General features: G+C 30.6%; 60 protein-coding genes and 1 tRNA gene (1 of these 61 cut by a window edge). 33 read left to right on the top strand and 28 right to left on the bottom strand.

Features of this window, described 5'->3' with window-relative positions:
• Positions 1-60: 60 nt before the first annotated feature.
• From ASC41_RS12055 to ASC41_RS12030, 6 genes are all read right to left on the bottom strand, one after another.
• Positions 61-1,131 (bottom strand): response regulator, encoded by a 1,071-nt coding sequence (locus ASC41_RS12055; RefSeq protein ID WP_055436898.1) that lies wholly within the window; start codon positions 1,129-1,131, stop codon positions 61-63.
• Entirely contained in the window at positions 1,109-4,345 is a 3,237-nt protein-coding gene (locus tag ASC41_RS12050; RefSeq protein ID WP_055436897.1) for a PAS domain S-box protein, read from the bottom strand. Before ASC41_RS12050 ends, ASC41_RS12055 begins: the two co-directional genes overlap by 23 nt.
• A 68-nt stretch (positions 4,346-4,413) precedes the next feature.
• Positions 4,414-5,469: a mechanosensitive ion channel family protein gene (locus ASC41_RS12045; protein WP_055436896.1), complete on the bottom strand. Its 1,056-nt coding sequence runs from the start codon at positions 5,467-5,469 to the stop codon at positions 4,414-4,416.
• A 112-nt stretch (positions 5,470-5,581) separates the two neighbouring features.
• Positions 5,582-6,340 (bottom strand): patatin-like phospholipase family protein, encoded by a 759-nt coding sequence (locus tag ASC41_RS12040; RefSeq protein WP_055436895.1) that lies wholly within the window; start codon positions 6,338-6,340, stop codon positions 5,582-5,584.
• Positions 6,341-6,393: 53 nt separating this feature from the next.
• A complete protein-coding gene (gene cls, locus ASC41_RS12035; RefSeq protein ID WP_055436894.1) occupies positions 6,394-7,824 on the bottom strand; it encodes a cardiolipin synthase in 1,431 nt (476 codons plus the stop codon).
• Positions 7,825-7,830: 6 nt separating this feature from the next.
• Entirely contained in the window at positions 7,831-8,427 is a 597-nt protein-coding gene (locus tag ASC41_RS12030) for a DUF6134 family protein (protein WP_055436893.1), read from the bottom strand.
• Between the two features lie 578 nt (positions 8,428-9,005).
• On the opposite strand from ASC41_RS12030, the gene ASC41_RS17185 reads away from it, so the two are divergent.
• From ASC41_RS17185 to ASC41_RS12015, 4 genes are all read left to right on the top strand, one after another.
• Positions 9,006-9,125 carry a LacI family DNA-binding transcriptional regulator gene (locus ASC41_RS17185; protein ID WP_241489664.1) on the top strand — a complete coding sequence of 40 codons (120 nt, stop codon included), beginning with the start codon at positions 9,006-9,008 and terminating at the stop codon, positions 9,123-9,125.
• 95 nt (positions 9,126-9,220) lie between these two features.
• A complete protein-coding gene (locus tag ASC41_RS12025) occupies positions 9,221-10,021 on the top strand; it encodes a LacI family DNA-binding transcriptional regulator (RefSeq protein WP_241489663.1) in 801 nt (266 codons plus the stop codon).
• 84 nt (positions 10,022-10,105) lie between these two features.
• On the top strand, positions 10,106-10,423 hold the full coding sequence (locus tag ASC41_RS12020) for a hypothetical protein (RefSeq protein ID WP_055436892.1): 318 nt from the start codon (positions 10,106-10,108) through the stop codon (positions 10,421-10,423).
• On the top strand, positions 10,389-10,592 hold the full coding sequence (locus ASC41_RS12015) for a hypothetical protein (protein ID WP_055436891.1): 204 nt from the start codon (positions 10,389-10,391) through the stop codon (positions 10,590-10,592). The genes ASC41_RS12020 and ASC41_RS12015 overlap by 35 nt, the downstream gene beginning before the upstream one ends.
• A 35-nt stretch (positions 10,593-10,627) precedes the next feature.
• On the opposite strand, the gene ASC41_RS12010 is transcribed toward ASC41_RS12015, so the two are convergent.
• The 4 genes from ASC41_RS12010 to nirK are packed head-to-tail and all read right to left on the bottom strand — an operon-like array spanning position 10,628 to position 14,856.
• Positions 10,628-11,896 (bottom strand): alginate export family protein, encoded by a 1,269-nt coding sequence (locus tag ASC41_RS12010; RefSeq protein ID WP_055436890.1) that lies wholly within the window; start codon positions 11,894-11,896, stop codon positions 10,628-10,630.
• A gap of 10 nt (positions 11,897-11,906) precedes the next feature.
• The gene (locus ASC41_RS12005) at positions 11,907-12,623 is read right to left on the bottom strand and encodes an SCO family protein (protein WP_055436889.1); all 717 of its coding nucleotides are present in this window, start codon (positions 12,621-12,623) and stop codon (positions 11,907-11,909) included.
• 4 nt (positions 12,624-12,627) lie between these two features.
• A complete protein-coding gene (locus tag ASC41_RS12000) occupies positions 12,628-13,362 on the bottom strand; it encodes a formylglycine-generating enzyme family protein (RefSeq protein ID WP_055436888.1) in 735 nt (244 codons plus the stop codon).
• Positions 13,363-13,410: 48 nt separating this feature from the next.
• On the bottom strand, positions 13,411-14,856 hold the full coding sequence (nirK, locus tag ASC41_RS11995; RefSeq protein WP_055436887.1) for a copper-containing nitrite reductase: 1,446 nt from the start codon (positions 14,854-14,856) through the stop codon (positions 13,411-13,413).
• Positions 14,857-15,015: 159 nt separating this feature from the next.
• Between nirK and ASC41_RS11990 the strand changes: the two genes are divergently transcribed.
• Positions 15,016-15,849 (top strand): universal stress protein, encoded by an 834-nt coding sequence (locus tag ASC41_RS11990; protein WP_160318807.1) that lies wholly within the window; start codon positions 15,016-15,018, stop codon positions 15,847-15,849.
• 14 nt (positions 15,850-15,863) lie between these two features.
• Here ASC41_RS11990 and ASC41_RS11985 read toward each other — a convergent pair whose 3' ends face one another.
• The 8 genes from ASC41_RS11985 to ASC41_RS11950 form a co-directional block, all read right to left on the bottom strand.
• Positions 15,864-16,502, bottom strand: a complete 639-nt coding sequence (locus ASC41_RS11985; protein WP_055436885.1) for a hypothetical protein — start codon at positions 16,500-16,502, stop codon at positions 15,864-15,866.
• A 7-nt stretch (positions 16,503-16,509) separates the two neighbouring features.
• Positions 16,510-16,953, bottom strand: a complete 444-nt coding sequence (locus ASC41_RS11980) for a hypothetical protein (RefSeq protein WP_055436884.1) — start codon at positions 16,951-16,953, stop codon at positions 16,510-16,512.
• Positions 16,954-17,122: 169 nt separating this feature from the next.
• Positions 17,123-17,959, bottom strand: a complete 837-nt coding sequence (locus tag ASC41_RS11975; protein ID WP_055436883.1) for a restriction endonuclease — start codon at positions 17,957-17,959, stop codon at positions 17,123-17,125.
• A gap of 9 nt (positions 17,960-17,968) precedes the next feature.
• Entirely contained in the window at positions 17,969-18,826 is an 858-nt protein-coding gene (locus ASC41_RS11970) for a universal stress protein (RefSeq protein ID WP_055436882.1), read from the bottom strand.
• A gap of 18 nt (positions 18,827-18,844) precedes the next feature.
• Positions 18,845-19,693, bottom strand: coding sequence for a universal stress protein (locus tag ASC41_RS11965; RefSeq protein ID WP_055436881.1), 849 nt, complete (start codon positions 19,691-19,693; stop codon positions 18,845-18,847).
• Positions 19,694-19,778: 85 nt separating this feature from the next.
• Positions 19,779-20,618 carry a universal stress protein gene (locus ASC41_RS11960; protein ID WP_055436880.1) on the bottom strand — a complete coding sequence of 280 codons (840 nt, stop codon included), beginning with the start codon at positions 20,616-20,618 and terminating at the stop codon, positions 19,779-19,781.
• 97 nt (positions 20,619-20,715) lie between these two features.
• Complete coding sequence (locus tag ASC41_RS11955; RefSeq protein ID WP_055436879.1) at positions 20,716-21,771, bottom strand: response regulator; 1,056 nt, start codon at positions 21,769-21,771, stop codon at positions 20,716-20,718.
• Between the two features lie 5 nt (positions 21,772-21,776).
• Positions 21,777-23,288, bottom strand: a complete 1,512-nt coding sequence (locus ASC41_RS11950; RefSeq protein WP_055436878.1) for a sensor histidine kinase — start codon at positions 23,286-23,288, stop codon at positions 21,777-21,779.
• A gap of 42 nt (positions 23,289-23,330) precedes the next feature.
• Here ASC41_RS11950 and ASC41_RS11945 point away from each other — a divergent pair, with 42 nt between their 5' ends.
• The 4 genes from ASC41_RS11945 to ASC41_RS11930 all read left to right on the top strand — a co-directional run bounded on the left by ASC41_RS11945 (position 23,331) and on the right by ASC41_RS11930 (position 26,103).
• The gene (locus ASC41_RS11945) at positions 23,331-23,828 is read left to right on the top strand and encodes a hypothetical protein (RefSeq protein WP_241489662.1); all 498 of its coding nucleotides are present in this window, start codon (positions 23,331-23,333) and stop codon (positions 23,826-23,828) included.
• Positions 23,829-23,851: 23 nt separating this feature from the next.
• Positions 23,852-24,727: an RsiV family protein gene (locus ASC41_RS11940; protein WP_055436877.1), complete on the top strand. Its 876-nt coding sequence runs from the start codon at positions 23,852-23,854 to the stop codon at positions 24,725-24,727.
• Positions 24,728-24,778: 51 nt separating this feature from the next.
• Complete coding sequence (locus tag ASC41_RS11935; protein ID WP_055436876.1) at positions 24,779-25,246, top strand: DinB family protein; 468 nt, start codon at positions 24,779-24,781, stop codon at positions 25,244-25,246.
• A gap of 89 nt (positions 25,247-25,335) precedes the next feature.
• Positions 25,336-26,103, top strand: a complete 768-nt coding sequence (locus ASC41_RS11930; RefSeq protein WP_055436875.1) for a patatin-like phospholipase family protein — start codon at positions 25,336-25,338, stop codon at positions 26,101-26,103.
• A gap of 16 nt (positions 26,104-26,119) precedes the next feature.
• Here the strand turns inward: ASC41_RS11930 and ASC41_RS11925 are convergent, their stop codons facing one another.
• Positions 26,120-26,320, bottom strand: coding sequence for a hypothetical protein (locus tag ASC41_RS11925; protein WP_055436874.1), 201 nt, complete (start codon positions 26,318-26,320; stop codon positions 26,120-26,122).
• A gap of 123 nt (positions 26,321-26,443) precedes the next feature.
• Here ASC41_RS11925 and ASC41_RS11920 point away from each other — a divergent pair, with 123 nt between their 5' ends.
• A complete protein-coding gene (locus tag ASC41_RS11920) occupies positions 26,444-27,271 on the top strand; it encodes a universal stress protein (RefSeq protein WP_055436873.1) in 828 nt (275 codons plus the stop codon).
• 18 nt (positions 27,272-27,289) lie between these two features.
• Here the strand turns inward: ASC41_RS11920 and ASC41_RS11915 are convergent, their stop codons facing one another.
• Complete coding sequence (locus ASC41_RS11915; RefSeq protein ID WP_055436872.1) at positions 27,290-27,979, bottom strand: Crp/Fnr family transcriptional regulator; 690 nt, start codon at positions 27,977-27,979, stop codon at positions 27,290-27,292.
• Positions 27,980-28,135: 156 nt separating this feature from the next.
• On the opposite strand from ASC41_RS11915, the gene ASC41_RS11910 reads away from it, so the two are divergent.
• From ASC41_RS11910 to ASC41_RS17000, 10 genes are all read left to right on the top strand, one after another.
• Positions 28,136-30,544, top strand: coding sequence for a heavy metal translocating P-type ATPase (locus ASC41_RS11910; protein WP_055436871.1), 2,409 nt, complete (start codon positions 28,136-28,138; stop codon positions 30,542-30,544).
• Positions 30,541-30,783 carry a hypothetical protein gene (locus tag ASC41_RS11905; protein ID WP_055436870.1) on the top strand — a complete coding sequence of 81 codons (243 nt, stop codon included), beginning with the start codon at positions 30,541-30,543 and terminating at the stop codon, positions 30,781-30,783. Before ASC41_RS11910 ends, ASC41_RS11905 begins: the two co-directional genes overlap by 4 nt.
• A 95-nt stretch (positions 30,784-30,878) precedes the next feature.
• Positions 30,879-31,094: a cbb3-type cytochrome oxidase assembly protein CcoS gene (ccoS, locus tag ASC41_RS11900; RefSeq protein ID WP_055436869.1), complete on the top strand. Its 216-nt coding sequence runs from the start codon at positions 30,879-30,881 to the stop codon at positions 31,092-31,094.
• A 2-nt stretch (positions 31,095-31,096) separates the two neighbouring features.
• Complete coding sequence (gene ccoN / locus ASC41_RS11895; protein WP_055436868.1) at positions 31,097-33,298, top strand: cytochrome-c oxidase, cbb3-type subunit I; 2,202 nt, start codon at positions 31,097-31,099, stop codon at positions 33,296-33,298.
• Between the two features lie 4 nt (positions 33,299-33,302).
• Positions 33,303-33,494 carry a CcoQ/FixQ family Cbb3-type cytochrome c oxidase assembly chaperone gene (locus ASC41_RS11890; protein ID WP_055436867.1) on the top strand — a complete coding sequence of 64 codons (192 nt, stop codon included), beginning with the start codon at positions 33,303-33,305 and terminating at the stop codon, positions 33,492-33,494.
• 2 nt (positions 33,495-33,496) lie between these two features.
• Entirely contained in the window at positions 33,497-34,459 is a 963-nt protein-coding gene (locus ASC41_RS11885; RefSeq protein ID WP_055436866.1) for a cbb3-type cytochrome c oxidase N-terminal domain-containing protein, read from the top strand.
• A gap of 40 nt (positions 34,460-34,499) precedes the next feature.
• Entirely contained in the window at positions 34,500-35,921 is a 1,422-nt protein-coding gene (gene ccoG, locus ASC41_RS11880; protein WP_055436865.1) for a cytochrome c oxidase accessory protein CcoG, read from the top strand.
• Between the two features lie 147 nt (positions 35,922-36,068).
• The gene (locus tag ASC41_RS11875) at positions 36,069-36,515 is read left to right on the top strand and encodes a FixH family protein (protein WP_055436864.1); all 447 of its coding nucleotides are present in this window, start codon (positions 36,069-36,071) and stop codon (positions 36,513-36,515) included.
• A complete protein-coding gene (locus ASC41_RS11870) occupies positions 36,515-37,222 on the top strand; it encodes a sulfite exporter TauE/SafE family protein (protein WP_055436863.1) in 708 nt (235 codons plus the stop codon). The genes ASC41_RS11875 and ASC41_RS11870 overlap by 1 nt, the downstream gene beginning before the upstream one ends.
• A 30-nt stretch (positions 37,223-37,252) precedes the next feature.
• A complete protein-coding gene (locus ASC41_RS17000) occupies positions 37,253-37,417 on the top strand; it encodes a hypothetical protein (protein WP_169787560.1) in 165 nt (54 codons plus the stop codon).
• 87 nt (positions 37,418-37,504) lie between these two features.
• On the opposite strand, the gene hemN is transcribed toward ASC41_RS17000, so the two are convergent.
• Positions 37,505-38,869: an oxygen-independent coproporphyrinogen III oxidase gene (hemN, locus tag ASC41_RS11865; protein ID WP_055436862.1), complete on the bottom strand. Its 1,365-nt coding sequence runs from the start codon at positions 38,867-38,869 to the stop codon at positions 37,505-37,507.
• A 165-nt stretch (positions 38,870-39,034) separates the two neighbouring features.
• Here hemN and ASC41_RS11860 point away from each other — a divergent pair, with 165 nt between their 5' ends.
• The 7 genes from ASC41_RS11860 to ASC41_RS11830 all read left to right on the top strand — a co-directional run bounded on the left by ASC41_RS11860 (position 39,035) and on the right by ASC41_RS11830 (position 46,036).
• On the top strand, positions 39,035-39,463 hold the full coding sequence (locus ASC41_RS11860) for a DUF2452 domain-containing protein (RefSeq protein ID WP_055436861.1): 429 nt from the start codon (positions 39,035-39,037) through the stop codon (positions 39,461-39,463).
• 32 nt (positions 39,464-39,495) lie between these two features.
• The gene (locus ASC41_RS11855; RefSeq protein WP_055436860.1) at positions 39,496-40,830 is read left to right on the top strand and encodes an exonuclease domain-containing protein; all 1,335 of its coding nucleotides are present in this window, start codon (positions 39,496-39,498) and stop codon (positions 40,828-40,830) included.
• A gap of 89 nt (positions 40,831-40,919) precedes the next feature.
• Positions 40,920-41,702, top strand: a complete 783-nt coding sequence (locus tag ASC41_RS11850) for a DUF3108 domain-containing protein (RefSeq protein WP_055436859.1) — start codon at positions 40,920-40,922, stop codon at positions 41,700-41,702.
• 5 nt (positions 41,703-41,707) lie between these two features.
• On the top strand, positions 41,708-42,037 hold the full coding sequence (locus ASC41_RS11845; RefSeq protein WP_055436858.1) for a hypothetical protein: 330 nt from the start codon (positions 41,708-41,710) through the stop codon (positions 42,035-42,037).
• A 56-nt stretch (positions 42,038-42,093) separates the two neighbouring features.
• A complete protein-coding gene (locus ASC41_RS11840; protein ID WP_055436857.1) occupies positions 42,094-43,131 on the top strand; it encodes a M28 family peptidase in 1,038 nt (345 codons plus the stop codon).
• Between the two features lie 84 nt (positions 43,132-43,215).
• Complete coding sequence (locus tag ASC41_RS11835; RefSeq protein ID WP_055436856.1) at positions 43,216-44,772, top strand: M28 family peptidase; 1,557 nt, start codon at positions 43,216-43,218, stop codon at positions 44,770-44,772.
• Between the two features lie 175 nt (positions 44,773-44,947).
• The gene (locus ASC41_RS11830; RefSeq protein ID WP_055436855.1) at positions 44,948-46,036 is read left to right on the top strand and encodes a hypothetical protein; all 1,089 of its coding nucleotides are present in this window, start codon (positions 44,948-44,950) and stop codon (positions 46,034-46,036) included.
• A 151-nt stretch (positions 46,037-46,187) separates the two neighbouring features.
• Here ASC41_RS11830 and ASC41_RS11825 read toward each other — a convergent pair.
• From ASC41_RS11825 to ASC41_RS11810, 4 genes are all read right to left on the bottom strand, one after another.
• A tRNA-His gene (locus ASC41_RS11825) sits at positions 46,188-46,263 on the bottom strand.
• A gap of 95 nt (positions 46,264-46,358) precedes the next feature.
• On the bottom strand, positions 46,359-47,075 hold the full coding sequence (gene bshB1 / locus ASC41_RS11820) for a bacillithiol biosynthesis deacetylase BshB1 (protein WP_055437076.1): 717 nt from the start codon (positions 47,073-47,075) through the stop codon (positions 46,359-46,361).
• A 43-nt stretch (positions 47,076-47,118) separates the two neighbouring features.
• Complete coding sequence (rlmF, locus tag ASC41_RS11815; protein WP_055436854.1) at positions 47,119-47,991, bottom strand: 23S rRNA (adenine(1618)-N(6))-methyltransferase RlmF; 873 nt, start codon at positions 47,989-47,991, stop codon at positions 47,119-47,121.
• A gap of 24 nt (positions 47,992-48,015) precedes the next feature.
• A complete protein-coding gene (locus tag ASC41_RS11810; RefSeq protein WP_055436853.1) occupies positions 48,016-49,164 on the bottom strand; it encodes a trans-sulfuration enzyme family protein in 1,149 nt (382 codons plus the stop codon).
• Positions 49,165-49,306: 142 nt separating this feature from the next.
• Between ASC41_RS11810 and ASC41_RS11805 the strand changes: the two genes are divergently transcribed.
• Positions 49,307-49,678, top strand: a complete 372-nt coding sequence (locus ASC41_RS11805) for a hypothetical protein (protein WP_055436852.1) — start codon at positions 49,307-49,309, stop codon at positions 49,676-49,678.
• Between the two features lie 56 nt (positions 49,679-49,734).
• Here the strand turns inward: ASC41_RS11805 and mscL are convergent, their stop codons facing one another.
• From mscL to ASC41_RS11790, 3 genes are all read right to left on the bottom strand, one after another.
• Positions 49,735-50,193 carry a large conductance mechanosensitive channel protein MscL gene (mscL, locus tag ASC41_RS11800; RefSeq protein WP_055436851.1) on the bottom strand — a complete coding sequence of 153 codons (459 nt, stop codon included), beginning with the start codon at positions 50,191-50,193 and terminating at the stop codon, positions 49,735-49,737.
• A 26-nt stretch (positions 50,194-50,219) separates the two neighbouring features.
• Positions 50,220-53,531: a cytochrome c biogenesis protein CcsA gene (locus tag ASC41_RS11795; RefSeq protein WP_055436850.1), complete on the bottom strand. Its 3,312-nt coding sequence runs from the start codon at positions 53,529-53,531 to the stop codon at positions 50,220-50,222.
• A gap of 85 nt (positions 53,532-53,616) precedes the next feature.
• The gene (locus tag ASC41_RS11790) at positions 53,617-54,027 is read right to left on the bottom strand and encodes a group III truncated hemoglobin (RefSeq protein ID WP_055436849.1); all 411 of its coding nucleotides are present in this window, start codon (positions 54,025-54,027) and stop codon (positions 53,617-53,619) included.
• Between the two features lie 60 nt (positions 54,028-54,087).
• On the opposite strand from ASC41_RS11790, the gene ASC41_RS11785 reads away from it, so the two are divergent.
• The 5 genes from ASC41_RS11785 to ASC41_RS11765 all read left to right on the top strand — a co-directional run.
• Complete coding sequence (locus ASC41_RS11785) at positions 54,088-54,849, top strand: Rossmann-like and DUF2520 domain-containing protein (RefSeq protein ID WP_055436848.1); 762 nt, start codon at positions 54,088-54,090, stop codon at positions 54,847-54,849.
• Positions 54,836-55,366, top strand: coding sequence for a KdsC family phosphatase (locus ASC41_RS11780; protein WP_055436847.1), 531 nt, complete (start codon positions 54,836-54,838; stop codon positions 55,364-55,366). Before ASC41_RS11785 ends, ASC41_RS11780 begins: the two co-directional genes overlap by 14 nt.
• Before the next feature lie 125 nt (positions 55,367-55,491).
• Positions 55,492-56,400, top strand: a complete 909-nt coding sequence (locus ASC41_RS11775) for a geranylgeranylglycerol-phosphate geranylgeranyltransferase (RefSeq protein WP_083477198.1) — start codon at positions 55,492-55,494, stop codon at positions 56,398-56,400.
• Positions 56,401-56,402: 2 nt separating this feature from the next.
• The gene (locus ASC41_RS11770; protein WP_055436845.1) at positions 56,403-56,996 is read left to right on the top strand and encodes a Maf family nucleotide pyrophosphatase; all 594 of its coding nucleotides are present in this window, start codon (positions 56,403-56,405) and stop codon (positions 56,994-56,996) included.
• Positions 56,997-57,022: 26 nt separating this feature from the next.
• On the top strand, positions 57,023-57,671 hold the 5' portion of the coding sequence (locus ASC41_RS11765; RefSeq protein ID WP_055436844.1) for a hypothetical protein. The gene runs 266 nt beyond the window's last position; 649 of the gene's 915 nt are visible here — the first part of the coding sequence; the start codon lies at positions 57,023-57,025; the stop codon falls past the right edge of the window.

Here is a 57,671-nt window from a genome sequence, read left to right as displayed (position 1 = left end):
ACCTTATTTACTTTATTAACGGGAATGTAACTTAAAAGTGAATTTTAAATCCAACTTTTATTATCCAAATTCAGTAATATTTTTTAAACCTACTTTGTCTAACAACACCAATTTTCTATTAGGCTTTACTCCTATTAATCCTTCATTTTTAAACTCGGTTAACATTCTAATCGCTGTTTCTGTAGCTGTACCAATAAGTCCTGCAAAATCTTCTCTAGGAATACTAATACCATCATGATCTTCATTTATCATCATGCCTTTATCTTCTAATTCTAAAAGCGCTTTTGCTGTTCTTTGTCTTACAGTCGCAAATGCCATATCTACCAAATGTTCCTGTAAATGGATTAAACTATTAGAAATCATTCCAATAAACTTATTAGAAACATCTTTGTTTTCAAACAAAAGCTTAGTAAAATCTGCTTTAGGAATACTACAAACCTCAGCTTCTTCCAAAACACTAGCGGTTTCTATATAAATACCAGAATCGCCAAGCAAGGATAATTGCCCAATAAAATCTCCTGCACTATACATCCCTGTAACAAATTCTTTTCCGGATTCTGTTGTTCTATACGTTTTTACATTCCCATTTTGTATAAAATACATGTGATGTGCCGCATTGCCTTCGTTATAAATTCGTTCCTTGTTCTTATAGTTTACAAAATTACGTTCTTTTGAAAGTTCTTCTAAATCTAAGTATTCTGAAGCTTCGTTTAGAAATTCATTAATTCCCTGTATGTTTTTCGAGTATTTTTTCTTTAAAAAATTATTTTTTTTTATTCTACACTCTATCGCTTCTAGCAATTCTGTTTCTTCAAAAGGTTTGGTTAAGTAATCATCTGCACCAAGATTCATTCCTTTTCTTAAATCTGCTTTTTCAGATTTTGCTGTTAAAAATATAAATGGAATACTAGCCGTTTTAGGATTAGTGCTTAACTTTTTAAAAACACCGTAACCATCTAACTCTGGCATCATAATATCACATAATATAATATCAGGAATATCGTTTATTGCTTTTTCAACACCAATAATACCATTTGCGGCTGTAGAAACTTCGTAATGTTCTAATTCAAGAATTTCTGCTGTATTTTCTCTAACATCTTTATTGTCTTCAATGAATAGTATTTTTTTCATCTTTTTTTAAATTTAATGGAAACGTAACATAAAAAGTAGAACCTATATGTAATTCACTTTTAATCTTTATGCTGCCTTCCATAAGTTCTGTGTATTCTTTTACAATATTTAATCCTAAACCAGTACCTTGGATATTAGTTGTGTTATTGGCGCGATAAAAACGTTGAAACATATTATCTATTTCTTCTTTTGGAATACCAATACCTTGATCTGTTATTTCTATAAATAATTGCTGTTTAACCGTTTCTATCTTAAAAGTAATGGTTGTGTTCTCATCTGAATATTTAAATGCATTAGATAACAAATTGAAAATAATGTGCTGCATTAATTTTGAATCTAAATACACTTCGATATGAGGTTCTTTACACTTAATATTAATTTTTTGCCCACGCTTTTTAATACCTTCCATATCTTGAATTACAGATTTAGAAAATGCAATAAAATCAAAAAACGAAGGTTGAGCAATCACTTTACCTTCTTGAAGTTTACTTAACGACAGAAAGTCGTTGAGTATAACGACTAAATTTTTAACATTGGATCTAATTTTTGATACATGATTAATTCTTTTCTCTTCTTTGCCTGGTGCATTTAATTTTTCTATTAAAATAGCCGAAGATAAAATAGCACTAAGCGGTGTTCTAAATTCATGAGATGCCATGGATATAAAACGTGATTTTAACTCACTCAGTTCTTTTTCTTTTTTTAAGGAATTTAAAACATTAAGTTCTGCTAATTTTTGTAGCGTGATATTGTTATAAACAAACAAGACATTTTCAATTTTATTAATGCTATTTAGCAAAGGTGTAGTATTAACTAGAAATGTTTTGTTTAAATAATCGACTTCAAAAGAACAATGCTCACCTTTAAACGTTCGTTTTACATAGTCTTCAAAATCAACCAAAAGATCCTTTGGTACCATGGTAAAATCATCTAATGTCGGTTTCTTTTTTGCCAAATCACTAAAACCTAATTCTTCTAATTCTTCACCAGCCATAAACTCTACTCTTATGTTAGAATCTATTACGATTATAAATCCTTTCGGAAAATTTTGAGAGATATTATCTAACAAAAATTTATTGCGCAGCATTTTGGTTTCTGCGATTTTGGTTTCGTGAATTTGGTCTTCGAGACTTAAATTAGACTCCGTTAATTTTTGAACAATATGTTTTAATTCATTAGTACGTAATTCTACTTCATTTTCAAGCTCTTCAGCATAGTCTGCAAGTTTATCTGTACTTTGTTTTAAAGCATTGTTTGTATTGTGTTGCTCTATTGCTAAACTCGCTGTACGTATAATATTATGAATAGTGTCTGTCTCTGTAGTTAAAGGCGCTCTTATAGCTTTAAAAAATATGGCAAATGTGCCCAAGACTTCTTTATTGGAAGAGAATATAGGGAAAGACCAACAGGCTTTTAAATTATTTTCTAATGCTAATTTTTTATTTTTTTCCCACAACGGACTAGTGACTATATCTGAGACAATAATTTCTTCTTTTAAAAAAACTGCAGTGCCACAAGAACCTTCTTTTTCGCCTATTTCAATGCCTTCAATACTTTTACTATAATTTAGAGGTATATGAGGTGCAGACAGTTTATGTAGTGTCGTTTTTTCTTTATTCAGTAGAAAAATAGAACCTATTGAATTGGGAATAGCGTTTTCAATGGTTTCAATTATTTTATCACCAATTTGTTCTAAAGGCTCATGTTGAATAATCATATCCATCACATTTTGTATGGCATTTTTAAAGAATTCTTCTTCCTTACGCGCCGTAACATTTTTATGGACACCTATAAAATGAGTTAATACGCTATATTTATTAAAGATAGGCGTGAGCGATACTTCATTCCAAAATAGCGAACCGTCTTTTCTGTAATTTCGTAACACCACATTACAGCGATCTCCGTTTTTAATTGCAGAAGACATGATTTTAATTTCTTCTTGGTCTAAGTCGTCGCCTTGTAAGAAACGGCAATTCTTACCAATAAAGTCGGCACTTTGGTAGCCTGTAGTTTTCACAAAAGCTTCATTGATATAAATAATAGGATTGTCTTGTTGTTGTGCATCTGTAATTATAATACCACTTGATGCCGCTTCTAAAGCCTTGTTTCTAAGATAGAGCATATCATCCATTGCTCTTCTTTCAGTAATATCACGAACCATCACTAAAAACTTACCATTATCTTTTGCTACAATTCTTGCTTCACAATAATGTAACTTCCCTTTAACTAAGAATGAATATTCTAAAAACTGAGTCTCCTTTGTCTGTTCACCAACATAAAGGGCTTTCATTATTCTTTCACAAAGTTCATTAGGAAGAATATCATGAATAAAAAGACCAACCAAATCTTTTCTATGCTCCGGAAGTGCTAAGTTATCTGGTGCATTTGCACTTAAATATTTACCTTGCCTATTAAGAACGTATAGAAAATCTGGAATAGCTTGCAACATAGCCTTATTTCTATGTTCACTTTCTGTAAACTGACTTTTCGCTAATTTCCTCTCTGTAATATCTCTAACAATAGTTAAAACACCATGTTGGTTTAAGTGCACCATTCGTGCTTCGAAAAATTGCTCTCCTTCTATATTAGTAACATTATATTCTGCTACTTCTACACCTCCACTTGTAATAGCCAAATCATATCCTTTTTTAACACTATTATAAACATGAGAAGGTAAAACATCCTTCATATTTTTGCCTATAAATTTGTCTGGAGACATAAACAATTGCTCTGGTTTTGGTGCAAAACTATCTGTATATACACCATTTAAGTCTTGAATAAATAACATGTCTGGCATTGCTTCCAATAAGGCCTTGTATTTGGCTTTATTTTCTCTTAACTGGTATTCTGTTTCTTTTTGCTTTGTAATATCTTGTATAAAGCCTTCTATAGCAATTAAAGCATCATTTGAGTCATAAATACCTTGACCTTGCTCCCAAAAATATCTAATAGATCCATTTTTATGTTTTAGGCGGTATTCCACATTAAATGTTTCTTTTTTAACCACTGCTTTTTGAACAACATCCCAAACCATACTGCGATCTTCTTCCAAAATAATTTGACCTAAGTGAACATCTTTATTTAGAACTTCTTCACTTTTGTAGCCTGTTAGTTTGTAACAGCCTTCACTAACATATTCTGCAGTCCAATTTTTATCGTTCTTTACACGGTAAAATAAATTTGGCAGATTATTAATTAAAGAATCTAATTTCATGTACTATGTCTTATCATTTTAGTAGTCAGTAAATTACCTTAAATTTACGGTAATTAGGATTAACTATTTTAAGTTTGGCTTAATTCTTTCAACCTAATTGTAGGAAAGCCATTTTCATGATTCTTCTGAATAAAAGCAATCAATTTCTCTCTTACATTGCAACGTAAATCCCATATGTCTGAAGCATTTTTTGCACTAAAAGTAGTTCGTAATTCCATTGTTGTTCTATCTGCTTTAGTAACAACTAAATCGGCAACGTTTTTATCCCACAAATTATCATTTTGTAAAATTTCTAAAAATTTTTGTCTTATCTCATTTACAGGAAACATATAATCGACGTGAAAAAACACCGTGCCAATTAATTCTTGTGAGTTAAACGTTCGATTTATAAATGAGTTATCATTAAAGTAATTAAGCGGTAATACCAGTCGTCTCCAATCCCAAGTTTTAATAACCACATAAGTTAGTGTGATGTCTTCAACCGTACCAACTTCGCCTTGTATTTCTACTTCATCATCAATTTTTATGGGTTGGGAAAATGCAATTTGGAATCCTGTAATGAGATTAGAAATTGATTTTTGAGCCGCAACACCTGCTATAATCCCTATAACACCTGCAGAAGTTAGTATAGTGGTTCCTAATTTTCTAACTGCAGGAATATTCCATAAAATAGTAGCTAAGGCAAGTGTGATGATTATAATTACCGAAAGATTTTTCATAAAACGCAATTGCGTCAATGCTTTTCTTTCCTTTACTAAGTGTGTATTGTTAACGGTAAATTTTTGTTTTACAATTTCTTCTATAGCATTTATTGATGCAATTAACAGCCATGAGAAATTAATAATAATTAAGCTTTCAATAACCTTATGCCATATCGCATTTATATCTGAAAAATGAAGTGCACTAAAAACAAAAAGTATAGGGAATAAAAATACCGCAGGTGCTTTTAAATGCTTGAGCAATTGAGATTTTAAAACTGTTGGCTTTCTTCGATTAGAAATTTTAATCAATGAAAAAAGAATCCATTGTGAAACTACTCCAAGTATAATACAACTTAGAATTACCACACTAAAAGTAAACCAAGAATTTAAACTAAACGGTAGTTTGATGTTGTTGCTATTCATACAGAATGCAAAAGTAGATGAACGTTTTTCTACATAAAATGATTTAAGTCAGTCTTTTAAATTGTATCAAAAATATAGCTATTGATTGCACATTTTGATTTTTAGCACTTATCTACCATATTTTTTTTTCTTCTAAAGCTTTCTTTGTAGCTATATAACCTAAATCAAAAATAGCATCTATATTATTCATTCCAAAAGTGCCATATTTCTCTAGTTCTTGAGGACTTATAACCAAATCACAATCTGAGAATTTAGACATAGATTCAGCTGCAACTTTAATTTTATAAGCACGTTCAATTACGGAATAAGAATGTTTTAAGTCTTTAATACTCACAACTTTTAAAGGATTAACATAAACGCCTATAATTTTATCGCAAGTGGATTTTAAAGGTTCTACAGGAAAATTGTTTAATGTGCCACCATCAACATAGTATTTTCCATTAATTTCAGTAGGTGTAAAAACGCCAGGAAATGAAGCAGAAGCAATAATAGGTTTTATGAGTTGTCCTTTGCTAAAAATTTTTGAATTACCATCAATTATATTGGCTGCTGGAATAAACATTGGTTTTTTTAAGGCTTCAAAATTATCATCAGGAAAATAAGTTTTAAGGTCATCATAAAAGTTTACTGAATTTAAAAACCCAGGTTTGTTTCTCGCGTATCTACTTGTATGAAAAAGTGGAATGGTTTTAAAGAAATTCAACATTTCAGTCCAATTTATACCTGCCGCATATAATGCACCAACAATAGCACCTGCACTAGCGCCTGCAATATGTGTTGGAAAAATATTGTGCTCTTCTAATGCCTTAATAACACCAATGTGGGCTGCGCCACGTGCGCCTCCTCCAGAAAGTACTAATCCTATGTTCATTTTTGTGATTTAAATTGGTTAATGATAAATGGCTAATGATTTATGTAAGTTAATTATAAAACAGGGCTAAACACTTTTGCAATGCCTTCTTTTAATCGTTCGGTTTTTGGTCTTTTTATAAATTGTTGAAAGTTTAATTGTTTACTTTTTATGCAATCTTTTAAAAAGTCTTGTTTTAATTTGGTAGTTATGTCGCTGTCATAAACTAAGACATTGACTTCGTAATTTACTTCAAAACTTCTAATGTCTAAATTCGCTGTTCCTATAGACGTGAGTTCATCATCTGACACAATTACTTTACTATGTAAAAATCCATCTGGATATAAGTATATTTTGACTCCGGATTCTAGTAAATCTTCAAAGCTTGAACGTACCGTCCATTTTACCAAAAGACTATCGGAATTTGCAGATAATAGCAGTCTAACATCTATACCGCTCATTGCTGCTACTTGCAAAGCCTGCTTCAATGCTTCTCCAGGAATTATATATGGATTGGTAATATAAACATATTTTTTTGCGCTATTAATAATTGAAAAATAGAGTTGTAGTATTGAAGAAAAATCAGAATCTGGACCACCAGAAACCACTTGGGCAATAGATTTTCCGTAAGAGTCGTGTTTTATAAAATATTTAGTATTTAATAAATTGTCTGTGCTAGTTGCAAAACTCCAATCCATTGCAAAAACAGCTTGTAAACTATTTACCACAGCACCTTTTAATTGCAAATGTGTATCGTACCAATTTCCTAAAACAGGATCGCCAGAGACATATTTATCAGATACATTAATGCCTCCAGTAAATCCAATAAGCCCATCAACAATAACAATTTTTCTATGATTTCTATAATTTATAGAAGAAAGTAATCTACCTAAACGCATAGGCAAAAAACCATAAACTTCTATGCCATTCGCTTTTAGATTATTAATGTATTTCTTGCTTAATGTTCTGCTTCCTAATGCATCATAAAGCAAACGAATTTGAACACCTTCTGAGGCTTTCCTAATTAAAATGGATTTAAACTTATCGGCCAAATCTCCTTCTTCAAAAATATAATATTGAATATGAATGAATTTCTCAGCAGTTTCTAAAGCCGTAAAAATGGCGTCAAATGTAGCTGTACCATTTTTAAGAGGTATTAACTCGTTTCCTATGGTTGGTAAAAAATTCGAGCTTTTTGTAATCAGTTTTGCAAGCTTAATATAATTTTGAATGGCAAGAGGAACGTTATTTTCTTTTCCAACGTTTTGATGATATTCTTCAACTTTATCAAGGTATTTTGAAATATCTTCAGTTTTTTTTAGCGTATAGAATTTATTTTTTTTTCTATTCCTGCCAAGTGCAAAATAAAAAAGTATACCGCCTACGGGAATAGTAAAAATTGCCAACAACCAAGCTAAGGTTTTGGTAGGACGTATACCATACAACAATAGTTTGCCCATTAAAACAAATACTAAAATAAAATATAAAGTAATGGCTAACGTCATAATGTGTTATGGTTTTCTAGTAACAATTTCGAATGTTATTAATCCGCCATCAATAGTTGCATTTTTTAAAGCACCTTTTTTATAATAGTAAATATTCTCTCGTCCTTTAGAATTTGTTTTTTTGTACGAATGGTTTCCTAAAGCCTTAATGGTGTTGAAACTTCCATCTTGTTCAGAATAACAGCTATCAACATTTTTGGGTTCTTTAAAATAAAGTTGAACAGTCGCAAAAGAAATAGCGTCTTTAACAATTTCTACTTCATTTTCATTTTTAACGATTTTATAATCTGTTCCTTTCTTTTTAGTATCTGTTTTAGCGTGAGGTTTCTCGTTTACAGTAATATCTACATTTGAGGTTTCTAATAGATTATTCTTAAATGTAACATCATATTTATAATTGACGCGAATTTCTTTTATAATGCGAGTTTCAATGGTTGTAGAACTTTTATAAAAGGTTGTAGAATCTTTGATTGTTTTAGTGGCTTTAAGGCTACCTATTACTTTGTCTTTATGAATAATATCAAAATAGAGGGTTTCTACAGAAGTTTTAGAGTCGCCTCCTAAGCTTACTAAAAATAGTATTATTACTAAGTTTTTTATCATAAAATTAATTTTCAATCAATTGTTGCAAATTACCATTTAAAAAAAGAATGAAAGCTGATTTTAGTCATAACTAGCTGTTCGTATTAGCTTTTAAAACATGTTACATCGAATGTTAGATTTACAGTTAGAATACGTTAAACATTCATTTTTTGTTATGTAAAGTGCGTTCCAACAAGGTAACGTAAATTGGCCCATTACGCAACATTGCTATGAATACCAATGCGTTTACTGCGATAAAGATATTTATTAAAAAGTTTTTATATAGGAAGCACGAACATGAATCTTATTAAAATAGTTTTCTTATTATACTTAAAGATCTTTTAAAACATCAAGGTTTAGAAACAATTATTTCTTCTCGTTTTATTGATTTAGTTTCTGAGCTTTATGCTCCAATCAATTTGGCTAAAGAAAAACTAAGTTAGATTACTAAAAAACGATTAGATAAAATGTTTGATTACTCATGGAAATGGAAACAAAGCTATAGAGGGAATTAAAATTTTACTATTTTTGTTTTAGAGTAACATTTTCTATATTAAGCTTTATTAACTAGAACGCTAAGGTTTACTTATTTCGCAAACATGAAAAAAATTACATTAAAGGACATTGCAGATTATTTGAATGTCTCGATCTCTACTGTATCCAAAGCACTAAATAACAGTGAGGAAATTAGCGAAGCAACAGCAAATAAAATAAAATAAAAGCGTACGCTAAAGAGAAAAATTACACTCCTAATTTTAATGCATTAAGCCTAAAAAACCAAAGCACTAAAACTATTGGAATAATAATTCCAAACATGCTAAACTACTTTTTTGCTCAAGTTTTGAAAGGGATTGAAACAGTAGCAACAAAAAATGGCTATAAAATTATTACTTGTATATCTAACGAATCTCTAAAAAAAGAAATAGAAACTATAGAAATGTTATCGACAGGTGTTGTTGATGGATTTCTTCTATCTGTCTCTGAAGAAACTCTGTTAAACGAAAATTATAAGCATTTAACCTCTTGCATAGCTAAAGAAATACCTATAGTAATGTTTGATCGTATTGTTAGCGAAATAGATTGTGATAAAGTAATTACTAACGATTTTATGGCCACCTTAAACGCTGTAAACTATCTAAAAAGTAAGGGATTTAAAAAGATAGCTTTTGTTGGAACAAACATGGAATTAAGTATAGGAAAATCAAGTTACGAAGGCTACTTAGCTGGTTTAAAAAGAAATAATCTTAAAAAGGATGAATCCTTAATTCTTACAACACATGAAATGTACTATAAGAATCATAAAGAAATAGTAGAGCCTTTATTTGATTATTCGTTTGATTCTTTAATAGCATCAAACGAATCTGTTGCTATTGCTGCAATGAAAATAGCACAAGAAAAAGGAAAAATAATACCTAAAGATCTGTCCGTTTTAGCATTTTCAAATGGTATTCTTGCACGACATTCTAATCCTAGACTTAGCACAATTAGTAGGCATGGAGAAATTATAGGAGAAAAATCGGCTACTCTTTTAATAGATAAATTAGAAAATAAAATTACTAATACCACATCAATAACAGTAGACACAGATATCGTTTTAAGAGATTCTTTAAAATAAAAAATAGGAGTTCAATATTCAAATAAATACTCCAAAAATCATGTTTTATTACAAAACTTTCAAATTTTGTGAGGAGCTCTATATTTGCTACATTTAAATAAAGATTATCTTTTTAGCGGACTCATTGAAAATACACGAAAAAATAAAATTGATTTAAAGATTGGTGCAGATTATAGCATTAATAATACCTCATTTTCTATAGAACAAGATCTTGATCGAGAATATACCAAGCAGCACTATTTTGGTTCTGCAGATTACAATTTTAGTAACAAACTTAATGTAAATTCACACTTCGATTATATAATATATGCAGACGATGCATTTGCTTCAAAACAAAAACTACCGCTTTGGAATGCTGCCGTTTCTTATGCTTTTTCAAAAAAAAAAAAAAAAAAAGAATAGTATTGTTAAATTAGTACTTATTGATTTACTAGATAAAAATGTAGATATTTATAGAAATAGCACCACCAATTTCTTTGAAGAAACTACTTCTGAGAGTTTAGGTCGTTATGTTATTTTAAGTTACACCTATAAATTAAACGGTAGTCGTTCTAAAAAGGAAAAAGCTTAACTAAAAACCTACAAACAACTTCAATAGCATTTAAATTATTCCGCTTTAAACGTTGTTTTAAATAAACTTGGTTTAACGGTTACCATAATCCAAGCCCAATTGTTAGTATTATCTCTATTACCTGCTTTTAAAACCTCTAATGTTTCTGTTGCAAATAATTGCGAATAGCCTGCTTGAAAGCTAACATCTTTTGTCCAACTATAACCTAAAACCAAATCTAATTCGGTGCCTAAAGTATTACTCATTTCCTTTTCTGTGCTATCTACTACAGTTGCTGCAGAAGAAAATAAATGAGGCATTAATTTTACCGAAAATTTATCTTTTTTATAAGCTAATGTTGCATTAATATCTAATAAGCCAACTGAGTTTGTATGATTTCCAACATAAAAATAGTCCATTAAACCATTAAATTTATGATTGGTTCCAAACCAAGGATTAAAAGATTTAAGTGTATTACTGGTAGCATCCATATCGGTACCAGAAAGATACTCTGCACCTAAACCTGCTTTAAATTTATTATTAATACTATAATTAGCATTTGCTGCAATATTAAAAGCACTTAGACTTGCACCTGCAATTTTTCCTGTTTGAAAATAGATTGAAGCATCGGTATCGATTTTATTTTTATTAAAGGTAACTCTAGAACCAATGGTTTGGTTATAATCTACTCTTTGCTCCTCGCTATCGCTATCATTATAAAATGCCAAACCGTTATTCAAAATTAAAAAACTAAAATTTACAGATTTAAAATTGGTATGATACCATAAGTATTGAAATGCCTTATAGTTATTTATAGCATAATCCGTATTAAACAGTGTTTCAGAATTTTCGTTCATTGCTAAACCAAAATCCAAACGATGTTTTGCATTGGGTTTATAAGTTGCCACTAAAGCATCATGACTTCTGGCTTGTTGCGCCCAACCTACATTACCAAATACTCTTTGATCGTCGTAAGCAATCTCTTGCCTCCCTAATTTTAAAGACAACTTTGTATCTAATTTTAACTCTGCCCAAGCCTCATGTATAGCTGTTCCATTATTATCTGAAAGTCCCAAAGTAGCAACGTCTCCCCAAACTCTAACATTTTGAAACACAACATAAGCATTTAACTTTTCGCTACCATATTTTAAATTTAAACGTGTACGTTGAGATACAAATGTCGCTGCATCAACGTCGTTTGGTATTAAAGTTTTATAACCATGCCTGTATTCTAGTCGTGGTCTTAATTCTGTAGAAATTTCGAATTCTTGCGCATAAGTAGTCATTACAACTCCTAAGCATAGGATTGTTAATATGGTTTTCATCTTTATTATTTTATTGGGTTAACTCTAAAATAGCGTCTATAGTTTCTTTGTTATTGACACCTAAACCTTCTTGTTGGTGTTTTAATTCTCCTTCTGCATTAAATACACTTATAATATTTGAGTGAGAGAAATCTATGGGTGAAATCTCTTTATATTTTACAGATAATACGTTAGCAAATTCTCTTATACCACTTTCTGTACCTTGTAAAAAAGTCCATTGCTCACCATCCATAGCATTTTCTATAGCAAATGCTTTTAAACGCTCTGGAGTATCTGTTTCTGGATCGATACTTATTAATACAAATTGTAAATTTTTAATGTTATTGTCTGGAAGTTTAGCTTCAATACTTCTCATATCTGCTACTAATCTTGGACAAGCCGCTTTACAAGACGTATAAATCATGACCATTACCAAGGTTTTTCCTTTTAATGCTTTAAGCTGAATATCTTCACCTTCTTCTGTATACCATGTACTCGTTAGATTGAAAATTGATTCTTCAGAAATTTCAGTATTTATCAATTTTTCTGAAGCTTTTTCTATCTGTTTTAAATTCATTTTACAAATAGAACAACTTCCTGGTTCTCTATAAGTTTTATCGCCTTCGCACTGCATAGGACATTGATAAACTGCTAGATCATTTTCTAAACTATTTGAGGTCTCTGTTTTGCACGAAACCAATGTTATGAGCAATAATAACACACTTGTAATTACTTTTAATTGTTTCATTTCTCTATTTTTTAATATCTTGAACACATCTAAATCCTAAGTTTTTCATAGAATATTTAGCTTTTAAACTTCCTCTAATAGCGTAACGCATAAAGGCAGCATAGTTCATTAAATCTGTAGCATTTATAGCAGCGCTTCCGCAGAATAAATTACTATCTTTATCTACATCTTTTCTAGATTCTCCAGTTATTAACACCGAATTAAAATCTAGTGTCCACTCCCAAACCAAACCATGTAAGTCGAAAACTCCCCAAGCATTTTTAGGTGTTTGACCTATACTATTTTCATTAGATCGTGGTGCTTCATACCAAGCCAAAATTTGTTGGTTATAAGATTTTTTAACTCGTGCGTCTTTAGTCGTTTCATCTGCCATTGCTACATATTCCCATTCGTCTATTGTTGGTAAACGTTTGTCTTGGCATTCGCAATAAGCTTTAGCAGCAAACCATGAAATGTATGTAATTGGGCTTTCTGTATTAGTAGAATCTTTAAGTTCTAAATTATTTTTCCAATTAGATAAATAGCTTTTATCTGCAAATAATTTTATAACATTAGATTTTTGCCATTTCGGAAACGCTTTTACAAATTGCAGGTATTCTTTAGTTGTTACCGGATAAACATCCATTTTAAAATCTTTAACCTCAACTACTGTAGAGTCGCGACCATATAATGGCAAATACCTACTACCCTCTATTAAAACCATGTCTTTAGCCTGTGCAAACAAGTAAGATTGAAACATTAAACAAAGTAAAAACAAGCTAAAGATTTTGGTTTTTATATACATGTTTTATTTATTTTTTACGTCTTCAACCATTTTTCTAGTCACTACTTTTTTAGAGTTTCCCCAACTATTATAAACATAAGTCAATACGTTTGCAATATCATCTGGAGAGAGAGACTGTCTCGTCATAACACTATTGTATTTTGCGCCATTAACAGAAATCTCTCCTGTTAAACCATTAATTACAACACCAATTGCACGGTCCACATCTGCATTTAAATAATCTGACTTTGCTAATGGAGGAAACGCGTTTGGAATACCTTGTCCTTCTGCTTGATGACAAGCAAAACAGGTTTGCATGTACGTTTCTTTACCAAATTTCATTTGTTCTTCAAAAGATTTTGCAGGAATCTCGGACGCTACAATTTCGTTTGTAGTTGGCATATTTTGTATTCCAGGTCCTTCTGGTAAATAAATACCTTCGCGTATCTCTCCAGAGTATAATTTTTTATCTTTCTCTCCTTCAACTTTTAACATCCCTAAAGCACCTTTATTAAACGCTCTAAAAATAGAATGATCCACTAAAATAAAAGTTCCAGGTACATCTACTTTAAACTCAACAATAGCTGCGCCTCCTGCTGGTATTAGTGTTGTTTGTACATTTTCATTAATTAGGTCTCCGCCTTCTACATGTACTTTATCAAATATTTCACCAATAACATGAAAAGAAGATACTAAGTTTGGTCCACCATTACCTACATAAAGTCTTACGGTTTCTCCTACTTTAGCGGTAAGCGCGTTATCACCAGTTAAAGCACCAACACTACCATTAAAAACAACGTAATCTGCATTTTCATCGACCGCTTTTTGCATATCGAAAGGTTGTAATCCACGTTCACCATTTTTACCTTTAGTATAGAAATCGCCTTGCATTATATAATATTCTTTATCTACTTGTGGTAATCCGCCTTCTGGTTCAACTAAAATTAAACCATACATACCATTTGCAATATGCATTCCTACCGGTGCTGTTGCACAATGGTAAACAAATAACCCAGGATTTAAAGTTTTAAAAGAAAACGTTTTTTCATGTCCTGGAGCTACAAAAGAAGACTCCGCTCCTCCTCCAGGTCCTGTAACCGCATGTAAATCTATATTGTGCGGTAATTTATTATCTGGGTGGTTTGATAATGTAAACTCTACCTCATCACCAACGCGAGTTCTAATAAAACTTCCTGGAACAGATCCGCCAAAGGTCCAATAATTATAAGTTGTACCATCTGTCATGGTTCCTACTTTTTCTAAAATTTCCATATTAACAATTAGCTTTTTAGCTTTTCGTCTTCCTACAGCTGTGGGTACATGCGGTGGTGCTGTTAATTCTGCCAGCATTTCTCTATTTACAGAAATTTCTGAGGTTTCTAAGTGTTCTTCTGTATTGCTCTTTTTACATGATGTAAAAAAAAGCATTCCTAGCAATACACTACTTAGCAATAAATTTACTTGTTTCATTTTGGTTATAGTTTTAGTGTTATAAATCTGTATTAATATAAATAGGACAAAAACATCCTTTATGTAATCAAATGTAGTAGAGATTCGTTAGATAAAAGGTGACAATTATCATGTAATGAAATAATTATTCTTTATATATTTATGTTAAATAATTTAGGAATGAAAAAAATATTATTACCTACAGATTTTTCGAAAAATTCAAAGAATGCTATAGATTATGCTATGGCATTATGTAAAAACTGGGAATGCACCTTCTATATATTAAACGTGCAAAAACAATCGGAATTTATACTTGACGATTTAATGGCAGCACCAGCAAACTCGTCTATAAACACAGCCATTACAGAAGATAATGAAGAAGACTTAAATCAGTTTTTAGCAGAATTAAAGAAACAAAATACAAATGAAAATTACAATTTTGAATCTATTTTCGATTTTGATAGTCTTGCCGCTTCTATTAACCAAGTTGTACAAGCTAAAAATATAGATTTAATAATTATGGGCACAAATGGTGCAACTGGGGCAAAAGAAATAGTCTTTGGTAGTAATACATTAAATATAATTAGAAAAACAGATTGTCCTATTTTAACAATTCCAGAAAACTATAAATTTACTAGTATTGATACTATACTTTTTACAACAGAAAATTGTGAAGATTTTAATGCAAATGGTATAAAGCCTTTAATAGATATTATTACTACTTATAAATCTAAACTAAATGTAATAGATATTGACTTTGCTAACTACCCAAACAATACTAAAAGCCATAACAGCGATTTAAAAGCTCTTTTTGGCACACAACCTTATACTTATCATTTAATTAAAGAAGTGCCCTACCCAATGGTTATAAATACGGTTACGCAGTTGTTTGATTATAATTTACATGCATTGTTTATAGAATCTAAATCTTTTATAGAACGCTTTATATATGGTTCTATTACTAACGAAATTAGTTATAATTCTACTTTACCACTACTCATTTTACGTAAGTAGTGGTAAAGTACAATTTAATAGATCACAATTAGATCACTCTCTTTCAGAGTTTTAATTAATGTTTTAGTATAATCTTTAATGTTTTTTTTAGTATTAGACGATTTGGTTACTTCTATATCACCTTTCCATAATAGTTCGCGTTCTTTTCCAGGACATATGCAATACAAAGAAGTTTCTGTAGAGTAAACAATATAATGTTCTGGTTCTGCATTAAAAAATAAATTTTGATTTCCATAATAGTACTTATCAAAGCTCTTATGTTTTCCTCTTTCTACTGCATCATAAACAGCAATTAAAGGCACTTTTGTTTGCTGTCCAACAACCTTAGTTAACACAATAGCATCGAAACCGGCTTCAAGTAATTGAGATTCTAAAGCATTTAATTCTTCTATTGTTTGCTTTCTATTAGTAAAAGACCTTTCAAAGAAATCTACACTTTTAACAGCATTTACATTTTCTTTTTCTAAAGCTTCGGCTACATTTTTCTCAAAACCTTGTCTTAATTCCTTATTTGCTGTCATACCAATTACTAGTACTTTACTAGCTTCAAAAGTATAAGTGTCTGGATTTTTATAAGCCTTAATCAATTTACTCGATGAGCAACCAGAACAGAATATTACAATTAAAAATACGGTTGTAATTAATTTATTCATCTTTATATTAATTTAATAAGCGTTTACTTTTATTCATTTTCATTATCTCTTTTATTAGACCATAAATTCGTTTTTTTAATGTTTTAAATTTTGAATTGAAAGCTACGGTTTCGTACATAACTTTATAATGTCCATCCTTATAATCTTCTAGTTCATTTGGCACAATATCATTATCTAATAGTGTTTGAAGATTATTTTTATGTTCTTCTACTTTAAAAAGTAATACTTTTAATTCTTTCTTTAATTCAACAAGCTCTGTTGCAATAGCTTTACTTTCTTCAAAAGTTTTTTCTGAAATTAAATCTATAGTATACTCCTTTATTAATTCGTTTAAAAAATCTAATTCATCTCTTTTAAAGAGAAGATGTGATATAGAATTAAGGGTGTCTTGATGCAGTTCTTCTGGATTGTGAAACTTGATAAACTTTAAGTGCGTGTGTTCTTTATTCATAACTTTTATATATTAAAATTTGTTATCTCAATTGTATTCCAAAAGAGAATTTTAAATTATGTTTTATTTGTAATATTACTTTTTTATTAAATTAAAGTCCTACTTCTTTAGCATCATATAGCTTAAGAATTATAGTTTTTTAATGGCGTGTATTCTGTTTAAATTAACGCTATGTTTTACTACAAAGCAGATTAATTTCATCTAAAACTTTTTCCTTCCTCTTTTCTGATATTCCTAAATGATCTAAATAAAAAGTATCTTTAATTAATTGTCTGCATAAAACAATATCTCTACTTAATAAAAATTGCTTCTCTCTGTTTGTTAACAATGTAGAAACGGTAATAGGATATAGTGCTAAGCGATCTATTCTATCTTTTAGACTATTATTTTTAGGATAATCCCAGCTTAATAACTTGAGTCCACAACATTCTCCATAAGTAATTGCTTGTTTAGTAAACTGTGTATTAGTTACTACCCATCCTTCATTTGGACAGGTGTTAGTATTCTTATAATTTTTAATAACATCTTGATACCTTGAGTTTACATACAATGGAACCTTAACATTACATTTAATGCTGCTATCGTTATGAAATTTACATTCTGCAATAATATGCTGACTCTCTTTTATTGCAGTAACATCAATTTCATGCGACACACATTTTCCTTGTAAAATAGAACCAACAAAAACCTTGTATCCTGAGTATTCAAGTATGGAAGCAATAAATTTTTCAAAAGGAAAACCTGTTGGTCCTAACTCATAAATAGCTTTTTTTAGTTTGTATTTTGATGCATAAATGTTTTTCTTTTTTTTAAGTAAAGCAAAAGCACGATTGTAGATTTCTTTGGTAGAAATGCCTTGATATAATTCACCTCTAACAACATCAACAATATTAGAAACGATATCCTCACCTGCTCCACTGCTAAGTAAAGAGTTTTTTAATTTTTCGATTGAAAACTTTACGTGATCTCCCGAAGCTTTTATAATATCGATGTCTAAATTTTGCATAATAAAATATTAAAGGCTTTCAATTCTTTCTTCTGAAGGAATAACTAAAAAAGGAACATTAGTATAGTACACCATTTTATTAATAACAGGTGTAAATAATAAGTTTTCGAAAAAGCTATGCTTGTTATGAATCATCACTAAAAAATTAATCTTATTTTCTATCTCGAAAGTCTTTATAACTTCAATTAAATCTTGATCTTCTCCTATATGAAACTCGTGAGCATTATCTATAAAAAAAGCATCTAAAAACACTTTCATACGTTTTTGTTCTTCTTCTAAAGGAAGATGGTAATATGCATTTAGAAAATGTAATATTGAGCTGTGTTCTTTACATACATCTCTAATAAGTTCTAAGTATTTATTAGATTTTTTAAGTTTATAATCTGTTGGAAACAATATGTTTTTGGGTGTTTCAAACTTAAAACTCGATGGTACAGCAATTACTGGACATTTTAACTTTTTTATGGCGTACATAGTTTGCGATCCTAAAAATACTTCTTTAGCTCCAGTTGCTCCCTTAGTTCCCATTATTACTAATTCAATAGCATTTTTGTTTATAATTTCTTTCATTTCCGGAATCAATAAATTAAATGCCGAAATACAAACAAATGTATGTTTGCTATTATTAAACGTTTTCTCAATACTTTCTTTTAACTCACTTAAATTTAAGTTAGCAGTTTCTTCTTCAATTTCATACATTTTTAATACACTATAACTATCTAACATATTACTAGAACTTATAGTAGAAGGTGTATATGTATGAAGAATATAAAATGTACACTCCACATCTTTATAAAATTGTACCGCATAAGAAATGGCGTTGTATGCATTGTCCGAAAAATCTGTTGGTAATAAAATATGTTTCATCTATCTAATATTTTGAAGTTATTCTCTGCGTAAATTTTGAAGTACCATAAATGGAATTTTAATCTCTAAGCCTATTTTATCTATAGTAGAGTTGTATAGTATATCTTCAAGATAGGAATGTCTTTCATTAACCATAACAAGCATATCTATATCTTGCTCTTTAATCGTTTTATTAATAGTTTCTGTAACATTATCCTCTGGTGTTTGTGTGCACAAAAACTTATTATCGTTAAAACAACTATTTACAAAAGCTCGATTATCCTGTTGTCTATGAGATAAATGTTTCGCTTTAGAAACATATAACATATTAATAGTAGACACATAATTCTTAGCTAAACTACTTATTAGCTTAAGTTCTCTTCTTTTAAAAGGAATCATAAAATCTGTTGGAAATAATATGTTTTTAGGATGCATATCATGATAAGTAGCTGGAACTGCCAAAACAGGACATTGTACATATTTAATAACTTTTATAGTATTACTACCAAAGGTTACTTTAGGATTGTTTGTTTTTCCTTTTGTACCCATAACTACAACATCTACATTTTCGCTATCTACAAAGTCGTTAATAACATCTACAATACTACCAAATCTTGACTGTCTGTTGTAAACATGTCTAGGGTTTGGAGAAATTTCAAGCATTTCGGCAATTACTTCTTGCAATCTTTTATCTACATTTTTCTCAACTTTGTCTTTATATTCTTCTAAATACTCTCTAGACATTTCGATTGTATTATCGTATACCTCATCTGCAAAAGCATGAATTATAGTTATCTCGCTTTTATCATATTTAAATAGTTCTAAAGCATATTTAATAGCATTGGTTGCTGTTTCGGAAAAATCTGTGGAGATAAGTATCTTTTTCATATTAATTCTATAAATAATGATTAATACTTCAAAGCTATAACAGATACATAATAATTAAAATGATATATATCAGTTAATGAAGACTTTATTCATGTAAAACTAAAAATGGAATATTGGTATGATAACTCATTTTAACAACAGATGGATTAAATAAAAGCATCTCGAAAAAATTAAGATTCTTAGCTATTATTGCAACCATATCTATATGCATAGAATCTATAAACTCTTGCAATCCTTCTTGAAAATTGATATGATTTACTTTATGGAAGCTACTGCTAGTAACTGTTTTAAAATAGTCTTTTAAATAACTTCTGTTTTTTAATTGAGACTGTGTTAATGCCACTTTTGGATTTACAATTCTAATAACTTTAACGCTAGAATTATGCAAGTTAGAAATTGCTGTTAGCGTATTTAAAACTTTACTTTTATAAATAGAATTATAGTCTGTTGGAAATGCAATATTTAAAGGAATAGAAAACTTTGCGTTTTTTGGTATAACTAAAACAGGACATTGAATTTTTGTAATTACAGTTTGCGCATGAGTTCCAATAATTTTATTTTTACTAGCAGAAAAACCTTGTGTTCCCATTACTATTAAATCAATTTCGTGCTTATCTACTAATTGTTTTAAACCTTCTGTAAAACTATTCTTTAAATGCTCGATAACAATATTTGACACTTTGAGAGAAGAATTCTCCAGCATTTTATCTCTATTATTTTGTAAAGCTTTAATAACTTGATTCTTTGAAGACATTTCACCTTTTATGTAACTATTTATAGCTTCAAATGCTGGTGGTAGTGTACTTGGATGCTCTATATGTGCTAAAATAAAATTAACCTCATCATTACCAAAAAAAGCTAACGCAAATTGCGCAGCATTCCAGGCATTTTGAGAAAAGTCTGTTGGAATTAAAATATTCTTCATTACTAATGTTAATTACTACATATTTTAAGAAATATGCTGTAAACAAAAGTATTAAGCGTTTTTATATCAAATAATGATAAATATCAGTAAACCACAATTATTCTACATTTTCTAGTGCTTCTAAATCAAGAATTTTAATGTTACGTCCTTCAATTTCAATAAAATTATCTTTTTTAAATCCTGATAATGTTCGTATTAAACTTTCGGTTGCTATTCCAGCAACACTAGCTAAATCGTAACGAGATATCTTAATAGCTTCTTCTGGTTTTTTATTTAGAACTTTAGCAAATTGAAGAATAGTTTGCGCTGTTTTTTTTCGAACAGAACTATATGCCATTTGTAATAACTGATCTTTAATTTCCGAAATATTTGCTGTTAAAACATTCATAAGTTCTATAGAAACATTTTGGCTTTTACCTAACACTTCTTTTAAGCGCAGTTTAGATAGACTTGTTAATTCTACAGCCTCAACAGCAGTAGCAGATTCTTGATATGGCATAGTATCTACAAAGGACGTAAAACCAAGAAAATCATCATCCTTATGCAATGCAGTAATTAATTCTTTTCCATTTTCGTCTATTTTATGGCTTTTTACAACACCTTTTTTAATTAAATAAACATAGTTAGAATGTGAACCTTCTTCAAATATAATATCTCCTTTAGAGAATTTATGAGGTAAACCATTGTCGTTAAAAAAATTCTTAAGCTCGCTGAGATCCCTTAAACGGTCTTGGTTATCGCTAACTTTTGTTTGGGAAGCTTCTGTAGTTATTTTAGATAAAATTTGAGCTTTTGCTAACCTACTTTCTATAGCACTTAAAAGCTCTTCCTCTTCAAAAGGCTTAGTAAGGTAATCGTCTGCACCTAAATCCATTCCTTTTCGTATTTCTTTATGTTCGGTTTTAGCCGAAAGAAATATAAACGGAATATGCTTTGTTTTAGGGTTGTTTGATATTGCTTCCAATACACCATAACCATCTATTTCAGGCATCATTATATCGCAAACTATAAGGTCTGGAATATTACATTCTGCTTTCTCAATTCCTAATTTACCATTGGCCGCTGTTAAAACTTTATAGTTTGAAAGCTCTAAAAGCTCTGCAGTATTTTCACGCAATGCCAAGTCGTCTTCAATTAACAATAATGTTTGCATAGTCTTTATTTTATTATGTTTACCGGAATTGTAACAGTAAAAGTAGTTCCTTTATTCTCTTCACTTATAAATGTAATGCAACCTCCTAAATTTTCTAAATGACTTTTCACTATATTTAAGCCGATACCTGTTCCTTGCGTTAATAACGCATTTTCTGCTCTAAAATACCTATTAAATAAAAACTTTTGTTCTTCTTCAGGAATACCAATACCAGCATCTATAATACTAATTTTTAAACCTTCTTCTTCAACCCAAACCTTTACTTCTATTTTCGTGTTTTCAGGAGAATATTTTATTGCATTATTAACCAAATTGGTAAGCATTAACTCTAGAATTTTTTCATCAAAATCTAATACAATATCATCAATAGCATCTGGATATATAATGGTTTGTCCTTCTTTTAAAAGCATATTAGCATCGTAAATCACTTCGTTTACCACTTTACTTAATGAAAACGTTGAGAATTTGTAATTTACTTTTCCACTTTCTAAACGTTCGATAGATAAAAAATCATTAATAATATTATTAAGGTATTTTACTTTATTCTGTATTGTATTTATGTGTTTATCTCTTTTCTCTTGCTGTTCGCTTTTTGTGTACTTACCTATTAATGTTGAAGAGGTTAAAATACCACTTAATGGAGTTTTAAACTCATGAGAAACTAAAGATAAAAATTTAGTTTTAAGCTCATTAAGCTCTTTTTCTACATGTAAAGCTTCTTGTAGTTGTTGTGTACGCTCTTCTACCGTTTTTTCTAATCTTTCGGTATAGTTTAAACGTTCTGTTATATCAAGTATAATAGCTATTAAAGTATCTCTATCGTTAGACCTCGAGCGTTGTAAATGTATTTCTACAGGATATTGAGTACCATCTTTTCTTTGATGAATGGTATTAAACTTTATTTTAATCTCCGTACCATCTAAAAGCGGTTGAATTGTTTCTTTAAACTGATCTTTATTTAAGTGAGGTTTAATATCTAACGGTGTTAGCTCTCTTAACTCTTCAAGACTATAACCTATATTTTTTATTGCTCCAGCATTAACATTTAGAAATTTGAATGTTTCTGTATCAAATATGAAAATTTCATTTAAAGATTCATTAAAAATATTAGCCCAATGTGTTAGCTCTTCTTCTGCCTTTTTACGCACCGTAATATCTATTATCAATGCCATAACATAATCGTTATCGTAAACCTTAAAAGGATTTAAACCTGCTTCTACCGGAAAAGTAGAACCATCTTTTCTTAATCCATACAAATTTCTACCATGTCCCATTTGGCGTTTGCCACTATGCTCTAAAAAGGTGTCTACTTGTTTCGAGTGGTTATGATGGTATTTTTGTGGAATTAAAATCTCTAAAGGCTTACCTATAAGCTCTTCTTCTTCATAACCAAATAAGGCATTCGAAGATTTATTAGTAGCAACAATAATTTGCTTACTATTAACAACAATAATACCTTCTGAAATAGCTTCAGAAAGCGTTTTAAAAACGTTATTCGTTTTTTTGAAAATTTCCATAAGTAAAGATATGTTTTTTTTACCTCTGTTAAATACTGATAAATGTCATTTTTATATTACAAAGCCGGTATTACATTTACAGCGAGCAAATTAGTTATAATGACACATTTAGAAAAACCAAACATTTTTTTTTATCAAAGTTTAGGTGAATTATTTTATGCTATAGCAGCTTCAGATAATATAGTTAAAGTTGAAGAATATAATGTACTTTTAAAAATGGTTTTAGATGATTGGAAAATCTATGAAAATACAGATGAATTTTACAATGAAGCACCAGGATACCAAATAGAATTTGTTTTTAAATGGTTTGATTATGAGCATATGGATGCCCAAGACTGTTTTAAAAATTTCTGTGACTATGCTAGAGCAAACTCAACACTGTTTACAAAAGAGATTATTAAACTTATTCTTAAAACAACAGAATCTATAGCAAGTGCTTTCGCCTCAAAAAATAAAAGTGAACTTATTATGCTTGGTAAATTACAGATACTTTTAAAAGAAATCAGTTCTAAAAACGAATTAGATAAAACAAATATTTAATAATTTTAAAAAAATATTATAGAATGAAACACCTAATAGTAATTTTAATTCTTACTCTATTTTTTAGTTGCAAAACAGATACTAAAAATGAAAAAACAGAAACAATAGAAGACACAATAGAACTTAATCATGAAAAAACTGATTCTATAGTAATAAGCACACCAGATATTATACAAGATAAATCTATAGCTATAGAATTAAAACAAAATAAACTTATTGAGAAAAAAGACGAAAGACAATCTCTGGAATCGTTAATTATTGAGAAAAAATATTTAAAAGAAAAAGAGGGCTACTCTATAGACTTTACTTACCCATTACTTAACGAGAAACAAAACCTTAAATATGTAAATTTTAACGATTATATAAATAATTATTATGTTGATATATCTGGAACCGAAACAGCTATTTTAGAAAGTAAAGCTTTGTGCGATAGTATTGCTCTATTAAAATTTAAAGAAAATAGATTAATTAATTATAAAGTTTATAATGTTAATGACGATTTAATAAGTGTCGTTTTTTACAAAGAAAACTTTTACTCTGGTACACTGCATCCTAGCTACTCTTTCGATTGTTTAAATTTTGATTTAAACAGAGGTGTATTCATGACCTATGAAGATTTCTTTTTAGAAAATACAGAAGAAGAATTCACAGCTTTAATAAACGAAGAAATAAATAGTAAAATAAGTAAAGGAGAACTGTTTTACGATTGTTGGGAACTCTCTCCAGAAGATTTTATAGAACATAAAAACAATTTTGTTTTAAACGAAACTTATATAGAGTATTATTTTGATGATTGTATTATGTGTCCATCTTATACTGGAAGTTATTCTGTAGAAATCCCTTTAGTAAAACTACTATCCGTTATTAAAAAATATGATCAAAATCCTTTAGTCTTTTAAATAACTATCGTTATTAATACTTAAGTAATTAACAAATACGGAGATCTACTCATGAAAACAAAAACAGACCTTTTATTAGATTTATGGATTGAAGCTAGAACTAGATTCACCAATCAATTACAAGATATTACTACTGAGGATTTAAGTAAAAAACTTTCACCTTCCCCAAATAGCATTGGTTTTTTAATTAGGCATATTGGCGATGTAGAACTACTTTTTGCTAAAAATGTTTTTGGAGCTAGTAATATTCGTGTCATTGCAAAAACTGTTATTGCTAAAAAAGACACTGGAGATTGGACAGCACTAGACGAACTTAAAACTTATGTAGAGCATTCATTTAACGAATTAAAGAAAATAGTAGAGTTACAAACCGAAGCAGATTGGGAAACTATAGTTGAAACTAAAGAATTTGGGAGAAAAACAAAAGCTGAGGCTTTTGGGCGCATTATTTCTCATACTGCTTATCATGCTGGACAAATGGCTATTATCAATAAATATGGCCAATACAATAAACCCTAATACGTAAGTATAAAAAAGCAACAATATTATCATCATTATTTTTAGATAATACTGTTGTAACCTGTAATGCGTATTTTTAAATAAAAAGAATGAATATAGGATTAGTTTTATCTGGTGGCGGCCTTAGAGGTGTTGCACATATAGGTGTATTAAAAGCACTTGAAGAGCATAATATTACTATATCTCATATTTCTGGAACAAGTGCAGGTGCTATTGTAGGTAGCTTATATGCCGCAGGACATTCATGGCAAGAGATTTTACAATTTTTTAAAAATGTCCCTCTCTTCAATTATAAAAAATATGCAAGTAATAAACCCGGATTTATTGATACTTCTAAATTCCATAAAGAATTAACGCCTTTTTTTGCTCAAGACAATTTTGATGCTTTAAAACTCAAATTATATATTACTGCAACCAATTTAATAACTACAGAATTAAAAACATTTAATACTGGTACGCTTATAAAAACTATTCTAGCATCAGCTGCAGTACCAGGAATTTTTTCTCCAGTTGTAATAGAAAATAACACATATATAGATGGTGGCATATTAAATAACTTTCCTGTAGAACCACTACAAAAAGAGTGTTCAAAAATTATAGGTGTGTATGTTAATCCCATACCAGATGTTACAACTAAAGATTTAAAGCACTCTTATCAAGTTTTAAATCGTGCTTACGATATTAGTTTTAATAATCAATCCATGTTAAAATTTAATCTATGCGATTTAGTAGTATATCCAAAAAAACTTAAAGAATATAGTTTATTTAGTATAAAAAATATAGATACTATTTTTAATATTGGATACGAAGAAGCAATAAAAGTGCTTGAGCAAGAGCAACAAAAATTAATAATTTAAATATTAGCAAAAAAAGCTAAAAAACAAACTCAAAAGCAAACCCAAAAGAAGTCAATTTTTCTCGAACACCTTCTATTACATTATGTGTAGAAAATTCAAAAATAAACTTATGGTTGATTTTATCTACAACCAAATTAGAAATCCCTTTTGTATTCGCAAGACAATTTTTAATAGAAGAATCATTTTTTGAGTCCTTTGATATAACTGTAGCTTTCATTTAAATCTAATTTTAAAATGTAAACATAAATTTAAAATAAATATTAAAGGATGACTTTTATCATCTTAAGCAATTAATTCTTATCTTAACTTTGACTTAAAATTAATTTAAAACACTTTAACAATGAAAAAAATACTAGTTCCTGTAGATTTCTCAGAATATTCAGAAAATGCTTTAAAAGTTGCATCAGAAATTGCTAAAAAACAAAATGCAGAAATAGTAGCTGTACATATGCTTGGTCTTAGCGATGCAGTAATTACAAAAGAAGAAGATTCTATGGAAGGAATGTTTTTTTTAAAACTGACTCAAAAACGTTTTGTTGAGTTTTTAGACAAAGACTACTTAGAAGGCATTACTATACACCAAGCTGTAAAAAACTATAAAGTTTTTAGCGAAATTGATGATGTAGCAAAAGAACACAATGTAGATCTTATTGTAATGGGTTCTCATGGTAGCAGCGGTTTAAGTGAAGTTTTTGTTGGTTCTAATACAGAAAAAGTTGTTAGAACAAGTACTGTTCCTGTTTTAGTGATTAAAGAAGGTAGTAGTTTTAATGTTTCAAAAGCTGTTTTTGCATCAGATTATAAGCTAGAAAGCATTGAAGTATTCAATAGAGTAACTTCTATTTTTAAATTATTAAACATTGAAGTTAAACTACTATTTGTAAATCTTCCTGGTGAATACTATTTAAGTACAAATGAAATAGAGCAACGTATTGCTAATTTTATAATACATCTACATGGAGACGAGAAAATATTACCAGAAGATATTACTATATATTCTGATTATTCTGTAGAAAAAGGGGTCTTTAATTACGCAAACAGAATTAAAGCAGATATAATAGGTATTCCAACTCATGGAAGAAAAGGATTAGCACATTTCTTCTCTGGTAGTATAAGCGAGGATATTGTAAACCACTCTAAACTTCCTGTACTTACAGTAAAAATATAAAACCTTTATTTATATATTTTATAAGCCTTCTATTAAACGATAGAGGGCTTTTTTATTTTCAATTTTTATACGCTTACCATCTGTAGAAATTAATTTTTCTTTTTTAAAAGCAGATAATGTTCTTATACAAGCTTCTTTAGCCGTACCAACAACATTGGCAATGTCCTCTCGTGTAAGCGTTACAGCTATAAAACCATCGCAATCTGTACCAAAACTATCTTCTAAGTGTTTTAAAGTCTCAGCACAACGTTGTTTTACAGTTTTTTGAGCCATATTTACTATAACATTATCAGCAAATTTTAAATCATTAGCAATATTTAATAAAACAGCTTTGGTAAAATCTATATTGTTATTTATACTATCTTGAAGATGTTGCTTTGGTATGTAACAAACCTCCATATCGCTAAGTGCTACAGCACTTAAATTAGTTCTTTCATCTGTAATTACAGAACGTTGTCCCAAAACTTCTCCACGAGCAGACATTTTTACTATTTGGTCCTTCCCATTATCACACATCTTAAACAGTTTCGATACGCCACTACGTACACAAAAAACACCGTTTAACCGCTCTCCTTCTTTAAAGATAACTTCACCTTTTTTAATGTTTTTAGAGACTTTACTCTCCGAAATTCTCTTCAACTCATCCTTTTTTAAAGCTTTAAGAGAATTTAATTCTTTTATTATACAGTTTTCACAACGGTTATGCATTATGTTTCAATTTTGAGAGATAAAGATAACAAAATCATTGCCATCTTACCTTATGTTTGCAGCATAAAAAACCGCTGTAAACATGATAAAAGTCATATTTTTAAACATTAGATTTTAACACCTTTGCAGCAGGTATAATGAGCAAATAAAATAATTATGGAAAATTGTTTCCATTGTGGAGACGAGTGCAGGACAACTGTAATCGAGCATCACGATAAATTCTTCTGTTGTAACGGTTGCAAAACTGTATTCGATATTTTGAATGATAACGATCTGTCGTATTATTACGATTTAGAACAAACACCTGGTACTACTCCATTTTTTCAAGAAGGGAAATTCGATTTTCTAGAAAACGAAAAAATAACCGGTCAACTTTTAGAGTTTAACGAGCAAGGTACCCAAGTTGTTTCACTATTAATACCAACTATACATTGTAGCTCTTGTATTTGGGTTTTAGAGAACCTTAACAAGTTAAATCCAGCTATAAAAACATCTCAAGTTAATTTTCCTAAAAAAACGGTTAGAATCACTTTTTCTTCGGAAGAATTAACACTTCAAAACCTAGTTATCCTTTTATCAAAATTAGGCTACGAACCTTATATCTCTTTAGATGATGCTACCAAAAAAAACTCAAAAGTAGATAGAAGTCTTATCTATAAATTAGGTGTTGCAGGCTTTGCTTTTGGTAACATAATGTTTCTCTCGTTCCCGGAATATTTTGAGGTTAATGAGTTTTGGTTAGATAAATTTAAACCTGTTTTTAGATGGTTAATGTTTGGTTTCGCATTACCAGTTGCCTTTTATTCTGGTCGCGACTATTTTGTATCTGCTTACAAAGGCTTACGTTCTAAAATATTAAATATCGATGTTCCAATTGCCATAGGTATTTCGGTATTATTTATTCGCTCTACAATCGAAATTATATTCGATTTAGGTACTGGTTTTTTCGATAGTATGTCTGGTTTGGTCTTTTTCTTACTTCTTGGAAAATTCTTTCAGCAAAAAACATATGCTTTCCTGTCTTTCGAGCGCGATTACAAATCTTATTTTCCAATAGCAGTAACACGATTATTAAAAAACAACGCTTCAAAAACCGAAGAGCAAGCACAAGTTTACGAACTTAAAAAAGGAGATAGATTATTAATTAGAAATGCAGAGTTATTACCTGTAGATGCTATCTTAATTAAAGGAAACGCATTAATAGATTATAGCTTTGTAACAGGAGAAGCAGAACCTATTACTAAACAATCTGGAGAACATTTATTCGCCGGAGGAAGACAACAAGCAGGATCTATTGAAGTCGAAGTATTAAAACCGGTAGAACAAAGTTACCTTACCCAACTTTGGTCTAACGAGATTTTTAACAAAAACAACCAAAGCAGCTTCCAGTCTTTAACAGATAGTATTAGTAGGCGTTTTACATTAAGCCTTTTACTAATAGCTATAATAGCAACTACTGTATGGTTATTTATAGATGTATCGATTGCTTTAAATGTTTTTACTGCTGTATTAATTGTTGCTTGTCCTTGTGCAATTGCATTAGCAGCACCTTTTACTTTAGGGAACTTACTGCGCATTTTTGGACGCCACAAACTGTATATTAAAAATAGTAGTGTTATAGAACAAATGTCTCATATAAACATGGTGGTTTTCGATAAAACAGGAACACTTACTACAAGCACAAAAAACACTATTAGTTACGAAGGTATTACGCTTACAAAAGAAGAAGAGTCCTTACTTACAAGTACACTTCGAGCATCAAACCATCCATTAAGCAGATCGTTATATGCCATTTTAGATAAAAACAATATTCAAACTTTAGATGACTTTAAAGAAGATGTTGGTCAAGGCATCACAGGCGTAATTAATAAGCAAAAGATTAAAGTTGGGTCATTTAATTATGTAGAAAAAGATGCGAAAATTAAAAATACTCAAATACAACAGCGAACAGCAATTCATATTAGTAAAGATAATGAATACAAAGGCTGTTATGTCTTTTATAATGAATACAGAGATGGTGTAAAAGACGTATTTAATTCACTTAGTAAAACTGTAAATATTGTTATTTTATCTGGTGATAATGAAGGTGAAAAAGAACATCTTAAAACCATACTCCCAAAGCATGCCACCTTACTTTTTAATCAAAAGCCAGAAGACAAACTAAATTATATTAAACAGCAGCAGCAAAATGGTAAAACGGTTTTAATGATTGGCGATGGACTTAACGATGCAGGAGCTTTAGCACAAAGTAATGTTGGTATTTCTATATCCGAAAACGTAAATATCTTCTCTCCCGCTTGCGATGGTATTTTAGATGCTTCAAAATTTAAAGACATCACATCTTTTTTATCGCTTTCGCGGAAAGGTGTTACCATAATAAAATACGCCTTTATTTTTTCATTAGTTTATAATTTAATAGGGCTTGGTTTCGCTGTTACAGGTCATTTAAAACCTGTTGTTGCAGCCATTTTAATGCCTTTAAGTTCAATAAGTATTGTCGTATTTACAACTATTGCAACTTATTTTACAGGTAAAAAACTGAATCATAAATCCAATGTGTCATGATAAAAGAAACATTACAGTTAACACACAAAATAGCGAAATTAGAAGCTGCTACATTAAGTCAAGAATGCAACGGATGTTCCTTAAAGCGCAATTATATAACTAGAGAGTATAACGATTTACGTACCAAATATGAGTCTGTAGAATCCTTATTAAAATCTAATTTCATACAACCAAAAGGATATAATATAGTAGAGATTAAACGCTCAATTTCAATTTTAGGATTGTACATATTAGTATAGTCTGTTAAAAAAATTAACATTTTTTTTAAAACTGATAAAAGTCACCTTTTCTAAAAACCAATAACAGTATTTTTGCTGAAATAATTCAGGTAGGTATGAATATTATATATATGCTATTAGCAATAAGCGTTATTGTTGCACTTGTTTTTTTTACGGTTTTTATATTCTCAGTCAAAAACGGGCAGTATGATGATATGTATACACCTTCCGTAAGAATGCTTTTTGAAGATGAATTAGTTAAAGAAAAAAGTGATAAACAAAAAAATAAAAGTATCAAAAAACCAATTATATTTAAAGAACAACTAAAGTAACTATGGAATTACAAAAATTTTATTATGATAATAAAATCGTTAGCAAATTTATTATCGCTACACTATTTTGGGGAATTGTAGGAATGAGTGTTGGCTTACTGCTAGCCTACATGTTTTTATTTCCTAATCTTACAGATGGTATATCTTGGTTAAGTTTCGGTCGTTTACGTCCATTACATACTAATGCCGTTATTTTCGCCTTTGTAGGTAACGCCATTTTCGCAGGTGTTTATTATTCCACGCAACGATTATTAAAAGCTCGTATGTGGAAAGACTGGTTAAGTAATCTTAACTTTTGGGGATGGCAAGCTATAATTGTAGGAGCTGCAATAACATTACCTTTAGGATATTCTACTTCAAAAGAATATGCCGAATTAGAATGGCCTTTCGATATTGCAATAGCATTAATTTGGGTAGTATTTGGAGCAAACTTAATCGGTACAATGATTAAGAGAAGACAACGTCATTTATATGTAGCCATATGGTTTTACTTAGCAACATTTGTTACAGTTGCAGTGCTTCATATTGTTAACAGTATGGAATTACCTGTAAGTGCTTTTAAAAGTTACTCGGCTTACGCAGGTGTTCAAGATGCTTTAGTACAATGGTGGTACGGACATAATGCGGTAGCATTTTTCCTTACTACTCCTTTTTTAGGTTTAATGTATTATTATGTACCTAAAGCTGCTAATAGACCAGTTTACTCTTATAGATTATCTATTGTTCACTTTTGGTCTTTAATCTTTATTTACATTTGGGCTGGACCACACCACCTATTATATTCTGCACTTCCAGATTGGGCACAAAATTTAGGTGTTGCTTTTTCTATTATGCTGTTAGCTCCTTCTTGGGGAGGAATGATAAATGGTTTACTAACCTTACGTGGTGCGTGGGATAAAGTACGTACTGATCCGGTTCTTAAATTTATGGTTGTAGCCATTACAGGTTATGGTATGGCAACTTTTGAAGGTCCAATGCTTTCATTAAAAAATGTTAATGCCGTAGCGCATTTTACAGATTGGATTATTGCACACGTTCACGTTGGTGCATTAGCTTGGAATGGATTCTTAACTTTTGGTATGATCTATTGGATGGTGCCTAAGTTATTTAAAACAAAATTATGGTCAACACCATTGGCTAACCTTCACTTTTGGGTTGGTACTTTAGGTATTATATTATATGCATTACCGCTTTACGTAGCTGGATTTGTACAATGGTCTATGTGGCAACAGTTTAATCCAGATGGTACATTAACTTATGGTAACTTTTTAGAAACCGTAACTCAAATTATGCCAATGTACTGGATGCGTGCTATTGGAGGAACTTTATTTATTACAGGTGCTTTAATTGGTGTATTTAACGTTATCATGACTGCACGTTCTGGTAGTAAAGTAACAGATGAATTAGCAGAGTCTGCGCCACTTCAAAAAGTAACTAAAAAACGTACTAGCAAAGAAGGTTACCATACTTGGTTAGAAAGAAGACCAGTAAAACTTACACTTTTTGCTACTATCGCTATTTTAATTGGTGGAATGGTGCAAATAGTTCCTTCTCTAATGGTAGATGAATACATACCGGTAATATCTAGTGTAAAACCTTATTCTCCATTAGAATTAGAAGGTAGAGATATATACATAAGAGAAGGGTGCGTTGGCTGTCACTCTCAAATGGTAAGACCTTTTAGACACGAAGTAGAACGTTATGGAGAATACTCTAAAGCAGGAGAATATGTTTACGACCATCCATTCCTTTGGGGAAGTAAACGTACAGGTCCAGATTTACATCGAATAGGTGGTAAATATAGTGACAACTGGCATTTAAGTCATTTCTACGATCCGCAAAGTGTATCAGAAGGTTCTATTATGCCATCATACAAATGGTTAATTAAAAATGAACTTGATAAAGGTTTAACCGAAACTAAAATGGAAGCTATGGTAACTTTAGGTGTGCCTTACACTGATGAAGAAATAGCCAATGCTCAAGACGCAATGGATAAGCAAGGTACTAAAATTGAAAAAAACCTATACAACGATCCAGATTTTGCCAAAACATACGAAGCAGATAAAAAATATGCTAAGGAAAATGGCAAAGCGTTTATAGAAATGCGTAATCGTGAAGTTGTTGCTGTAATAGCCTACTTACAACGTTTAGGTACAGATATAAAAATTAAAAATGCAGACGACTCTGCCTTAAATAAAAACTAAAGCCATGTTAAAATTTATAAAAGGTAATTTAGAACAAATAGAAGGCGTAGAAATATATCCAATTATATCTCTTTTAATATTCTTCCTCTTTTTCGCAGGCTTATTCTTTTGGGTTTTTACTGCAAAAAAAGCACACATTACAGAGGTTAGCAATATACCTTTAGAAGACGATACTATTAATACCAATAACGAGTAATTATGAGAAGTACAGCATCATTATTAAGACTCTTATTCTTTTTTATACTAGCTATAATATTAATGGAATGGGTCTACACTGGAGACGAATGGGCAATGTTTACCCAACCCATATTTTGGGCAATTATAGGCACAGCAATGTTATTTGCTATGGCATTTGAAATTTGTGTTGAAGGCTTAAGATATGTTTTATTTAAAACATTAAACCAAGAGCAACAAGCAAATTATTTAGCTAAAGAAGCCTTAAGGAAAAAGAACCAATTTAAATGGATACAAGACGCCTACACAAAATCTTTAGGTTCTAAATCTATTGAACAAGAACATGAAATTATTTTAGATCATGATTACGATGGCATTAAAGAACTAGATAACGATTTACCACCATGGTGGAAATACTTATTCTATATCTCTATTATTTTTGCCGTTGTATATTGGACACGTTTTGAAATAATAGGCGATTATAACCAAGCTGAAGAATATGAAATGGCTGTAGCCGAAGCTAAGATTGAAATTGCAGAATGGAAAAAAACAGCTAAAGATCTAGTAGATGTAAACTCTGTGGTATTACTTACAGAAGCTTCAGATTTACAAGCTGGTGGGAAAATATTTTCAACTAACTGTATTGCTTGTCATAAAGCAGATGGTGGTGGTGGTATTGGTCCAAACCTAACAGATAAACACTGGATTTTAGGTGGTGGCATTAAAGATGTTTTTAGAACTATTTCTGAAGGTGGACGTGCCGGAAAAGGAATGATTTCTTGGAAATCTGATCTTAAGCCAGCAGAAATGGCTCAAGTAGCTAGTTATGTGTTATCATTTCAAGGTACAACACCTGCTGAGCCTAAAGCTCCTGAAGGTGATATTTGGAACGATCCAAACGCACCACAACAAACAACAGAAGCAACTGAAACTATACAAGAAGTAAGTTCGGATTCTACAGCAGTAGAAAATACTATAATTAAATAATTTATAGTTCGCTTTCGCGGAAGCAAAAAACAATATTGAAATGGCAGAACAAGGTCAAGAAAATTTTAGAGACACAATAGGTACGCTTAACAAAGAAGGTAAGCGTGCTTGGGTGTTTCCTAAGAAGCCGGATGGTAAATGGTATACTTATAGAAAATATGTAAGCTACATTTTATTGGCTTTCTTACTATCTGCTCCATTTATTAAAGTTAATGGCAATCAGTTTTTAATGTTCAATGTATTAGAACGTCGTTTTAATATTTTCGGATTTCCGTTTTGGCCACAAGATTTTCATCTATTTGTAATAATGATGATTATTGGTGTGGTATTTATCATCTTATTTACCGTTGCTTTTGGACGTATTTTTTGCGGGTGGATTTGTCCGCAAACTATTTTCCTTGAAATGGTTTTTAGACGCATAGAATATTGGATTGATGGCGACAGAGGAAAACAGATTCGTTTAGATAAAATGCCTTGGAATGCCGAGAAAATAAAAAAGAGAGTACTAAAATGGATTATCTTTTTTATCATCTCTTTTATTATTGCCAATGTGTTTTTAGCCTATTTAATTGGTAGCGATCAGTTAATACGTTACATCTCTCAAGGACCATTAAATAACATAAGCACACTAATTTCTTTATTAATTTTTACTAGTGTTTTCTATTTTATTTTCGCTTGGTTTAGAGAGCAAGTATGTATTATTGCATGTCCTTACGGAAGGTTGCAAGGTGTATTACTTGATAATAAATCTATTATTGTTGCTTACGACCATAAACGCGGAGAAAAAGAAGCTGGTCGTGCAAAGTTTAAGAAAAATGAAGACAGACCAACTACTGGTAAAGGAGATTGTATAGATTGTTTTCAATGTGTAAATGTTTGTCCAACAGGAATTGATATAAGAAATGGAACGCAACTAGAATGCGTAAACTGTACTGCTTGTATTGATGCTTGCGACCACATGATGGAAAGCGTAAACTTACAGAAAGGGCTTATTAGATACACAAGTGAAGATGAAATTGAAAGAGAAGAAAAATTCAAGTTTACACCTCGTTTAAAAGGTTATACTGCTGTTTTAGGAATATTAATAGCTGTACTTATTGGAATGCTTTTTTTACGTAATGATGTTGAGGCAACTATTTTAAGATTACCAGGGCAGTTATACGAACACAAAGCCGATAATATTATTAGTAATGTTTACACCTTTAAATTAGTAAACAAAACGGTAAATGATATTGAAGATATTTCATTTAAACTATTATCGCATAAAGGAACAGTAAATTTGGTTTCTCACGACGGTTTTAAAGTTGATGGACAAGGTCTTGCTGAAGGTACATTGTTTATAGAGCTAAATGCAAGTGCCTTAAAAGGCGATAAAGATAGAGTAGAAATTGGAATTTATAGTGGAGACCAATTAATTGAAACGACTACTACAGCCTTTTTAGGACCAAGAAGTTATAAGTAAACAAATATAATGTTTGAGGTTCTTACTCTAGTAAAAATGCTTGCGTGAAGGATGGCAGTGGAAATCCCACAGCGAGGCACGAGCGAGGAATTGAAACGTACAGCCTGACCCTTGTGGTCACGCCAAAAAAATTAAAACACAAGTACTATGAAATGGAATTGGGGAAAAAGTATAGTTGTTGTTATGGCTGCATTTATGTGCTTTATATTATATTTTGTTTATTTAATGAGTACAACAGAATCTTTTAGCCATGATTTAGTTACTGAGGATTATTATGCTAAAGAAATGCTATATCAAAATGAAATTGATGCCGAAACGAATACAAACAATTTATCAGAGAGGTTTGTAAGTAAAAAAACTGATAATGGTTGGCTATTGGTGTTTCCAAAGGAACTTGAACTATCTAAAATTAAAGGAAAAGTGTTTCTATACAGACCGTCTAATGAAACGTTGGATTTTGACCAAGAGTTAAATCTAACATCTTCACATTTGCTCATACCTGACAATAAGATGTTAGGCGGTCGTTGGAACATTACAATCGATTTCATGTACGAAGGCACACCATATTTATATAAAGAACAGATAACGTATTAATGTTAATTTCGGCAATTATATTTGGCTTATTAGGAAGTTTTCACTGTGTTGGTATGTGTGGACCTATTGCCTTTTTATTGCCTTTAGATCGTGAAAACAAAACCAAACGTATTCTACAATTATTGAGTTATCATGCTGGCCGTATTTTAACGTATAGCGTTTTAGGTCTTATTTTTGGTGCTGTTGGTAAAAGCTTAAATTTATTTGGTTTACAACAGCAACTCTCTATTGGTATTGGTGCGTTAATGATTATTACCATATTAATACCTACTAAATTATTTAACAGATATAACTTTTCTAAACCTATTTATAAGCTAGTTGGTAAAGTGAAAAGTAAAATGGGAGCTAATTTAAAAAAGAAGAAACCTAGTACCTTTTTTACTATTGGGTATCTTAATGGTTTATTGCCTTGCGGACTTGTTTATATGGCAATTTTTGGAGCTTTAGCAACTGGAAGTTATTGGGAAGGTAGTTTGTATATGGCCTTATTTGGTTTAGGAACTGTACCGCTTATGACGACTGCTATTTACCTTGGTAATTTTCTTACTAAAACCGTAAAACAACGTGTTTTAAAATTGATTCCTGCTTTTGTAGTTGTTGTTGGTTTACTGTTTATTATTCGTGGTTTAGGCTTAGGAATTCCTTATTTATCACCATCTAATATGGTTACTGTAGAGCAAGTAGATTCTCAGTTTAATTGTCATTAAAAAAATTAATAATTTAAAAATATAACACTAATGGAAAGTTTAATAATACTTATAGTTAATTGGACAATGGGAGCAATTTTTATTGGCTTTTTTCTTCTTGTATGCCTTGTATTATCGCTTATTGTCTACAACATGTCTAGAAGCGGTAAAAAGAAAAGTGACACCTCTAACGATGAGACTTCTACTGAGCTTTAGTAATTTTAAAAAATCACTAAAACATTTAAACAAAAAAGAAGAGAATATAGTGGCTTTCCTTTTTTTGTTTAACTCTTCTATGTTCTTTTAAATAGTCATAGAAAACACTTGTGTTTCTGGTTTGTTACGTTGTAAACGTCTATCGAATGGTAAGCAAACGTTTCTTACAAACGGTCTACCTTTTTCTGTAACACGTATTGTTTTAGAATCGATTTCTATTAAACCATCGTTTTCGAGTTCTTTTAACTTAATAAGTACATCTGGAAGTTCATTAAACATTAATGCCTCGGTTTTCCAAGAGGTTTCGAACTTACACATTAAGTTAAGAATGTGTTTGCGTATTATTAAATCTTCTTCATTTAAAATATGTCCTCTAAAAACAGGTATTATACCTTGTTTAACAAGCGATTTGTAACTTTCAATACCTTTATCATTTTGTGCAAAACCATACCAACTATCGCTAATTGCAGATGCTCCTAAACCAATCATTACTTTAGTATTAGTTACGGTGTATCCCATAAAATTACGATGTAGTTTTTGGTTTTCGTGTGCCTTGTAAAGTGAATCTGTAGGTAATGAAAAATGATCCATACCTATTTCAAAATAACCAGCTTCAAGCAACATTTGTTTGCCTTTTTCGTATTGTAAACGTTTTTGAGTTGCAGTAGGCAAATCTTGATCGTTATAACCACGTTGTCCGTTTCCTTTAATCCATGGCACATGTGCATAACTGTAAAACGCGATACGTTCTGGTTTTAAGGTAATTGTTTTATTAATAGTATTCTCAACATCTTCCACTGTTTGAAACGGTAAACCAAAAATAATATCATGGCCAACAGATGTAAAGCCTTCTACTCTTGAAGCTTCTGTAGCTTGTTTTACATTCTCGAAAGGTTGAATTCTATTTATTGCTTTTTGTACTTTTAAATTATAATCTTGAACACCATAACTTACACGTTTAAAATTATAGTCTGAAAACATTTTTAAATGTGCTTCGGTTGTGTTATTCGGGTGTCCTTCAAAACTTAACTCGCAATCTTCACTAAATTTCCCAATTGAGTTTAATGCGTTTAGGAGTGTTTTTATGTTTTCAGGTTTAAAAAAAGTAGGCGTTCCACCACCAATATGTAATTCTTTAACGTTAGGCGTCTTACCAAGAAAACGTCTATAAAGCCTAAATTCTTCGATTAAAGATTCTATGTATGGTACTTCTACTCCATGGTTTTTTGTTATGCGTTTATGGCAACCACAAAAGGTACACATACTCTCGCAAAAAGGAAGGTGAATGTACAAGCTTACGCCATCAGTATCATTACTCTCGTCAAAGCTTTTTTTAAGCGATGCTTTCCATAATTTCAACGAAAACGAATCATTATCCCAATAAGGAACTGTTGGGTAACTGGTATATCTTGGTCCTGCTACGTTGTATTTTGCTATTAGAGATGTATTCATTTTTATAAACTATTTTAAAGCAAATTTATATTGAAATGAATGGTTAAAAGATGATAAATATCACCTGATAAAAAATCTAATGCCTAATGAAGAGAATTAGCAACTCTTAAAATATTTCATTCCAAAATTTTAATCTCTTATCTTTACAGAGCTAAAAAAAGAAAAATGTCTGACGCAAAAAAACCAGATAACGTTGTATTTAATAAAGAAAGTCAGCAATACGATGCTGCTTTAAAACCTTATGGTACAAATGTTGGAGCTCCCGCTATTAAAGTAACTGAAAATATTACTTGGAAAAACAAAAACGTTAATAAAGCCAACAAACAACTTAAAGCTAAATATTTAGAGCTTAAAGCTGAGTACGATAAAATGATAGAAGAGCTAGAATACAACAACTTAGTCTATAATGCTAAGTTTAGTTTTCAGCCAGATCTTGGAGAGGTTTATCATTTGTACAAAGATAAAAAAGGACAACCGTTTTTATCTATAATCTCACCAAACGAATGTAATTTCGATTTTGTGGGTAGCTTCTATTTAACATCAGAACACATGTGGAAGAAAGTAGATGAAACAACATCGAACAAACTACAATAACAGCTATTAATTTTCAGTTTAAAAATAACGCATTGCAATACACTATAATAGACGTTGAAACCTCAGGAAGAACTAACAGAATTACCGAAATCTCGGTGTTTAAATACGATGGCGATGTTATTGTAGACGAGTTTACTTCCTTAGTAAACCCAAACTGTTACATACCAGACCATATTACTGCTTTAACAGGAATAGATAATAATACTGTAAAAGACGCTCCAGAATTTCATGAAGTTGCACAACAGGTTTTAGATATTACTGAAGGCACTACTTTTGTAGCTCACAATGTAAATTTCGATTATAACGTAATTAGAAACGAATTTAAGGCTATAAATATAGACTTTACAAGAAAAAAGCTCTGCACCATTCGCTTAAGTAGAAAATTATTGCCTGGACATAAAAGTTATAGTTTAGGAAAACTTTGTAAAGATTTAGATATAAATATAAACGGACGACATAGAGCAAGAGGTGATGCCGAGGCTACTGTTATTCTTTTTAAAATTTTACAATCTCAAGAAAATGCAGAAGCTATTTTTTCTGAATTTTTAAATAAAAAAAACAAGGAAGCCACCTTACCTCCTAACCTACCAAAAGAAACTTTTAATGCCTTACCAAATGCTACAGGTATTTATAAATTAAAAAATAAGAAAGGAGAAATTATTTATGTTGGTAAATCTAAAGACATAAAAAAGAGAGTACTCAGTCATTTCCATAGTAAAACTCAAAAGGCTTTAGATATGGTTAGAGAAACTGCAGATATCGATTTTGAATTATCTGGTAGCGAGCTTATTGCTTTATTAATGGAAGATGCAGCCATTAAACATCATTTTCCAGAATATAATAAAGTCTCTAAACGCGCGCCCAAAGGTTTTTCGCTCTTTAGTTATCAAGATAGAAACGACGTTATGCATATTGCTATTAACAATAGTAAAGCAACACCAAACCCAATAATTACCTTTTATAGTTTGCGAGATGCACGTTTGTTTTTAGAACGTGTTTGCGAACAATTTAACTTGTGCCCTAAGTTTTGCCATTTACAAGAAGGTGTAGATGAATGCTCTCACTACATACTAAAAACATGTAAAGGTATTTGCAAAGGCAATGAAGACATTGCAGATTACAACGAGCGTGTTACCAATGCCATTTGCCAAATAGTTAACGATAGCCAAGATATTGTGATAAAAGAAAAAGGTAGATATGATTATGAAGACGCTTTTGTAATAGTTAAAAATGGAGCATATTTAGGTTATGGTTTTATAGATAAAAATGAACAAATTTTACATGACCACGAACTAGAACCTTTTTTAATAAAACAAAAAGATAATAGCGATGTACAAAGTATTTTAAGAAGTCTACTTTTAAAATAAAAGTGAAAAATATTAAATAAAAGCTAAACACAATAATTTAGGCACAGTTCGTGTTTACATTATCTATATTTGAAACTTAAATAATATTTATGAAACATTTTTTTATACTCTTAGCACTTAGTTTTTCTGTTTTAACAAGCGCTCAAAACAATGCATTTAAAGGAGGAGAAAATTTAACTTTTACTGCTGGTTACACCATGTCTGGATTAATGACGGATTTTGCAGAAGTAACAATGACAACTAGTAATGTAAAAACAAAAAGCGGAACCTTATTACGCTTAAAAACTAAAGCAACAACTTATAGTAAATGGGATGATTTTTTTAAAATTAGAGATCTTTACGAGAGTTATGTTAACCCAAAAACATTAACACCTTATCTATACAAGCGTGATATTAACGAAGGCGGGCATTACAAATTTGTTAAGTACAACTTTAACCATAAAACAAGATCTGTAAAAAGTTTAATTAGAAAAAAGAGTAAAAACTTTGCTTCTGGTTTTTGGGATGTTAACAAAACAGTGAAATTTAGTAGTGGAACAAAAGATATAGTAACAACTATTTACCATTTAAGAACTCTAGATATTAAAAAAGCTAGTGTTGGAGATAGTGATACTTTTCAAGTATTGTTTGACAATAAAGAGATGAGATTTAGATTTACTTATGCTGCCAAAGAGACTATTAACACTGCATTAGGCAAAAAAGAATGTTATAAATTACGTATTAACCTTATCAATAATAATGCTTTAAAAGGAAACGATAATTTTGTTTGGTTAACTGCAGACGAAAATAAAATTCCTGTTTATGCTAAATTTAAAGTAGCGATAGGAAGTGGAGAATTAAAAATTAAAAGCGCAACAGGTTTAAAAAATTAAAAACTATGAGATTATTATTTATTATTTTAGGATTAATAAGCGCAATATTTGCAGTTATTTTATCGGTTTTACCTTTATCTAATTTTGCTTATTTTCCTGCAATAGCAGCATTAATATTTGGAATATTAGCATTTATTAAAACTAAAGGTACTAATCAACCAAAACACACAATTCAACTTATATTCCTATTAACCATCATTTCTTTAGCATTAGCAACTTACAAATCTGTTACTGCAACTACCGAAGTTGGAGATACAGAACAACTTGAACAACGTGCTAAAGACTCTGAAGAAGATGCAATAGAGGAATTGAATGATATAGATATATCAGAATAACGTTTTTGCTAATTGTAAGAATTTATCTATATATTTGATATATAAATTTATTTAAAATGAAATCTTTACTTATAGTTTCTGCGTTTGTAATCGTTGGTTCATGCGCAGAAACTAAATATAGCACTAAAATTGAAAACTTAGAAAACAGTGTCAATATACAAGACAGTGAACTTATTCTAGAATATTCAAACTCTATAAATGCTGCCGATTTAAAAAGTAGATTAGCCATTTTTGCTTCAGAAGAATTTCAAGGTCGTGGCACAGGAAAAGAAGGTCAAAAAAAAGCAACAGACTATTTAAGAAACTTCTATAAATCGAAAGCTATAGCTCCTGCAGTTAACGATTCTACTTACTACCAAACTATATCTGCAGACTTTTTACCAGAAGGAATTGGTGCATCAGAAAACGTATTAGCTTATATAAAAGGAAGCGAGAAACCCGAGGAAGTCTTAATTATTTCAGGTCATTTAGATCATTTAGGTATCGAAAACGACAGTATCCATTTTGGTGCAGACGATAATGGTTCTGGATCTATGGCAATAACAGAAATTGCTGAAGCCTTTAAAATTGCAGAACTAAAAGGGCATTCGCCTAAAAGAAGCGTTTTATTTTTACATCTTACAGCCGAAGAAATAGGACTACAAGGTTCTAAGTTTTATGTAGAAAATCCTATTTTTAAATTAAACAAAACCATTGCAAACCTTAATATAGATATGATTGGTCGTGTAGATGAAATACACGAAAAAAATCCTGATTACATCTACATTATTGGTGCAGATAGAATTAGTAAAGAATTAGAATACATTTCATATAAAACAAACGAGGCATTTACAAATTTAGAATTAGATTATAAATACAATGCCGAAAACGATAAAAATAGATATTATTATAGAAGTGATCATTACAATTTTGCCCAGCAAAATATTCCAGTTATTTTTTACTTCAATGGAGAGCATCCAGATTATCACAAACCTACAGATACTCCAGAAAAAATAAACTATCCGTTATTAGCTAAACGCACTAAATTAATTTTTGCAACAGCATGGCAATTGGCAAATAGAACTGATTTCTTAACTCATAATGAGGAAATTTAAAGCTGTTAAAAAAAATACAACAAATATTAAAGGCATTATTTTTTCACGTATTTTTACTTCTTAATCAAACCATTACATTATTAAATGAAAAAATTACTTTCACTTTTTGCTATTACACTAGTATTAGCAGCATGTGGCTCTTCTAAAAGCAAGGATGCTACAACAACCACAAAAGCACCTGCAGATCCAACAAAATATGCAGAAACTATTACTTCTCAAGATTTAAAAACTGCTCTTTACATTTATGCTGGAGACGAATTCGAAGGTCGTGAAACTGGTAAAGAAGGACAGAAAATGGCTGTAGAATTCATTAAAAAGCATTACATAGAAGACGAAATACCTGCAGCAAAAAGCGATGGTAACTATTTTCAAAATGTTCCATTAGAAATTATTGCAACTCCAGATGTAAAATTAAGCATCAACGGAAAATCTTTTACAAACATAGACGATTACGTATCTGTTGTCTCTTCTAAAGATGCTACAATAAACACAAAAGATATTGTTTTTGCTGGTTATGGTATAGACGACGAAAATTATTCTAGTTACGACGGTTTAGACGTAAAAGGAAAAGTTGTTGTAATTCGTTCTGGAGAACCAAAAAACGCAGATGGTAATTATGTTATTACTGGAACAGATAAAGGCTCTAAATGGTCTAATATGCGTCAAGCATTTGCATCAAAACAAGACGTTGCAAAAAATAAAGGAGCTAAAGCACTTTTATTTTACTATCCAGAAGTTTACGCTATGGCAGCTAATCGTTTTGGTCGCTCAAGCGGAAGAATGAATTTAGCAGGTGGTGCAGAAGACATGATGTATATGCTAATTAATACAGATTTAGCTAAAGCTTTAGTTAACGATATTGAAACTAACGAAAAGTCAATGTCTGTAAAATCTGATGTGAATATTACTTATAAAAATAATTCTGAAAAAATAAGCTCAGAAAACGTAGCTGCAATTATTAAAGGAAGCGAAAAACCAAACGAATACATTGTTATTTCTGCACACTTAGACCACGAAGGTATTAAAGATGGTAAAGTATATAATGGTGCCGACGATGATGGTTCTGGAACTGTAGCTGTATTAGAAATAGCTGAAGCTTTTGCTAAAGCTAAAAAAGAAGGTAATGGACCAAAACGTTCTATTGTTTTTCTTAACGTAACAGGAGAAGAGAAAGGACTTTTAGGTTCTAAACATTATACAGAGAATGATCCTATTTTTCCATTAGCAAACACTGTTGCAAACCTAAACATAGATATGATTGGGCGTTTAGATCCTAAACGTGAAAAGAAAAACAGAAATTACTTATACTTAATTGGAAGTGATAAATTAAGTACAGAATTACACGATATTTCTGAAGCTATGAACACTAAATACATGAACATAGATTTAGATTATACGTTTAACGACGAGAACGATCCAAACCGTTATTACTATAGAAGTGACCATTATAACTTTGCTAAAAATAATATTCCTGTAATTTTCTATTTCAATGGTACTCACGACGATTATCACCAACCAGGAGATACACCAGATAAAATTGAATACGATTTATTAGAAAACAGAACACGTTTAGTATTTTATACTGCATGGGAGTTAGCTAATAGAGACGCTAGAATTACAGTAGATAAAACTACAGAATAGTTTTTAAACGTAAACAATAGATATAAAAAAGCCTTTCAATTAATTTGAAGCTTTTTTTTAGTTATCAAAATAAAATTTATCATTACTAAATAACATCTAAATTTTCATATTTTGTTTTGTTTAGAGAATTTAGTTAATGTGAATTACTTTATAACGAGTTGCCAATAATACCTAAATGAAAATAGAATACGAAAAACTACGAAATGAAATCAAGAGAAAACACAGCTTTAAATACAAGCCTAAATTTTCTGAATCATTCAAAACAAATATTAACGAAAATCAAATTACACCATTAATTATCGAAGTATTTAAAAAATTGGAATGGCCAATAGTTTTTCAAAACAATAAGTCTGTAGAAGCAAAATGTAAAGGCGATTTTAGTAAATTAGTAGGAAAACTAACCATAACAAAAAATAATTCTGGAAGAATTGAGGTGAATAGCAAATCATTAGAAGGAATTTTTTTTGATTTTGGTAAGAACTCCAAAAGAACAGGATTGTTTATTGCTCTTTTCAAAAAGTTAGCAATCGAATATAAAGAAAGCGGGAAGCTTAATGAATTAGAAACTGAATTTGAAAAACAAAATAGTTGGGTTGATTATGAAGTTCCATCGAAATTACCAAAACCTAAAAAATTTGGAAAACCAAACTTGATTCTCACAATAATTGGTGGATTAATAATCGCAATTCTATTTGGAATGCTAATTGGGTTTTTAACTATTGAATTCACATATTTTATTGGTTTATATGAACTCGGAATCGGAATCGGAATTGGTTATTTATTCGGACTAGTTTTAAGGCAAACTAATTACATAGAATTTAGACCAATTCAATTCATTATTGGTGGAATGATGGTTATTCTCTTTTTTACAAATCTATACACTCAATATTATTTAGTTTCCATAGAGAACAATATGATAACATTTAATTTTATTGAATTTATGAGATTTCGTTGGGAAGTTGGATTAAAAATTAAAAAATTAGAAACTGGCTCTGTTGGTCTTTTACTTTTTTGGATTTTTCAAATTGTTTTTCCTTTCTTTCTAGCTGAAGTAAAAATTGCAGGAATAACAATGAATTATATGATTGAAAAAATTCCTAAAAAAGTTCTAGAATATACAATTTATCTTTTTGACATTGGAATGCAGGTAAGCGAAGTTAGAGCAGAATTATCACAAAAAGGTTGGAATAAAGAATCTGACCAAAATGAGGTTTTTGAAGCTTTAGGAGCGATTAATGGATTTCGGGAAAACAATCGTGAATAAAGTACTACTAGCAACACACTTATAGAAAAAATTAAATTAGGAACAATACACTCTACTTAATTTTATCTAATATTTAATCACAATTTCCAAAGCAAACACCTAATTATAATAACAAAAAAAGCTTCTCATTTCTGAGAAGCTTTTTGCTTTTGGGTGAAAGACGGGATTCGAACCCGCGACCCTCGGTACCACAAACCGATGCTCTAACCAACTGAGCTACAATCACCATTTAAACACATTTTTGTAATGCGTGTGCAAATGTAAATTAAATCCCTTTTACTACAAAGTTTTTTATTAAAATTTTTAATCTTTTTTTATCTTTTTATTTTAGATCAAACAAGCTATCAACAGTAATATAGCGCTCTACAGTAAAACCTTCGGCGTAATCCACTCCAACTAAGCGACCTAAGTCTTTAGCTCTATAATTAACACTATCAATAAAGCTTTTACTTGTTATTGGTGTTTCTGGCTCATTACTTTTACTATTAAAGAATTGAGTCTGGTATGCATCTACAGATTTTTGCTTAATTTCCATAAAATTAGAAATATCGACTACAAAATCTGGTTCAATGTTCTTCCATTGTATGTAATGGTACACATGCTTTGGTCTCCATTTTTCTTGATTTACATCGTCAAGCTTTGTTTCAATTTTAATTAATCCGCTTAAAAAACAAGCATCGCTTACTAGCTTACTTCCTTTTCCGTGATCAATATGTCTATCGTCAATAGCATTACAAAGCACAATCTCAGGTTGGTATTTTCTAAGCATTTTAATTATTTCTAATTGATGCTCTTTATCATTAATAAAAAAGCCATCTGCAAAACCTAAGTTCTCTCTAATAGACAAACCTAGAATCTCAGCCGCATTTGCTGCTTCTGCTCTTCTTGTTTCGGCTGTACCACGAGTACCTAATTCGCCTTTTGTTAAATCTATTACGCCTACTTTTTTACCTTCGGCAATTGCTTTTGCAATAGTTCCTCCTGCTCCTAGTTCTATATCGTCTGGATGTGCTCCAAATGCTAGTATATCTAATTTCATAGAAAATTTATTTTTCATTCCACAAAAGTGGAAATCGCTTTAATTATTTATTTATCCAATCTTGTTGTTCCTTTTCTGTTAAAAACGTCCAAGCTACTACTCTACTCTTTTTATTCCCTTGACTCATTTCTATTACCTTAACAGTAGTTGCGCCTAATTTCGCTAAAGACTTCTTCATAGACTTAATATTATCTTTACTAGATACTAAACTAGTGTACCAGAAACATTGTGTCTTAAATAGAGAACTTTCGTAAAGATAAGTGTGTAAAAAAGCCTTCTCTCCGCCTTTAAAACACAATTCGTGTGCTTGACCTGCAAAATTTCTTGTTACCGCATCTGTAAGCTTACCTAAACCTTTTAATTTACGTGTTGTAGCTTCAAAAGCTTCAGCTTCGTCTTTAAAAAATGGAGGATTACAAATGGATACAGAAAATTTATCATTTGAACTTATAACACCTTTAAAAACACTTTCTGCAACAGGCTGGTGTTTTAACTGAATCTCTTTTTTAAGCTTGTTCTTAATAATTATTTTTTCCGCGTAAGCGATAGACTTTTTATTAGCATCTGTAGCTACAAATTTCCAGTTATACTCAGCATTACCAAGTAACGGATAAATACAAGATGCTCCTGTACCAATATCTAAAACAGTAATATCTTTACTGATCTTAGATTTTCTTATAAGGTCTGCAATATGATGTATGTAATCTACACGACCAGGAATTGGAGGACATAAATTAGTGTCTGGAAACTGCCAATATTCTATATTATAATGAGACTTTAGCAATGCTGTATTTAATGCTTTTACAGCTTTAGCGTCTGCGAAATCTATGGTTTGTTTTTCGTATTTATTAACGAAAACGTGTGGTATTAATTCCGGAAAAACCTCTGTTAGTTTTTCGATGTCGTAATCAATAATGTGTTTGTTTTTTTATGCAAAATTTTATAATGTGTTTATTGCTTGTTGTATATCCTTTTTTAAATCTTTTACTGATTCTATTCCTAATGAGAATCTAATTAAACCATCGCTTATTCCTACGGCATCTCTTTCTTCTTGACTTAACAATGAATGAGATGTTTGTGAAGGACTTACAACAGTGCTCTCTACTCCTGCTAAGCTTAGAGAAGCTTTAATTAGTTTTAATGCTTTTTGAAATTTTTCTGAATCCAATCCATCTTCTAATTCAAAAGATAGCATAGCTCCAAAACCATGCATTTGCGCTTTTGCGAGTTCATGCTCTGGATGGTTTTTTAAACCTGGGTAATAGACCTTTTTAATGGCATCGTTTTTCTCTAACCATTTAGCCATTTTACCCGCGTTCTTAGTTTGTTTTTTAACACGAAGTCCCATAGTTTTCATGCTACGTTCTAGCATCCAAACGGTAAAGTCGCTTAAACTACCTCCCAGATTTATTGAAACCTTCCATATGCGATCCATGTGTTCTTTAGAGCCTGTAACCGCTCCAGCGCAAATATCACTATGTCCTCCAAAATACTTGGTTGCAGAGTGCATAATTAAATCTATACCAAAATCTCCAGGTGTTTGATTTACTGGACTTGCAAATGTATTATCAATACTTGTAAGTATTTTATGTGCTTTTGCTAAATCTGCTACAGCTTTAATATCTGTAATGGTTAACAAAGGATTAGAAGGTGTTTCTAAATGTATTAACTTGGTATTTGGTTGAATTGCTGCTTCAAAATCTGCTATGCTATAACCGTTTGTAAAGGTAAATTCTATATTAAATTTAGGAAATTCCTCTCGTATAAAATTACTTGTACCACCATACAGTGTATTTTGAACGACAATATGATCTCCTGATTTTAAGAAGGCTAAAAACATATGACTTAAAGCTGCCATACCTGAACCAAAAATCATTGCCATTTCTTTACGCTCTAAAGCTGCAATTTTTTTTGACAAATATTCTTGATTTGGTGTATTAAAAGAACGTGGATAACGTTTTACATCCATATCTATAAACTCGTAAGAGCTTGCTAAATAAATAGGAGATACTGCACCTTTAAACTGTTCGTCTTTAATTTCTCCAACATGTGTACAAATGGTATTTAAACCTAATTTATTTTTACTCATAACGTAAAGATAGTAATTGTTACATTTAAGTTTTAGTACTTATCTATAAACAATTGTATTATTCTTAAAATCTATTAAAAACCAATGGTTTAACAACGTTTTAACGCAAAATAAAAACCTCTATTTGTATATTAGAAGTATTATGATACAGACAGAAAAAAAAGAAAATACAGCGTTTATTAAAGAATCAGTTAATTATTTGAAACACTTAGGTTTCGAAAATATAAAGGCAGATGTAGAAGGTTATGAAAGTCCTAAATCTTACGTTAAAAAAGATGGTGATGTTAAGATTACTCCAGATATAACAGCTACTAAGCGTACCAGGAAATACTACTTTGAAATTAGTTTAAAAAGTGATAAACCACGTTTATTAAAGTCTAAATGGCGTTTTATAGATGTGTTAAGTAGAATGAACGATCACCGATTTAGAATTATAACTACAAAAGGACATTATAAATTTACAAATGATCTTCTAAACGATATAAACTTACACAAAACACTAATTAAGCTATAATTTATAGCTAATTAGAAATGAAACAGCGTATAGATTCCACTACATACGCTGTTTTTTTATGCTTTATTATTAAGCTGTGATTTAAGTAGTTTATTCTGCTCAGCCATTAGTTCATTTAAATCTGTAAGTAACTGAATATCTTTTGGTGTTTTAACTGTTTTATCTTTAGCATCGTGAGACTTGTCTCGTAATCTATTCATTGCTTTTACAACAAGAAATACAGTAATTCCAATAATTATAAAATCCATGAAAGCTTCTGCTAAAGCACCATATTGCATAACGACTTCGTCTGCAATTACTTTACCAGCTTCATCAAAAGTTCCTTCTCTTAGAACAATTTTTTTATCTTGAAGATTAATACCATCAGTTAATAAAGATAAAGGTGGCATTAATACTTTTTTTACTAGAACATCTATAACTTTATTAAAGGATGCTCCAACAATAATACCAATTGCCATGTCCATCATATTACCTTTTACAGCAAACTCTTTGAACTCTTTTAAAAATGTAGACATACTAAACCTTAGATAATGTTATAAACCTATTTCTTATAATATTTAGCATACATTCTATAAGAAGAAACAGCTAATATAGTTATAAGAACTACTGCTACTCCAATGTACTTATAACTTAAATCCTGTCCAGATTGATAAGAATGTAATCCTGATAAGTAGAAATTTACACCAAAATAAGTGAAAATTATAAATCCTAAAGCTATAATAGACATCAAGTTAAAAAACCATCTACCACGTAAACCTGGTACTAAACGGGCGTGTATTACAAAAGCATAAACCATTATACTAATAAGTGCCCAAGTTTCTTTTGGGTCCCAGCCCCAATAACGTCCCCAACTTTCGTTTGCCCACATTCCGCCAAGAAAGTTTCCAATGGTTAGCATTACTAAACCAACGGTTAAAGACATTTCGTTAATAATGGTAAGCTCCTTTATGTTTAAGAGCATTTTTTCTTTGTTTTCTTTGTTTGTTAACAGCATTAATACTAGGACTGTTACTCCCAAAATCATAGATAAAGTAAAAGGTCCGTAACTTGCAACAATTACTGCAACATGTATCATTAACCAGTAACTATCTAAAACTGGAGGTAGATTTGCAATCGCTGGATCCATCCAACTTAAATGTGCAACCATTAACAGCATAGACGTTACAAACGCTCCTGCTGCTGTAGTTAAATTAGAAGAATGTTTTCCACTAATTAAACTAGTATAAACGGTAGCTAAACTTTTATTCGAAGTACTAGAAAGCATTAATCCAAATAACATTGTTGCCCAAGCTACATAAATCATAGATTCGTAACCATCACTCCATGGTGCGTGTCCTGAAATATACCAACGTAAAATTAAACCTATTGTATGTGCTATAAACGATAGTAATATTAATATTTTAAGCGTTACTATTAATAGATTAAGAAACTTGCTTTTGTCTTTAAAAATTTGGACGATTAATAATACAAATAGTATTGCTCCAAACAACATGTAAGCGTAATGTAGATTTTTAAAGATATCGTACTTGTTGTATAAAATTTCTGTGTTAATTTTTTCTTCGCTAAGCATGACTTCGCTTCCTAGCTTAACTTGATTTCTTTTAAAAGCTTCTAAAATTTTATCAGCTTCAGAAAAATCACCAGATTGCTTTGCATTATTTAAACGGTATAAATAAAGATTAAAACTCTGGTTTACAAAACTCTGGTAAATAGTATCTTTTATTTGCTCCTTATAATGTTCTTTTCTGTATTCGTTAGAAGAAATCCATTTATTATTCTCGTCTTCTGGAATAGGAAATATTTTAAGCGAATTACCTTGTACTGTATTATGAAGCAAGTTTACACGTTGATCTGCTTCACGAAATTCTTTTTGATAACCATTAGGCGCTATTGCTTTGTATGCTTCATCTAAGTATGGTGCTAATTTGTAATCTCCATTACCAGTAAAGAAATTACCTAAAGTAGCATAACCAACAGATTTATCTACGCCTATAATACTTCTTAAAGAATCGTCTTTTTTAGCTTTTAAATAGATAATTGGTACGTTGTACCAAAATGCAGGACTCTCTTGTACAGAAAGAAAAATTTGATCTGCACTAAAACCTTCGTAAGTATCACTTTTACTTAATTTTCTTAAAAATTCTGATGCATAAGTATTAACAGGCATCATTCGTCCTCCAACATCTTGTATAACCAAACGACCAAACTTATCTGCTTGTTCTTTTGGTACTATATTAGCGCGTAAAATAGAATCTACTGCAGCTTTATTTTCTTCGTAAGTGTATTCGTCATGCTCTACTACATTAGCCTTTGTTTGCACTTGTTGAACTGCTGCGTGTTCAGAATGGTCGTGACCATCGTCTGCAGAGTGTTGTTCTTGAGCAAAACCTGTAAGAGAAAAACAGACTAATAGAATAGAAATAATCTCAGATTTCTTTTCTTTTACTTTATCTAATGCACGTTTTAAGTCGGCAAAACGTGTGTTTTTATCAAACAAGATAGCCATCATACCAAAATAAAGTAACATATAACCTAAGTACGTAAACCAAGTTCCCCAATAATCATGATTAACAGAGAGTCTAGTTAATGTTTCGTTGTTATCGAAACCAGCTTGAAAGAAGCGGTATCCTCTGTGATCTAAAACATTATTCATAAAAATTTTATAATCAAAATCACCTTCTTGCGCATCGTTTACAGTAATAGCACTTGAAAAAGCCGAATAACTGTTTTTAGTTCCAGGATATTTATCTGCAACAAAATCATTTAATTTTATACTAAATGGTAATTCTAACAGTTTAGCTCCAAATCTAAAATCCAAATCTAAACCTCCTATTTCTAATCTTTCCCATTGGTTTGTGGTACCCATTCCGCCAAGTAGGTTTACTTTTTTCGTTTCACCATTAGCAGAGACGTTTAATACTATGCCATCTTCATCACTTTTTAATAATTGCGATTTTTTTACAATATCAAAAGTTCCTTTTATAACTGGCTTTGGAAACACCATTTGCATTTTACCAATTACGTATCTAGAACGTAACATTAAAGGCTGAATACTATCTTTAACCAATTTACCTTCAGACATTGTTGCCATTTGTAAATATTCACCTTCAAAAGGAGAATCTATAGTTATCCCATTTTCACCATCCACTATATTAATAGCTCCTTTTTTAGGATTATTTAAAGTAAAAATAATATTATGAATCAATTGATCTTCACCAGATTTTAAGTAGTGATTATGTGGTGCACCATTACCTGCTTCTACTATTTTTAGGTACTCTTCACCGTTTTCATTTGGAATAATATCTTTTTCTGCACTAGAAACAAATTTTTCTAAAGACACAGAAACTGGTGTAGTATTGTATGTTGTGCTAAATTCTAAAGAGTTGTTTAGTCTTTCAGAGAAATCGACTTCCTTTTCAATACGTAAACGTTGTGGTACATCATTAATTTTGTAATCTCCGTTTACCAATACTTGAACGTATGTTTTTTGAGATAGAAAAGTATTTTCTGTTTCACCTTCTTGAATTGGCATCATTCCTTCATACCCAATGTAACGCGTAATAAAAGCGCCTAAAAGAATAAAAATGAAAGCCAAATGCAGCACTAATGTTGCCCATTTTGCTTTTTTATACAAACGGAATCTAAAAATATTTCCAACAAAATTAATGACGAAAAAAACCATAATTGCTTCAAACCACCACGTGTTATAAATTAAGGTTCGAGAATAAGGTGTTGGAGAAGTTTCTTGTCCTGCATCCATAAAAGTACCAATAATCATGGCAGCAGCAAAAAGAATAAATAAAGTGGCTGTTAAACGAGTAGAAAAAAGGATTTTCGTGAGTTTATTTTGCATCATATCAAGGCTCTGTTTAGCTCGTGCAAATATAATCCTTTTTGTTTGTTTTAGTTATCGGATAAATGAGGAATTACTGTTAAAATTACGATAAATCTTTAGCGCGCGCTTCAAATATTTTTAAGTATAAAAATGAGCCCATTTTTCGAGCACGACGTTTTGCATTTTCGGCTACTTCTCCTTCAAATAATTCGTCTATAGTTTGAATCCAATAATTTAACCAAATCCCAAAATGAAGTTCGGTAATACTATTATTATTGTCCTTATCTACTTTTGCGTGCACCTCGAGCGGATTGCCTATGTATTTATGTTCTAATTTTCTAGAAAAAAACAAACTAGATTCCCAAAATGTAGTTAAATGGTTAAGGTGTTTTTTCCAATTAGTAATCGCATTATTAAAAATTGGCCCTAGAGTTTCATCATTTCTTATTTTAACATAAAATGAATCTACCAATAACGCTACATCTTCTCGAGTGTTTATATCTTTTTTCTCCATTGTTTACAAAGATACTATTATCATCTTTTTTTTAAGCGTTTGGTTACTTATTTTAGCCAAATGATTTCAGTAGTACTTTTAGGCGCAGGAAATGTAGCCACTCACCTATTTAAAGCTTTTCATGCTTCGAAAGAAGTTGAAATAAAACAATGGTATAATCGTAGTTTAAAGACGATTGACAAATATAAAAACAAAGTGGAAGTAACCGATGATTTATCGTCGTTGGTTCTAGCAGATATTTATATTCTAGCAGTTAGTGATGATGCTATAGAAGATTTATCTATGCAACTCCCTTTCGAAGACCGATTGGTAGTACATACTTCTGGTAGCACGAGTTTATATGCTGTAGATATGAAACAAAAACGAGGTGTATTTTATCCTTTACAAACGTTTTCTAAAGCTGCAGATCTTAATTTTACAGATGTTCCTATTTGTATTGAAGCTTTGAAGAAAGCCGACTTACCACTTTTAAAGCAATTAGCTGAAGCTATTGGTAGCAAGAGTAATAAGGTGAATAGCGACCAAAGACAAGCCTTACATTTAGCAGCAGTATTTGTAAATAATTTTACAAATCAGTTGTATAGAATGGCTCATGAAATTACAGAAATGAATGGAGCAGAATTCGATATTTTAAAACCATTAATTAAAGAGACTGCTAATAAAATAGAATCGCTCTCTCCTTATCTGGCACAAACTGGACCGGCATTACGCAACGATAAGAAAACAATAAAAAGACATTTAAAACAACTAGAAAGCGACCAACATAAAGACGTTTACGAGTTGCTTACAAAAGCTATAAAAAAGACACATGGAATACGATAAAAGTTACAAAGAGTATTTAGTAAACATTAATACCTTTATTTTTGATGTTGATGGTGTATTAACAGACGGTTCTCTTACAATAACAGAAACTGGAGACATGTTAAGAACCATGAATGTTAAAGACGGCTATGCATTAAAACAAGCATTAAATAAAGGTTATAACGTTTGTATTATTTCTGGAGGAACAAACGAAGGCGTTAAAAAACGTTTAGAAAATTTAGGCGTTTTAGATGTGTTTTTAGGTGCACACAATAAGATAGAGCAGTTTAATAAATATATTTTAGATAAAAATATAAAACCAGAAAACGTGTTATATATGGGAGACGACATTCCGGATATTCCTGTTATGGAATTAGTAGGTTTAGCTACTTGCCCACAAGATGCTGTACAAGAAGTAAAACAAGTTTCAAATTACATTTCACATATAAGTGGTGGAAAAGGTAGTGTACGCGATGTTATAGAACAGGTTTTAAAAGTAAAAAACGATTGGAATACTTTTTTTGATGCTTCAATTTAGCATCTGTTTTAAGTAAACGAAAAATAGAATAACATTAATACTTTCAATTTTAATACTTATTCCTATATTTTTTTTGGAATAATGGCATTAATAAAAAGATGTATTATCAATACCATAGATAAACTTTGAATTTACTAAACTTAATCCGCTGGAGAAATTTATTAATGATTGCCGTAGTGCAACTATTAGTTAAATATGCATTATTCCCTGCTTTTGTAATAGACACAACTTTGAGTCCGTTAAACTTCTTTTTATTAATACTAGCAACACTTGCCATTGCTGCTGGTGGCTACATTATTAATGATATTTATGATATTGAAACAGATACCATAAACAAACCAAACAAAGTAATTGTAGGTAAAAAAATAACAGAGAGTTCTGCTAACAAATTATACATCTTATTTACTTTTATTGGTGTTTGTATTGGTTTCTATTTGTCTCACAAAGTTGGTAGACCTCCATTTTTTGGGCTATTTGTAATTATTGCTGCAGCACTTTATGTCTATGCTTCTTATTTAAAACAAATTGCAGTTGCTGGTAATATTATAGTGTCAATACTAGTATCACTTAGCTTACTAATTGTTGGCGTTTTTGAACTTATTCCTGCAATGACTATTGAAAACGAAACTATACAATCTACAATGCTTGAGGTACTAACAGATTTTGCCATTTTTGCATTTCTAATTAATTTTATACGTGAAATAGTAAAAGACACTCAAGATGTAGATGGAGACCACAAAGCTGGTATGCAAACCTTACCTATTTTATTTGGTAAAGCACGAACATCTAAAGTAACAATGGCTTTAACGTTAATAACTATTGCTATAATTATTTACTATATAACGACTTTTTTATACATGCATGTTACAGCAATTGCCTATTTTTTAATTGCTGTAGTTGGACCGTTAATTTACATTGCTATTAAAATGTTTACTGCAGAAAATAGTAACCATTTTAAACACATAAGTTTTATGCTTAAAATAGTAATGATTACTGGAATGTTATCGATGGCACTTTACAGAGTAATACTATAATTATGCTAAACGAAAAACTTAAAAATAGACATATTATATTGGCTTCAGGTTCTCCAAGACGTCAAGACTTTTTTAAAAATTTAGGTTTAGATTTCGAAATAAGGTTAAAAGATATTGAAGAAATCTATCCTCCTGAATTAACGCATTGTCAAATTAGTGACTATTTAGCCGAATTAAAATCTTTACCTTTTATTAAAGAACTAAAAGATGAAGACATCCTAGTGACGAGCGATACTATAGTATGGCATAAAGACATCGCTTTAGGCAAACCAAAAGATAATGATGAAGCTTTTGCCATGTTAAAATCTTTAAGTAACGATACTCACGAAGTTATTACATCTATCTGTATACGCACAAAAGTTTATAAAAAGACTGTAAATGCCGTTACAAAAGTTACTTTTAAAGCCTTTACAGACAAAGAACTTTGGCATTATATTACAACGTGCTCTCCTTTAGATAAGGCTGGAGCTTATGGTATTCAAGAATGGATTGGGCAAGTGGGTGTTATTAATATAGAAGGCTCCTATTTTAATGTTATGGGTTTACCAACACACTTACTTTACGAAACGTTAAATACTGTTGCCGACGATTATTAGTATTGTAATTTTGTAATAAAAAAAACATGAATACAAAAAATAAAATCCTTGCATGTTTAGTTGTTGTTTTTGCATTAACACTATGTTCTTGTACTAATAAAGAATCAAAAAACTTAGACCATTCCAAAGTTGAAACTGAAATAAACACGAGCCCTAAAACTAAAGTCTTTCAACCTAACAAAAGCTTTAATGATTACTGGTATGCTGGTGAAGCTGAGATTTCTTCTTATAATCTTGAGCAATCTCGCTATGGAGAGACAAGGAACGGAACAGCTGTTTTAATATATGTAACGGAACCTTTTCTAGCCGATAAACAAGTTAAATCAGATAATAGTAACCCTTCTAATATTAATGTTTTAAAGCTTAATAAGACTAAAAATTTCACTACTGGTATTTATCCGTACTCTATTATGCAGAGTACTTTTTATCCTGTTACAAATAATAAACATGCAATAAAAGTAAGCTGCTCTATACAAGAATGGTGTGGGCATGTTTATACTCAATTAAATAACCGTGATCAGTTTGAAATAGACTCTCACTCCTACTTCGAAAATCAAGCAGATAATGATTTTACTTTAGATAAAAGTATTTTAGAAAACGAACTTTGGACACAATTACGTATCGATCCTAAAAGTCTTCCAACAGGAGAAGTTAAGATAATTCCATCTTTAGAGT

It is taken from the genome of Lacinutrix algicola (assembly GCF_001418085.1).
Lineage (GTDB): Bacteria > Bacteroidota > Bacteroidia > Flavobacteriales > Flavobacteriaceae > Lacinutrix > Lacinutrix algicola.
Note: the sequence above shows the minus strand (reverse complement) of the source record. Positions and strands in the feature narration are given on the sequence as shown.

Excerpts from the sequence above, each read along its gene's own strand:
- ASC41_RS11870 (WP_055436863.1), top strand. The coding sequence starts at position 36,515 with ATGTTAATTTCGGCAATTATATTTGGCTTATTAGGAAGTTTTCACTGT.
- ASC41_RS11790 (WP_055436849.1), bottom strand. The coding sequence starts at position 54,027 with ATGGAGAAAAAAGATATAAACACTCGAGAAGATGTAGCGTTATTGGTA.
- ASC41_RS11965 (WP_055436881.1), bottom strand. The coding sequence starts at position 19,693 with ATGAAAAAGATACTTATCTCCACAGATTTTTCCGAAACAGCAACCAAT.
- ASC41_RS11875 (WP_055436864.1), top strand. The coding sequence starts at position 36,069 with ATGAAATGGAATTGGGGAAAAAGTATAGTTGTTGTTATGGCTGCATTT.
- ASC41_RS11805 (WP_055436852.1), top strand. The coding sequence starts at position 49,307 with ATGATACAGACAGAAAAAAAAGAAAATACAGCGTTTATTAAAGAATCA.
- ASC41_RS11835 (WP_055436856.1), top strand. The coding sequence starts at position 43,216 with ATGAAAAAATTACTTTCACTTTTTGCTATTACACTAGTATTAGCAGCA.
- cls (WP_055436894.1), bottom strand. The coding sequence starts at position 7,824 with ATGACGTTAGCCATTACTTTATATTTTATTTTAGTATTTGTTTTAATG.
- ASC41_RS11770 (WP_055436845.1), top strand. The coding sequence starts at position 56,403 with ATGCTAAACGAAAAACTTAAAAATAGACATATTATATTGGCTTCAGGT.
- ASC41_RS11845 (WP_055436858.1), top strand. The coding sequence starts at position 41,708 with ATGAGATTATTATTTATTATTTTAGGATTAATAAGCGCAATATTTGCA.
- ASC41_RS17000 (WP_169787560.1), top strand. The coding sequence starts at position 37,253 with ATGGAAAGTTTAATAATACTTATAGTTAATTGGACAATGGGAGCAATT.
- ASC41_RS12010 (WP_055436890.1), bottom strand. The coding sequence starts at position 11,896 with ATGAAAACCATATTAACAATCCTATGCTTAGGAGTTGTAATGACTACT.
- ASC41_RS11975 (WP_055436883.1), bottom strand. The coding sequence starts at position 17,959 with ATGCAAAATTTAGACATCGATATTATAAAAGCTTCGGGAGATCACGTA.
- ASC41_RS11795 (WP_055436850.1), bottom strand. The coding sequence starts at position 53,531 with ATGCAAAATAAACTCACGAAAATCCTTTTTTCTACTCGTTTAACAGCC.
- ASC41_RS11990 (WP_160318807.1), top strand. The coding sequence starts at position 15,016 with ATGAAAAAAATATTATTACCTACAGATTTTTCGAAAAATTCAAAGAAT.
- ccoS (WP_055436869.1), top strand. The coding sequence starts at position 30,879 with ATGAATATTATATATATGCTATTAGCAATAAGCGTTATTGTTGCACTT.
- ASC41_RS17185 (WP_241489664.1), top strand. The coding sequence starts at position 9,006 with ATGAAAAAAATTACATTAAAGGACATTGCAGATTATTTGAATGTCTCG.
- ASC41_RS11780 (WP_055436847.1), top strand. The coding sequence starts at position 54,836 with ATGGAATACGATAAAAGTTACAAAGAGTATTTAGTAAACATTAATACC.
- ccoN (WP_055436868.1), top strand. The coding sequence starts at position 31,097 with ATGGAATTACAAAAATTTTATTATGATAATAAAATCGTTAGCAAATTT.
- ASC41_RS11910 (WP_055436871.1), top strand. The coding sequence starts at position 28,136 with ATGGAAAATTGTTTCCATTGTGGAGACGAGTGCAGGACAACTGTAATC.
- ASC41_RS11945 (WP_241489662.1), top strand. The coding sequence starts at position 23,331 with ATGTCATTTTTATATTACAAAGCCGGTATTACATTTACAGCGAGCAAA.
- ASC41_RS11935 (WP_055436876.1), top strand. The coding sequence starts at position 24,779 with ATGAAAACAAAAACAGACCTTTTATTAGATTTATGGATTGAAGCTAGA.
- ASC41_RS12005 (WP_055436889.1), bottom strand. The coding sequence starts at position 12,623 with ATGAAACAATTAAAAGTAATTACAAGTGTGTTATTATTGCTCATAACA.
- ASC41_RS12055 (WP_055436898.1), bottom strand. The coding sequence starts at position 1,131 with ATGAAAAAAATACTATTCATTGAAGACAATAAAGATGTTAGAGAAAAT.
- ASC41_RS12015 (WP_055436891.1), top strand. The coding sequence starts at position 10,389 with ATGCTTTTTCAAAAAAAAAAAAAAAAAAAGAATAGTATTGTTAAATTA.
- bshB1 (WP_055437076.1), bottom strand. The coding sequence starts at position 47,075 with ATGAAATTAGATATACTAGCATTTGGAGCACATCCAGACGATATAGAA.
- ASC41_RS11955 (WP_055436879.1), bottom strand. The coding sequence starts at position 21,771 with ATGCAAACATTATTGTTAATTGAAGACGACTTGGCATTGCGTGAAAAT.
- ASC41_RS11930 (WP_055436875.1), top strand. The coding sequence starts at position 25,336 with ATGAATATAGGATTAGTTTTATCTGGTGGCGGCCTTAGAGGTGTTGCA.
- nirK (WP_055436887.1), bottom strand. The coding sequence starts at position 14,856 with ATGAAACAAGTAAATTTATTGCTAAGTAGTGTATTGCTAGGAATGCTT.
- ASC41_RS11885 (WP_055436866.1), top strand. The coding sequence starts at position 33,497 with ATGAGAAGTACAGCATCATTATTAAGACTCTTATTCTTTTTTATACTA.
- ASC41_RS12050 (WP_055436897.1), bottom strand. The coding sequence starts at position 4,345 with ATGAAATTAGATTCTTTAATTAATAATCTGCCAAATTTATTTTACCGT.
- ASC41_RS11925 (WP_055436874.1), bottom strand. The coding sequence starts at position 26,320 with ATGAAAGCTACAGTTATATCAAAGGACTCAAAAAATGATTCTTCTATT.
- ASC41_RS11890 (WP_055436867.1), top strand. The coding sequence starts at position 33,303 with ATGTTAAAATTTATAAAAGGTAATTTAGAACAAATAGAAGGCGTAGAA.
- ASC41_RS12045 (WP_055436896.1), bottom strand. The coding sequence starts at position 5,469 with ATGAATAGCAACAACATCAAACTACCGTTTAGTTTAAATTCTTGGTTT.
- ASC41_RS11940 (WP_055436877.1), top strand. The coding sequence starts at position 23,852 with ATGAAACACCTAATAGTAATTTTAATTCTTACTCTATTTTTTAGTTGC.
- ASC41_RS11915 (WP_055436872.1), bottom strand. The coding sequence starts at position 27,979 with ATGCATAACCGTTGTGAAAACTGTATAATAAAAGAATTAAATTCTCTT.
- ASC41_RS11960 (WP_055436880.1), bottom strand. The coding sequence starts at position 20,618 with ATGAAGAATATTTTAATTCCAACAGACTTTTCTCAAAATGCCTGGAAT.
- ASC41_RS12000 (WP_055436888.1), bottom strand. The coding sequence starts at position 13,362 with ATGTTTCAATCTTACTTGTTTGCACAGGCTAAAGACATGGTTTTAATA.
- mscL (WP_055436851.1), bottom strand. The coding sequence starts at position 50,193 with ATGTCTACATTTTTAAAAGAGTTCAAAGAGTTTGCTGTAAAAGGTAAT.
- ASC41_RS11830 (WP_055436855.1), top strand. The coding sequence starts at position 44,948 with ATGAAAATAGAATACGAAAAACTACGAAATGAAATCAAGAGAAAACAC.
- ASC41_RS12030 (WP_055436893.1), bottom strand. The coding sequence starts at position 8,427 with ATGATAAAAAACTTAGTAATAATACTATTTTTAGTAAGCTTAGGAGGC.
- ccoG (WP_055436865.1), top strand. The coding sequence starts at position 34,500 with ATGGCAGAACAAGGTCAAGAAAATTTTAGAGACACAATAGGTACGCTT.
- ASC41_RS11920 (WP_055436873.1), top strand. The coding sequence starts at position 26,444 with ATGAAAAAAATACTAGTTCCTGTAGATTTCTCAGAATATTCAGAAAAT.
- ASC41_RS11950 (WP_055436878.1), bottom strand. The coding sequence starts at position 23,288 with ATGGAAATTTTCAAAAAAACGAATAACGTTTTTAAAACGCTTTCTGAA.
- ASC41_RS11985 (WP_055436885.1), bottom strand. The coding sequence starts at position 16,502 with ATGAATAAATTAATTACAACCGTATTTTTAATTGTAATATTCTGTTCT.
- ASC41_RS11905 (WP_055436870.1), top strand. The coding sequence starts at position 30,541 with ATGATAAAAGAAACATTACAGTTAACACACAAAATAGCGAAATTAGAA.
- ASC41_RS11970 (WP_055436882.1), bottom strand. The coding sequence starts at position 18,826 with ATGAAACATATTTTATTACCAACAGATTTTTCGGACAATGCATACAAC.
- ASC41_RS11850 (WP_055436859.1), top strand. The coding sequence starts at position 40,920 with ATGAAACATTTTTTTATACTCTTAGCACTTAGTTTTTCTGTTTTAACA.
- ASC41_RS11840 (WP_055436857.1), top strand. The coding sequence starts at position 42,094 with ATGAAATCTTTACTTATAGTTTCTGCGTTTGTAATCGTTGGTTCATGC.
- ASC41_RS11860 (WP_055436861.1), top strand. The coding sequence starts at position 39,035 with ATGTCTGACGCAAAAAAACCAGATAACGTTGTATTTAATAAAGAAAGT.
- ASC41_RS12040 (WP_055436895.1), bottom strand. The coding sequence starts at position 6,340 with ATGAACATAGGATTAGTACTTTCTGGAGGAGGCGCACGTGGCGCAGCC.
- ASC41_RS11810 (WP_055436853.1), bottom strand. The coding sequence starts at position 49,164 with ATGAGTAAAAATAAATTAGGTTTAAATACCATTTGTACACATGTTGGA.
- hemN (WP_055436862.1), bottom strand. The coding sequence starts at position 38,869 with ATGAATACATCTCTAATAGCAAAATACAACGTAGCAGGACCAAGATAT.
- ASC41_RS11980 (WP_055436884.1), bottom strand. The coding sequence starts at position 16,953 with ATGAATAAAGAACACACGCACTTAAAGTTTATCAAGTTTCACAATCCA.
- ASC41_RS12025 (WP_241489663.1), top strand. The coding sequence starts at position 9,221 with ATGCTAAACTACTTTTTTGCTCAAGTTTTGAAAGGGATTGAAACAGTA.
- ASC41_RS11785 (WP_055436848.1), top strand. The coding sequence starts at position 54,088 with ATGATTTCAGTAGTACTTTTAGGCGCAGGAAATGTAGCCACTCACCTA.